The sequence below is a fragment of the Stenotrophomonas sp. NPDC077420 genome, from assembly GCF_044543385.1.
GTDB lineage: Bacteria > Pseudomonadota > Gammaproteobacteria > Xanthomonadales > Xanthomonadaceae > Stenotrophomonas.
Map to the genome: position 1 here is coordinate 1 of NZ_JBITVZ010000013.1, position 55,436 is coordinate 55,436.

The 55,436-nt window shown below is 67.1% G+C and carries 56 protein-coding genes, 3 pseudogenes and 1 riboswitch (1 of these 60 running past the window's edge); of the genes and pseudogenes, 42 read left to right on the plus strand and 17 right to left on the minus strand.

Annotated features, from left to right (window positions below):
• Positions 1-246: 246 nt before the first annotated feature.
• Positions 247-1,686, plus strand: coding sequence for an ExeM/NucH family extracellular endonuclease (locus ACIGII_RS13210; protein WP_399638755.1), 1,440 nt, complete (start codon positions 247-249; stop codon positions 1,684-1,686).
• A gap of 87 nt (positions 1,687-1,773) precedes the next feature.
• On the opposite strand, the gene ACIGII_RS13215 is transcribed toward ACIGII_RS13210, so the two are convergent.
• A complete protein-coding gene (locus tag ACIGII_RS13215) occupies positions 1,774-2,631 on the minus strand; it encodes an EamA/RhaT family transporter (protein WP_399638756.1) in 858 nt (285 codons plus the stop codon).
• 55 nt (positions 2,632-2,686) lie between these two features.
• On the opposite strand from ACIGII_RS13215, the gene ACIGII_RS13220 reads away from it, so the two are divergent.
• The 7 genes from ACIGII_RS13220 to ACIGII_RS13250 all read left to right on the plus strand — a co-directional run bounded on the left by ACIGII_RS13220 (position 2,687) and on the right by ACIGII_RS13250 (position 11,269).
• On the plus strand, positions 2,687-3,361 hold the full coding sequence (locus ACIGII_RS13220) for an alpha/beta hydrolase (RefSeq protein ID WP_399638757.1): 675 nt from the start codon (positions 2,687-2,689) through the stop codon (positions 3,359-3,361).
• Positions 3,358-4,458 (plus strand): cell division protein ZapE, encoded by a 1,101-nt coding sequence (zapE, locus tag ACIGII_RS13225; RefSeq protein ID WP_399638758.1) that lies wholly within the window; start codon positions 3,358-3,360, stop codon positions 4,456-4,458. Before ACIGII_RS13220 ends, zapE begins: the two co-directional genes overlap by 4 nt.
• A 573-nt stretch (positions 4,459-5,031) precedes the next feature.
• Positions 5,032-7,443 carry a ribonucleoside-diphosphate reductase subunit alpha gene (locus tag ACIGII_RS13230; protein WP_399638760.1) on the plus strand — a complete coding sequence of 804 codons (2,412 nt, stop codon included), beginning with the start codon at positions 5,032-5,034 and terminating at the stop codon, positions 7,441-7,443.
• 160 nt (positions 7,444-7,603) lie between these two features.
• On the plus strand, positions 7,604-8,623 hold the full coding sequence (locus ACIGII_RS13235) for a ribonucleotide-diphosphate reductase subunit beta (protein WP_399638761.1): 1,020 nt from the start codon (positions 7,604-7,606) through the stop codon (positions 8,621-8,623).
• Between the two features lie 93 nt (positions 8,624-8,716).
• Positions 8,717-9,130 carry an acyl-CoA thioesterase gene (locus ACIGII_RS13240; RefSeq protein ID WP_068848408.1) on the plus strand — a complete coding sequence of 138 codons (414 nt, stop codon included), beginning with the start codon at positions 8,717-8,719 and terminating at the stop codon, positions 9,128-9,130.
• 47 nt (positions 9,131-9,177) lie between these two features.
• Positions 9,178-9,999, plus strand: coding sequence for an NAD-dependent protein deacetylase (locus ACIGII_RS13245; protein ID WP_399638762.1), 822 nt, complete (start codon positions 9,178-9,180; stop codon positions 9,997-9,999).
• 160 nt (positions 10,000-10,159) lie between these two features.
• Positions 10,160-11,269 carry an NADH:flavin oxidoreductase/NADH oxidase gene (locus ACIGII_RS13250; protein ID WP_399638764.1) on the plus strand — a complete coding sequence of 370 codons (1,110 nt, stop codon included), beginning with the start codon at positions 10,160-10,162 and terminating at the stop codon, positions 11,267-11,269.
• 43 nt (positions 11,270-11,312) lie between these two features.
• Here ACIGII_RS13250 and ACIGII_RS13255 read toward each other — a convergent pair whose 3' ends face one another.
• A complete protein-coding gene (locus tag ACIGII_RS13255; RefSeq protein WP_399638765.1) occupies positions 11,313-12,239 on the minus strand; it encodes a LysR substrate-binding domain-containing protein in 927 nt (308 codons plus the stop codon).
• A 138-nt stretch (positions 12,240-12,377) separates the two neighbouring features.
• Here ACIGII_RS13255 and ACIGII_RS13260 point away from each other — a divergent pair, with 138 nt between their 5' ends.
• The 3 genes from ACIGII_RS13260 (at position 12,378) to ACIGII_RS13270 (ending at position 14,403) form a co-directional block, all read left to right on the plus strand.
• Entirely contained in the window at positions 12,378-12,641 is a 264-nt protein-coding gene (locus ACIGII_RS13260; RefSeq protein WP_399638767.1) for a DUF2798 domain-containing protein, read from the plus strand.
• A gap of 128 nt (positions 12,642-12,769) precedes the next feature.
• Complete coding sequence (purU, locus tag ACIGII_RS13265; protein ID WP_399638769.1) at positions 12,770-13,621, plus strand: formyltetrahydrofolate deformylase; 852 nt, start codon at positions 12,770-12,772, stop codon at positions 13,619-13,621.
• 143 nt (positions 13,622-13,764) lie between these two features.
• Positions 13,765-14,403 (plus strand): LysE family translocator, encoded by a 639-nt coding sequence (locus ACIGII_RS13270; RefSeq protein WP_399638770.1) that lies wholly within the window; start codon positions 13,765-13,767, stop codon positions 14,401-14,403.
• Between the two features lie 102 nt (positions 14,404-14,505).
• Here ACIGII_RS13270 and ACIGII_RS13275 read toward each other — a convergent pair whose 3' ends face one another.
• On the minus strand, positions 14,506-14,829 hold the full coding sequence (locus ACIGII_RS13275; RefSeq protein WP_399638772.1) for a hypothetical protein: 324 nt from the start codon (positions 14,827-14,829) through the stop codon (positions 14,506-14,508).
• 483 nt (positions 14,830-15,312) lie between these two features.
• Positions 15,313-16,209 (minus strand): LysR family transcriptional regulator, encoded by an 897-nt coding sequence (locus ACIGII_RS13280; protein WP_399638773.1) that lies wholly within the window; start codon positions 16,207-16,209, stop codon positions 15,313-15,315.
• A 97-nt stretch (positions 16,210-16,306) separates the two neighbouring features.
• Between ACIGII_RS13280 and ACIGII_RS13285 the strand changes: the two genes are divergently transcribed.
• Both ACIGII_RS13285 and ACIGII_RS13290 read left to right on the plus strand, forming a co-directional pair.
• Positions 16,307-17,176: an SDR family oxidoreductase gene (locus tag ACIGII_RS13285; RefSeq protein ID WP_399638775.1), complete on the plus strand. Its 870-nt coding sequence runs from the start codon at positions 16,307-16,309 to the stop codon at positions 17,174-17,176.
• Between the two features lie 273 nt (positions 17,177-17,449).
• Positions 17,450-17,932, plus strand: coding sequence for a methyltransferase family protein (locus tag ACIGII_RS13290; protein WP_399638776.1), 483 nt, complete (start codon positions 17,450-17,452; stop codon positions 17,930-17,932).
• A 115-nt stretch (positions 17,933-18,047) separates the two neighbouring features.
• Here ACIGII_RS13290 and ACIGII_RS13295 read toward each other — a convergent pair.
• Positions 18,048-18,209, minus strand: a pseudogene (locus ACIGII_RS13295) (integrase); the annotation flags it as partial.
• On the opposite strand from ACIGII_RS13295, the gene ACIGII_RS13300 reads away from it, so the two are divergent.
• The 3 genes from ACIGII_RS13300 to ACIGII_RS13310 all read left to right on the plus strand — a co-directional run bounded on the left by ACIGII_RS13300 (position 18,210) and on the right by ACIGII_RS13310 (position 20,151).
• A complete protein-coding gene (locus tag ACIGII_RS13300; RefSeq protein WP_399638778.1) occupies positions 18,210-18,515 on the plus strand; it encodes a MarR family transcriptional regulator in 306 nt (101 codons plus the stop codon).
• A gap of 72 nt (positions 18,516-18,587) precedes the next feature.
• The gene (locus ACIGII_RS13305; RefSeq protein WP_088479559.1) at positions 18,588-19,136 is read left to right on the plus strand and encodes a TetR/AcrR family transcriptional regulator; all 549 of its coding nucleotides are present in this window, start codon (positions 18,588-18,590) and stop codon (positions 19,134-19,136) included.
• Between the two features lie 28 nt (positions 19,137-19,164).
• Positions 19,165-20,151: an NAD-dependent epimerase/dehydratase family protein gene (locus ACIGII_RS13310; RefSeq protein WP_399638780.1), complete on the plus strand. Its 987-nt coding sequence runs from the start codon at positions 19,165-19,167 to the stop codon at positions 20,149-20,151.
• A 3-nt stretch (positions 20,152-20,154) separates the two neighbouring features.
• Here the strand turns inward: ACIGII_RS13310 and ACIGII_RS13315 are convergent, their stop codons facing one another.
• Positions 20,155-21,078, minus strand: a complete 924-nt coding sequence (locus tag ACIGII_RS13315) for an AraC family transcriptional regulator N-terminal domain-containing protein (RefSeq protein WP_399638782.1) — start codon at positions 21,076-21,078, stop codon at positions 20,155-20,157.
• A 46-nt stretch (positions 21,079-21,124) separates the two neighbouring features.
• Between ACIGII_RS13315 and ACIGII_RS13320 the strand changes: the two genes are divergently transcribed.
• Complete coding sequence (locus ACIGII_RS13320; RefSeq protein WP_399638784.1) at positions 21,125-21,928, plus strand: SDR family NAD(P)-dependent oxidoreductase; 804 nt, start codon at positions 21,125-21,127, stop codon at positions 21,926-21,928.
• A gap of 172 nt (positions 21,929-22,100) precedes the next feature.
• Here ACIGII_RS13320 and ACIGII_RS13325 read toward each other — a convergent pair.
• Positions 22,101-22,190 (minus strand): annotated as a pseudogene (locus ACIGII_RS13325) (oxidoreductase); the annotation flags it as partial.
• A gap of 201 nt (positions 22,191-22,391) precedes the next feature.
• Here ACIGII_RS13325 and ACIGII_RS13330 point away from each other — a divergent pair.
• The gene (locus tag ACIGII_RS13330) at positions 22,392-23,303 is read left to right on the plus strand and encodes a CPBP family intramembrane glutamic endopeptidase (protein ID WP_399638786.1); all 912 of its coding nucleotides are present in this window, start codon (positions 22,392-22,394) and stop codon (positions 23,301-23,303) included.
• A 45-nt stretch (positions 23,304-23,348) separates the two neighbouring features.
• Here ACIGII_RS13330 and bdcA read toward each other — a convergent pair whose 3' ends face one another.
• Complete coding sequence (gene bdcA / locus ACIGII_RS13335; RefSeq protein ID WP_399638788.1) at positions 23,349-24,059, minus strand: SDR family oxidoreductase; 711 nt, start codon at positions 24,057-24,059, stop codon at positions 23,349-23,351.
• A 75-nt stretch (positions 24,060-24,134) separates the two neighbouring features.
• On the opposite strand from bdcA, the gene ACIGII_RS13340 reads away from it, so the two are divergent.
• Positions 24,135-24,734, plus strand: coding sequence for a TetR/AcrR family transcriptional regulator (locus ACIGII_RS13340; RefSeq protein WP_399638789.1), 600 nt, complete (start codon positions 24,135-24,137; stop codon positions 24,732-24,734).
• Between the two features lie 13 nt (positions 24,735-24,747).
• Here ACIGII_RS13340 and ACIGII_RS13345 read toward each other — a convergent pair.
• Positions 24,748-24,846 (minus strand): annotated as a pseudogene (locus tag ACIGII_RS13345) (AraC family transcriptional regulator); the annotation flags it as partial.
• A 146-nt stretch (positions 24,847-24,992) separates the two neighbouring features.
• Between ACIGII_RS13345 and ACIGII_RS13350 the strand changes: the two are divergent.
• On the plus strand, positions 24,993-25,277 hold the full coding sequence (locus ACIGII_RS13350) for a hypothetical protein (protein ID WP_399638791.1): 285 nt from the start codon (positions 24,993-24,995) through the stop codon (positions 25,275-25,277).
• Between the two features lie 784 nt (positions 25,278-26,061).
• Positions 26,062-26,358, plus strand: a complete 297-nt coding sequence (locus ACIGII_RS13355; protein WP_399638792.1) for a hypothetical protein — start codon at positions 26,062-26,064, stop codon at positions 26,356-26,358.
• Between the two features lie 236 nt (positions 26,359-26,594).
• Here ACIGII_RS13355 and pncA read toward each other — a convergent pair whose 3' ends face one another.
• The 5 genes from pncA to ACIGII_RS13380 form a co-directional block, all read right to left on the minus strand.
• Positions 26,595-27,221: a bifunctional nicotinamidase/pyrazinamidase gene (gene pncA / locus ACIGII_RS13360; protein ID WP_399638793.1), complete on the minus strand. Its 627-nt coding sequence runs from the start codon at positions 27,219-27,221 to the stop codon at positions 26,595-26,597.
• A 57-nt stretch (positions 27,222-27,278) separates the two neighbouring features.
• Positions 27,279-27,950, minus strand: a complete 672-nt coding sequence (locus tag ACIGII_RS13365; protein WP_399638794.1) for an epoxyqueuosine reductase QueH — start codon at positions 27,948-27,950, stop codon at positions 27,279-27,281.
• A gap of 66 nt (positions 27,951-28,016) precedes the next feature.
• Entirely contained in the window at positions 28,017-30,314 is a 2,298-nt protein-coding gene (metE, locus tag ACIGII_RS13370; protein WP_399638796.1) for a 5-methyltetrahydropteroyltriglutamate--homocysteine S-methyltransferase, read from the minus strand.
• Positions 30,315-30,523: 209 nt separating this feature from the next.
• A riboswitch (cobalamin riboswitch) is annotated at positions 30,524-30,755 on the minus strand.
• Between the two features lie 42 nt (positions 30,756-30,797).
• Positions 30,798-31,094, minus strand: a complete 297-nt coding sequence (locus ACIGII_RS13375) for a HigA family addiction module antitoxin (RefSeq protein WP_399638798.1) — start codon at positions 31,092-31,094, stop codon at positions 30,798-30,800.
• 11 nt (positions 31,095-31,105) lie between these two features.
• Positions 31,106-31,387, minus strand: a complete 282-nt coding sequence (locus ACIGII_RS13380) for a type II toxin-antitoxin system RelE/ParE family toxin (RefSeq protein ID WP_249833529.1) — start codon at positions 31,385-31,387, stop codon at positions 31,106-31,108.
• Positions 31,388-31,654: 267 nt separating this feature from the next.
• Between ACIGII_RS13380 and ACIGII_RS13385 the strand changes: the two genes are divergently transcribed.
• The 12 genes from ACIGII_RS13385 (at position 31,655) to ACIGII_RS13440 (ending at position 43,139) form a co-directional block, all read left to right on the plus strand.
• On the plus strand, positions 31,655-32,434 hold the full coding sequence (locus ACIGII_RS13385) for a hypothetical protein (RefSeq protein ID WP_399638799.1): 780 nt from the start codon (positions 31,655-31,657) through the stop codon (positions 32,432-32,434).
• A gap of 70 nt (positions 32,435-32,504) precedes the next feature.
• Positions 32,505-33,074, plus strand: coding sequence for a sigma-70 family RNA polymerase sigma factor (locus ACIGII_RS13390; RefSeq protein ID WP_399638801.1), 570 nt, complete (start codon positions 32,505-32,507; stop codon positions 33,072-33,074).
• Positions 33,071-33,847 carry an anti-sigma factor domain-containing protein gene (locus ACIGII_RS13395; protein WP_399638803.1) on the plus strand — a complete coding sequence of 259 codons (777 nt, stop codon included), beginning with the start codon at positions 33,071-33,073 and terminating at the stop codon, positions 33,845-33,847. The genes ACIGII_RS13390 and ACIGII_RS13395 overlap by 4 nt, the downstream gene beginning before the upstream one ends.
• Before the next feature lie 92 nt (positions 33,848-33,939).
• On the plus strand, positions 33,940-34,899 hold the full coding sequence (locus ACIGII_RS13400) for an acyl-CoA desaturase (protein ID WP_399638804.1): 960 nt from the start codon (positions 33,940-33,942) through the stop codon (positions 34,897-34,899).
• Between the two features lies 1 nt (position 34,900).
• Positions 34,901-36,181: an NAD(P)/FAD-dependent oxidoreductase gene (locus ACIGII_RS13405; RefSeq protein ID WP_399638806.1), complete on the plus strand. Its 1,281-nt coding sequence runs from the start codon at positions 34,901-34,903 to the stop codon at positions 36,179-36,181.
• Positions 36,178-36,945, plus strand: a complete 768-nt coding sequence (locus tag ACIGII_RS13410) for a DUF1365 domain-containing protein (protein ID WP_399638807.1) — start codon at positions 36,178-36,180, stop codon at positions 36,943-36,945. Before ACIGII_RS13405 ends, ACIGII_RS13410 begins: the two co-directional genes overlap by 4 nt.
• Positions 36,942-38,198, plus strand: coding sequence for a class I SAM-dependent methyltransferase (locus ACIGII_RS13415; RefSeq protein WP_399638809.1), 1,257 nt, complete (start codon positions 36,942-36,944; stop codon positions 38,196-38,198). Before ACIGII_RS13410 ends, ACIGII_RS13415 begins: the two co-directional genes overlap by 4 nt.
• 1 nt (position 38,199) lies before the next feature.
• Positions 38,200-38,754 (plus strand): DUF2878 domain-containing protein, encoded by a 555-nt coding sequence (locus ACIGII_RS13420; RefSeq protein WP_399638811.1) that lies wholly within the window; start codon positions 38,200-38,202, stop codon positions 38,752-38,754.
• The gene (locus ACIGII_RS13425) at positions 38,751-39,545 is read left to right on the plus strand and encodes a DUF1295 domain-containing protein (RefSeq protein ID WP_399638812.1); all 795 of its coding nucleotides are present in this window, start codon (positions 38,751-38,753) and stop codon (positions 39,543-39,545) included. Before ACIGII_RS13420 ends, ACIGII_RS13425 begins: the two co-directional genes overlap by 4 nt.
• Positions 39,542-40,615 (plus strand): SAM-dependent methyltransferase, encoded by a 1,074-nt coding sequence (locus tag ACIGII_RS13430; protein WP_399638814.1) that lies wholly within the window; start codon positions 39,542-39,544, stop codon positions 40,613-40,615. Before ACIGII_RS13425 ends, ACIGII_RS13430 begins: the two co-directional genes overlap by 4 nt.
• 20 nt (positions 40,616-40,635) lie before the next feature.
• On the plus strand, positions 40,636-41,178 hold the full coding sequence (locus ACIGII_RS13435) for a lipocalin family protein (RefSeq protein WP_399638816.1): 543 nt from the start codon (positions 40,636-40,638) through the stop codon (positions 41,176-41,178).
• 77 nt (positions 41,179-41,255) lie between these two features.
• Positions 41,256-43,139, plus strand: a complete 1,884-nt coding sequence (locus ACIGII_RS13440) for an RpoH suppressor (protein WP_399638818.1) — start codon at positions 41,256-41,258, stop codon at positions 43,137-43,139.
• A gap of 419 nt (positions 43,140-43,558) precedes the next feature.
• Here ACIGII_RS13440 and ACIGII_RS13445 read toward each other — a convergent pair whose 3' ends face one another.
• A complete protein-coding gene (locus ACIGII_RS13445) occupies positions 43,559-44,929 on the minus strand; it encodes a short-chain fatty acyl-CoA regulator family protein (protein ID WP_399638820.1) in 1,371 nt (456 codons plus the stop codon).
• A gap of 113 nt (positions 44,930-45,042) precedes the next feature.
• Between ACIGII_RS13445 and ACIGII_RS13450 the strand changes: the two genes are divergently transcribed.
• The 5 genes from ACIGII_RS13450 to mmsB are packed head-to-tail and all read left to right on the plus strand — an operon-like array spanning position 45,043 to position 50,596.
• Positions 45,043-46,548: a CoA-acylating methylmalonate-semialdehyde dehydrogenase gene (locus ACIGII_RS13450; protein ID WP_399638822.1), complete on the plus strand. Its 1,506-nt coding sequence runs from the start codon at positions 45,043-45,045 to the stop codon at positions 46,546-46,548.
• A 25-nt stretch (positions 46,549-46,573) separates the two neighbouring features.
• A complete protein-coding gene (locus tag ACIGII_RS13455) occupies positions 46,574-47,740 on the plus strand; it encodes an acyl-CoA dehydrogenase family protein (protein ID WP_399638823.1) in 1,167 nt (388 codons plus the stop codon).
• Positions 47,737-48,537: an enoyl-CoA hydratase gene (locus ACIGII_RS13460; protein WP_399638824.1), complete on the plus strand. Its 801-nt coding sequence runs from the start codon at positions 47,737-47,739 to the stop codon at positions 48,535-48,537. The genes ACIGII_RS13455 and ACIGII_RS13460 overlap by 4 nt, the downstream gene beginning before the upstream one ends.
• A complete protein-coding gene (locus ACIGII_RS13465; RefSeq protein WP_399638825.1) occupies positions 48,534-49,709 on the plus strand; it encodes an enoyl-CoA hydratase/isomerase family protein in 1,176 nt (391 codons plus the stop codon). Before ACIGII_RS13460 ends, ACIGII_RS13465 begins: the two co-directional genes overlap by 4 nt.
• Complete coding sequence (gene mmsB / locus ACIGII_RS13470) at positions 49,706-50,596, plus strand: 3-hydroxyisobutyrate dehydrogenase (RefSeq protein ID WP_399638827.1); 891 nt, start codon at positions 49,706-49,708, stop codon at positions 50,594-50,596. Before ACIGII_RS13465 ends, mmsB begins: the two co-directional genes overlap by 4 nt.
• Positions 50,597-50,706: 110 nt before the next feature.
• On the opposite strand, the gene ACIGII_RS13475 is transcribed toward mmsB, so the two are convergent.
• Positions 50,707-51,132 carry an organic hydroperoxide resistance protein gene (locus tag ACIGII_RS13475; protein WP_399638829.1) on the minus strand — a complete coding sequence of 142 codons (426 nt, stop codon included), beginning with the start codon at positions 51,130-51,132 and terminating at the stop codon, positions 50,707-50,709.
• A 110-nt stretch (positions 51,133-51,242) separates the two neighbouring features.
• On the opposite strand from ACIGII_RS13475, the gene ACIGII_RS13480 reads away from it, so the two are divergent.
• Positions 51,243-52,073, plus strand: coding sequence for a cupin domain-containing protein (locus tag ACIGII_RS13480; protein WP_399638831.1), 831 nt, complete (start codon positions 51,243-51,245; stop codon positions 52,071-52,073).
• A 12-nt stretch (positions 52,074-52,085) separates the two neighbouring features.
• Here ACIGII_RS13480 and ACIGII_RS13485 read toward each other — a convergent pair whose 3' ends face one another.
• Positions 52,086-53,042 (minus strand): cation diffusion facilitator family transporter, encoded by a 957-nt coding sequence (locus ACIGII_RS13485; protein WP_399638932.1) that lies wholly within the window; start codon positions 53,040-53,042, stop codon positions 52,086-52,088.
• A 662-nt stretch (positions 53,043-53,704) separates the two neighbouring features.
• On the opposite strand from ACIGII_RS13485, the gene dusA reads away from it, so the two are divergent.
• The 3 genes from dusA to ACIGII_RS13500 all read left to right on the plus strand — a co-directional run.
• Positions 53,705-54,718: a tRNA dihydrouridine(20/20a) synthase DusA gene (gene dusA, locus ACIGII_RS13490; RefSeq protein WP_399638832.1), complete on the plus strand. Its 1,014-nt coding sequence runs from the start codon at positions 53,705-53,707 to the stop codon at positions 54,716-54,718.
• 212 nt (positions 54,719-54,930) lie between these two features.
• On the plus strand, positions 54,931-55,299 hold the full coding sequence (locus ACIGII_RS13495; protein ID WP_399638834.1) for a hypothetical protein: 369 nt from the start codon (positions 54,931-54,933) through the stop codon (positions 55,297-55,299).
• Positions 55,300-55,371: 72 nt separating this feature from the next.
• Positions 55,372-55,436 carry the 5' end (the start) of a response regulator transcription factor gene (locus ACIGII_RS13500; protein WP_004136763.1) on the plus strand. The gene runs 619 nt beyond the window's last position, so 65 of the gene's 684 nt are visible here — the first part of the coding sequence; the start codon lies at positions 55,372-55,374; the stop codon falls past the right edge of the window.

Consider the following 55,436-nt stretch of genomic DNA (forward strand, 5'->3'; position numbering starts at 1 on the left):
CCGGGCTCTTTGGGCGTGGACAGGTGTGGTAACCACCATTTTCCAAAGATGTCCCGGATGAACAACCTACTGAGAGATCACAACTAACAGTCGGCTCTACCGGTCGGCTCTACCGGTCGGCTCTACCGGTCGGCTCTACCGGCCGGGTCCCACCTTCCCCCGCCCGGTCCGCATCCAGCCTCTCCGGCAAAGCGGACTTTCATGTTTCACGGTTACCCTGTGCGCCCGTTCCCGGAATCGCCGTCGATGCGCCGTCGCACCCTCGCTCTCGCCCTGTCGCTGCTGCTGCCCGCCACCGCCTTCGCCCAGGCCCAGCCGCAGGCACGCCCGACCGCATCGACCCCGGCTGCCACCGCGCCCATTACCCTCACCGCCGCGCCCGCCGACTGGCGCACCCTCGACGGCCGGCACGTGCGTATCACCGCCCCGCTGACCGTGGCCGGCACCGATGGCCTGGCCCGCTTCGGCGAACTCACCGTGGCCTTCGACGGCCGCCTCTGGCAGCCCAGCGAGGTGGCCGCCCCGGGCAGCGACGCCCATGCCAGGGTGATCGCCGACAACCAGCGACGCCGCCTGCTGCTGGATGACGGCAGCGATGCCCGCGACCCCGGCCCGGTGGCCTACCTTCCCGCCGACGCCACCCTGCGCACCGGCACCGTCCTGCGCAACGTGGAAGGCATTGTCCGCGTGGATGCCAAGGGCACGCCGCGCCTGCAGGTCACTACCCCGCTGACGCTGCCGGCACTGAACCGCCCGGCCGCCCCGGCGGTGACTGGCAGGCTCAAGGTAGCCGCCTTCAACCTGGAAAACTTCTTCAACGGCGATGGCCAGGGCGGCGAGTACCCGACCCTGCGCGGCGCCCGCACCCTGGCCGAACACCAGGCCCAGACCGCCAAGCTGGTGGCCACCGTCAACGCGCTCGGCGCCGACGTCGCCGCCCTCATGGAACTGGAAAACGACGGCTACGGCCCGCAGTCGGCAATCGCCGAATTCGTCCGCGCGCTCAACGCCGCGCCGGGCGGGCAGGGCGATTGGCGCTTCATCGACGCCGGCAAGGGCCCGGGTGAGAACCCGATCCGGGTCGGCATCATCTACCGCAGCTCAACGGTGACCCCAGTCGGCAAGCCGGCGGTGCTGGAGACCGGCCCGTTCGGCCCGCACAGCCGGGTGCCGCTGGCGCAGGCGTTCCGCGCCGGCAAGGGGGCGCCGTTCGTGGTGGTGGCCAATCACTTCAAGTCCAAGGGCTGTTCCGAGGCCAGCGGCGCCGATGCCGACCAGAAGGATGGCCAAGGCTGCTGGACCGCCACCCGGGTGGAATCGGCGCGCCTGCTCAACCAGTGGCTGGGCACCGACCCGACCGGCGCCGGCACCGCCGACGCCATCCTGCTGGGCGACTTCAACGCCTACGCCATGGAAACCCCGATCCGCGCCCTGCACGACGCCGGCTGGCGCGACGCCTTCGCCGTGGCCAAGGTCGAGCGGCCCTACAGCTATGTGTATAACGGCATGACCGGCCGCCTCGACCACGCCCTGCTCAGCCCGGGCATGGCCAAACGCCTGCGCGGCGCCGCCGAATGGCATATCAATGCCGACGAAGCCGACGACGCCGGTTACCGCGACCGCAACGTCACCGGCCCGTGGCGCAGCTCCGACCACGACCCGTTGATCCTGGGTTTCGACCGGTAACGCCCCGAATACGCACGGATATCGAACCGGAAACGCACGGATATCGAACCGGTAGGTGCCGACCGTTGGTCGGCACTGCGCGCGATCTCACCCCCAGGCGATGAACCCGATCGCCACCACTGCCAATGCCAGCCCCACGCGGTTCCACCGCGTGGTCGGCTCGCCAAACGCGAATACCCCCACCAGCGCCCCCAGCACCACCACGCCGATGTTCATCCCGGCAAACACCGTGGCCGGGCTGTCCGGCAGCGCCTGGTGGGCATGCACATAAAAGAGAATGTTGCCGCCATTGAGCAGCCCCAGCAGCGCCCCCGCGCCCAGGTTGCGCGCGGCCAGCCGGCTGCGCCCCGTGGCATGCCGCCACCCCTGCACCCCCAGCATCAGCACGAAGGCAATGCTGAAGCACGCCAGCAGCGCCGCCATCGACGGCGTCCCCGACAACGCCACCTGCTTCAGCAGCACGTCCACCAGCGCAAAGCCCACCCATACCGCCAGCAGCCAGCGCCAGCTGCCCGCCTCACCGGCCACCGCCGGCCCACGCGGGCGCAGGCTGATGCCCAGCATCGCCACCAGCCCCAGCCCAAGCCCCAGCAGTTTCAGCGGCGTGGCGGTCTGTCCGAAGAACAGGAACGCGGCCAGCAACGACAGCAGCAATGACAACCGCTGCGCCACATCGGTGCGTACGATCCCGGCTACCGCCACCGCGCGGCCCAGCACCAGGAACAGCGACGGCAGCACCACCGCCAGCACCAGCAGCGCCGGCCACGGTGCATGCGCGGACTGCAGGGCCTCCAGCGGAGGCCGCAGCATGGCGGCGGTAAGCACGGCCGCCACCAGGTAATTCCAGGTGACCATCTGGCCCACATCCAGCTGGCGGCGCGCGGCCAGCTTCAGCAGCACCGACACCAGCACGCTGCAGACCACGCTGAAAAGCAGATAGAACATGGGGTTCCAGGCAGGCGCGGCGGTGAAGCCCGCGGGGGAGCGGTATTATGACGCCATGCACAATCCCCCATTCCCCAATGAAAGCGGCCCGCTGCAGCTGGCCGGCCCGGTCGGCGCGCTGGACGTGGTGGTCGACCTGCCCAAGTCCGACGTGACCCCGCAGCCGGTGGTGGCGGTCATCTGCCACCCGCTGTCCACCGAGGGTGGCAGCCTGCACAACAAAGTGGTGACCATGGTGGGCACCACCCTGCGCGAGCTGGGCATCACCACCGTGCGCTTCAACTTCCGCAGCGTCGGCACCTCGGCCGGCCGCTTCGACCAGGGCGTGGGCGAGCAGGACGACCTCAAGGCCGTGGTGGCCTGGGTGCGCGAACAGCGCCCCGACGCCACCCTGTGGCTGGCCGGCTTCAGCTTCGGGGCCTTCGTGTCGCTGCGCGCATCGGCCGACCTGCAGCCGCAGGTGCTGGTCTCGATCGCCCCGCCGGCCGGGCGCTGGGAGTTCGACGGCGTGCAGCCGCCGGCCCACTGGTTGGTGATCCAGGGCGAGTCCGACGAAATCGTCGACCCGCAGAAGGTGTATGACTGGCTGGACAGCCTGGATGCCCCCCACGAGCTGGTGCGCATGCCCGAAACCAGCCACTTCTTCCACCGCAAGCTGATCGACCTGCGCGGCGCGCTCACCCACGGCGTCAAGCACTGGCTGCCCCACCTGGACAGCGCCAGCGCATGAGCGATACCGCACTGACCCCGTCGCAGCGCTACGCCGAAGGCGTGGCCCGGGGCGAATGGCAGAATGACCCGGCCCAGCATGCCGCCCTGGCCGAGCTGGACCGCATCCACCTGGCCCTGGTGGACAGCGCCCAGGACGGTTGGCTGGACCGCCTGTCGGCGTTCTGGAAGAAGCCCGAGCCGGTCAAGGGCCTGTACTTCTGGGGCGGGGTGGGGCGCGGCAAGACCTTCCTGGTCGACCTGTTCTATGACGGCCTGCCGATCGAACAGAAGTACCGCACCCACTTCCATCGCTTCATGCGCGGCATCCATGAGCGCCTGCGCGAGCACCAGGGCCAGAGCGACCCGCTGGCCCGGATCGCCCAGGAATGGCGTACCAAGCTGCGCGTGCTGGTGCTGGACGAGTTCTTCGTCACCGACATCGGCGATGCCATGCTGCTGGCGCGCCTGCTCGAGCGCATGTTTGCCGAAGGCGTGACCCTGGTCACCACCTCCAACACGGCGGTGGAGAACCTGTACCTGAACGGCCTGCAGCGCGACAGCTTCCTGCCCGCCATCAGCCTGCTGCAGACCTACTGCGTGGAGCTGTACGCCGAAGGCACCGAGGACTACCGGATGCGGGCGCTGACCCACTCGCCGGTGTACCAGTCCCCGCGCGACGCCGACAGCGATGCCTGGCTGGCCTCGCGCTGGGCCGCGCTCAGCGGTGGCCAGCCACCCAAGCCCGGCAACATTGAGATCGAAGCGCGCAAGATTCCGGTACGCGCGCGCGGCAAGAGCATCGTCTGGTTCGACTTCGCCGCCCTCTGCGAAGGCCCGCGCGGCCCCTCGGACTACATCGAGATCGCCCGCGAGTTCACCACCCTGCTGCTGGGCGACATCCCGCACTTCGACCGCATGAATGAAGATGCCGCGCGCCGCTTCGTCAATCTGATCGACGAGCTCTATGACCGCAACGTCAACCTGGTCTGTACCGCCACCGACGCCCCGGTCGCCCTGTACACCGGCACCCGACTGCAGGGCGCCTTCGAACGCACCGCCTCGCGCCTGATCGAAATGCAGAGCGCGGAATACCTCGGCACGCCCCACCGGGCGTAACCGAGGCAACCGGCCGTCACCCGGGCTCGAACAACGGGCCGGAACAAGGCGTAGGGACACGCCATGCGTGTCCGCGGGGTGCCCGATCCGCGCGTGATTGTTACGCCCGCGTGACGCCCAACTGTTCCGTTTTTCGACCCCCTCCATCGCACGAAAAGTCGCCCTCAACCCTTGACTGCGCATTCGCTTTCGACGGGTCGCGACCGTTCGTCGGACGCCCCCAACAGCGGAACCTTGCGCCGCAAGGGATTGCCCCGATTCCCCGGATTTGGCGTTGACGGACCCCCATACCCCCACTATCTTGTGGCCGTCGGTCCCTTCGACCACAAGTGGAGGGTCCAAAGAGGGCCTACCGCCCGCCGACAACCGCATGCCGAACAGGGTGCGGTGCTGGTAGCGCCAGTCTCCGGGGGGAGATGACCGGTGACGCAAGGGGATGTCCGCAGCGCACTCGCGCCGGTCGCGTCCCATGCGACACCGTCAGTCCATCCTTGGAGCCCCGAGCGCGCCGGTTCCACGCCTGCCTGGCAGGCGACCCTGTGCCACCCCAAATCACGCCAAGAGGAAACCGCCGTGAGCACCGAAACCAGCGCAGCCACCGAACAGGAAAGCGAATTCCTGCTGACTTCGCCGCCGACCAATACGGCGATGAGCGTCACCAAGCGAAACGGCACGACCGAACTGGTGGATCTGAACAAGATCGTGCGCGCGGTGCAGCGTTCGGCCGAAGGCCTGCACGCGGTGGACCCGATGCGCGTGGCCACCCGCACCATTTCCGGCCTGTACAACGGCGCCACCACCCAGGAGCTGGACGAGCTGTCCATCCGCACCGCCGCCCTTCTGATCGGTGAAGAGCCCGAGTACGGCCGCCTGGCCGCGCGCCTGCTGGCCAACTACATCGCCAAGGAAGTGTCCGGGCAGGAAATCCATGCCTTCTCGCAGTCGGTGGGCCGTGGCCACGAAGTGGGCCTGATCAACGACCGCCTGCTGAACTTCGTGCAGACCAACGCGCGCAAGCTCAACGATGCCATCGACCTCAGCCTCGACCTGAACTTCGACTACTTCGGCCTGCGTACCCTGTACGACCGCTACCTGCTGCGCCATCCGCACACCCGCAAGGTGATCGAGACCCCGCAGCAGTTCTTCCTGCGCATCGCCAGTGCGCTGAGCGAAGACGTGCCGGAAACCCTCGCGCTGTACAAGCGCATGGGCAACCTAGACTACCTGCCGTCCAGCCCGACCCTGTTCAACTCCGGCACCACCCACGAGCAGCTGTCCTCGTGCTTCCTGCTCGATTCGCCGCAGGATTCGCTGGAATCGATCTACTCCAAGTACGGCGACATCGCCCAGCTGTCCAAGTTCAGCGGCGGCATCGGCGTGAGCTACACCCGCGTGCGTTCGCGCGGCTCGCTGATCAAGTCCACCAACGGCCATTCCAACGGCATCGTGCCGTGGCTGAAGACCATGGACTCGTCCGTGGCCGCAGTGAACCAGGGCGGCAAGCGCAAGGGCGCGGCCTGCGTGTACCTGGAAACCTGGCACGCCGACATCGAAGACTTCCTCGAGCTGCGTGACAACACCGGCGACGAATCGCGCCGTGCGCACAACCTCAACCTGGCCAACTGGGTGCCGGACCTGTTCATGAAGCGTGTCGAAGCCGACCAGGAATGGTCGCTGTTCGATCCGCGCGTGGTGCCCGAGTTCACCGACCTGTTCGGTGAAGCCTTCGAGGCCGCCTACCTGCAGGCCGAAGCACAGGGCAAGGCCAACCGCACCATTTCCGCGCGCAAGCTGTACTCGCGCATGATGCGTACCCTGGCCGAAACCGGCAACGGCTGGATGACCTTCAAGGACAAGTGCAACCGCGCCAGCAACCAGACCCTGCGTCCGGGCAACGTGATCCACCTGTCCAACCTGTGCACCGAAATCCTGGAGGTCACCTCCAACGATGAAACCGCCGTGTGCAACCTGGGTTCGATCAACCTGGGCAACCATTTCGACGAGCACAACGAGTTCGACTACGAAAAGCTGGCCGAAACCGTGCGCCTGGCCGTGCGCCAGCTCGACCGCGTGATCGACCTGAACTTCTACCCGATCGAAACCGCCCGCCGCGCCAACATGCGCTGGCGCCCGGTCGGCCTGGGCTGCATGGGCCTGCAGGACGTGTTCTTCCGCAAGCGCCTGCCGTTCGACAGCGCCGAAGCCCGCGCGCTGTCGAAGAAGATTGCCGAGACCATCTACTTCCACGCCCTGGAGACCTCGGTCGAACTGGCGCAGGAACGTGGCAAGCACCCGTCGTTCAACGACACCCGTGCGGCCAGCGGCGAACTGCAGTTCGACGCCTGGAACGTGGTGCCGGAAGACGGCGCGCGCTGGGACGCCCTGCGTGCCCGCATCAAGGAACACGGCCTGCGCAACTCGCTGATCATCGCCATTGCCCCGACCGCCACCATCGCCTCCATCGCCGGCTGCTACGAGTGCGTCGAGCCGCAGGTGTCCAACCTGTTCAAGCGCGAAACGCTGTCGGGCGACTTCCTGCAGGTGAACCGCTACCTGGTGAACGAGCTGAAGAAGCTCGGCCACTGGACCCCGGAAATGCGCGACACCATCAAGATGGCCGAAGGCTCCATCCAGGGTATCGCCCAGATCCCGGAAAGCCTGCGCCAGATCTACCGCACCGCGTGGGAACTGCCGATGCGTTCGCTGATCGACATGGCCGCCGACCGTGGCGCGTTCATCGACCAGTCCGCCTCGCTCAACCTGTTCATGGAAAGCCCGAACATCGGCGCGATGTCCTCCATGTACATGTACGCCTGGAAGCAGGGCATCAAGACCACCTACTACCTGCGTTCGCGTCCGGCCACCAAGATCGCCAAGACCACCATCAGCCACACCGCAGCGGCTGCCCCGGAACAGGTGTTCAGCCCGGAAGAAGCCATCGCCTGCTCGCTGGAAAACCCGGAAGCCTGCGAAGCCTGCCAGTAATCCGCGGGGCGCCCACCGCCCCGGTAGCGCCGGCCGTTGGCCGGCCTCGACCCCCCACAGCGCCGGGCCCGCCCGGCCGCTCCACCGGCCCACCGGCCGGAACAAACACCCGGTAGGTGCCGACCGTTGGTCGGCACACGCCTTCGAAGGACAGAAACACATGGCCGACACCCGCAAGCAGATGCTGCTCGATCCCGGTTTTGAACTGACCCTGCGCCCGATGCGCTACCCGCAGTTCTATGACATGTATCGCAACGCGATCAAGAACACCTGGACCGTGGAAGAAATCAACTTCCAGATCGACATCAGCGACCTGCACACCAAGATGTCGCCGGGCGAGCGCCACCTGATCCACCGCCTGGTTGCCTTCTTCGCCACCGGCGACTCGATCGTGTCCAACAACCTGGTACTGAACCTGTACCAGCACTTGAACGCGCCCGAAGCGCGCATGTACCTGTCGCGCCAGCTGTACGAAGAAGCGCTGCACGTGCAGTTCTACCTGACCCTGCTGGACAACTACCTGCCGGACCCGGAAGAGCGCGCCAAGGCGTTCTCGGCGGTGGAGAACATCGACTCCATCAAGAAGAAGGCCGACTTCTGCTTCAAGTGGATCGACTCCATCCAGGGCCTCACCCGCATCGAGACCCGCGACCAGCGTCGCCAGTTCCTGCTCAACCAGATCTGCTTCGCCGCCTGCATCGAAGGCCTGTTCTTCTTCGCCGCGTTCGCCTACGTGTACTACTTCCGTTCGCGTGGCCTGCTCAACGGCCTGGCCTCGGGCACCAACTGGGTGTTCCGCGACGAAAGCGCGCACATGGACTTCGCCTTCGAATGCGTGGACGTGATCCGCGAGGAAGAGCCGGACCTGTTCGACGATGAAATGAAGCAGCAGGTCTACGACATGCTGGCCGAAGCCATCGAATGCGAAGTGCAGTTCGCCGAAGACGTGCTCTCCGGCGGCGTGGCCGGCATTTCCACCCGCGACATGCGCCAGTATCTGCAGCACTGCGCCGACAACCACTTCCACCGCCTCGGCATGGAAAAGAAGTACAACGTGCGCAACCCGCTGCCGTTCATGGAACTGCAGGACGTGCAGGAGCTGACCAACTTCTTCGAACGCCGCCCCTCGGCCTACCAGGTGGGCGTGCAGGGCGAAGTGTCCTTCGACATGAACTTCTGATCCCGATCAGAACGTGCCCCGAAAAACCCCGGCGCTGCCGGGGTTTTTTGTTTGCCGTATCATCCGCGCGAACCCCACCTTACGGCCGCCCCCATGACCGCCACCCCCGACGTCGTCCCGCCCACCGAAGTGCGCATGGCCGAAATCGTGTTCCCCAACCACACCAACCACATGGGCACCCTGTTCGGTGGCCAGGCGCTGGCGTGGATGGACAAGGCCGCGTTCCTGGCCGCCGCGCGCTACTCGCGCCGTACCGTGGTCACCGCCCGTTCCGACCAGGTGGACTTCAAACTGCCGATCAGCATCGGCCAGATGGTGGAAACCGTGGGCCGCATCGTGGAGGTGGGCCGCAGCTCGATGAAGGTGGAAGTGGAGCTGATCGCCGAGGACCTGCACACCGGCGAGCGCAAGCTGTGCACCCGCGGCCACTTCGTGATGATCGCGCTGGACGAGAACCACAAGCCCACCGCCGTGCCTGCGCTGCCGGCCGACATCGCCGGCCCCTGAACGGGCAGGGCGATTGCGAACCCCGCAACCGCCCCCATCTAGCTGGCATGTCCACCTCTCTGGCCGACTTCATTCACCGCGCCCGTCGCCTGTTCGTGCTGACGGGCGCCGGCTGCAGCACCGACTCGGGCATCCCCGACTACCGCGACGCCGACGGCCAGTGGAAGCGCACGCCCCCGGTGAACTACCAGGACTTCATGGGCGAACTGGCCACCCGCCAGCGCTACTGGGCGCGAAGCCTGCTGGGCTGGCCGCGCTTCGGCCACGCCCGGCCCAACGCCACCCACGCCGCACTGGCTGCGCTGGAAGCGCGCGGCCAGGTGGAAGTGCTGCTCACCCAGAACGTGGACTGCCTGCACCAGCGCGCCGGCAGCGTAGGCGTGATCGACCTGCACGGCCGCCTGGACCGGGTGCGCTGCATGGGCTGCGAAACCCGCAGCGACCGTGAGGACTTCCAGCACACCCTGCTGGCCACCAACCCCGGCTGGGACACCCTGAACGCCGGCATCGCCCCGGATGGCGACGCCGACCTGGAGAACGTGGACTTCGGCGCCTTCAACGTACCGGCGTGCCCGCAGTGCGGCGGCATCCTCAAACCGGACGTCGTCTTCTTCGGCGAAAACGTACCGCGCGAGCGTGTAGCTGCCGTCCACGACCACCTCGCCAACGCCGACGCCGTGCTGGTCGTGGGCTCCTCCCTGATGGTCTATTCCGGCTACCGCTTCGTCCAGGCCGCCGCCAAGGCCGGCCTACCCGTAGCCGCCCTCAACCTCGGCCGCACCCGCGCAGACGACCTCCTGACCCTGAAGGTCGAACAGCCCTGCACACAAGCCCTGTCCTTCCTCCTCCCCGATGCGGTCCCCCTATGATCGGCGCGTCGTTCCCTTGGCGCGTGGCGACGCGTTCTTCATGAAGGCAGGCACGGGCCATCGCGCCGCACCCACACCGTTCCAAACAAACGGTTGCCTGCACCCCCGCTTCCGGGTGCAATAACCCCCCGGTTTCAACATCCCCCCGAGTCGCCCGCCCGTGAGCCAGCTTTTCTCCCCCGTAACCTTCGGACCGCTGACGCTGTCCAACCGCATCGTCATCGCCCCGATGTGCCAGTACTCCTCCACCGACGGCCTGGCCAACGACTGGCACCGCCAGCACCTGGGCATGCTGGCCCAATCCGGCGCCGGCCTGCTGATCCTCGAAGCCACCGCCGTGCTGCCGGAAGGGCGCATCAGCTACGCCGACCTGGGCCTGTGGGACGACGCCACCGAAGCCGCCCTCACCGACGTGATCGCTTCGGTAAAGCGCTGGTCGCCCATGCCGATCGGCGTGCAGCTCGCCCACGCCGGCCGCAAGGCCTCCTCCGCACGCCCGTGGGACGGCGGTGGTCCGCTGCCGCCGACCGACCCGAACGGCTGGACCGTCAAAGCCCCCTCGGCGCTGCCGTTCACCGCCAACGGCCCCACGCCCGAAGCGCTGGATGAAGCCGGCATCGACGCCGTGGTGGAGGCCTTCGCTGTGGCCGCCAAGCGCGCCGAGCGCGCCGGCCTGGACCTGATCGAACTGCACGCCGCGCATGGCTACCTGCTGCACCAGTTCCTGTCGCCGCTGAGCAACAAGCGCCAGGACGAGTACGGCGGTTCGCTGGAAAACCGCATGCGCCTGCTGATCCGCGTGTTCGACGCCGTGCGCGCAGCGGTCTCCGACCGCATCAGCGTGGGCGTGCGCATTTCCGCCAGCGACTGGGTCGACGGCGGCTGGGACATCGAACAGAGCACCACCCTCGCGCAGATCCTCGACCTGTGCGGCTGCCAGTTCCTGCACGTGTCCAGCGGCGGTCTCGACGCACGCCAGAAGATCGCCCTCGAGCCCGGCTACCAGGTACCGTTCGCCGCCGCGATCAAGGCAGCCAAAGTGCGCATGCCGGTCATCGCTGTCGGCCTGATCACCGACCCGGCGCAGGCCGAATCGATCCTGCGCCACAACCACGCCGACGCCGTCGCGCTGGCCCGCGGCATCCTCTACGAACCGCGCTGGCCGTGGCACGCCGCCGCCGCCCTCGGCGACTCCATCACCCCGGCCCCGCAGTACCTGCGCTGCGAACCGCGCGAAGCCCGCGGCGTATTCACCGCACCCACCGCGTGATAAACCCGGTAGCGCACGACCGTTGGTCGTGCGCCGCCTGATCTCATTCGATACCCACCCGCCACGCACCCGGCAACCCCTCCACCACCGTCTGCATCAACGCCCGCACCTTCGGCGTCAAATCGCGCCGATCACTCACGCACAAAAACACCCGCATCGGCTCCGGCGACGTCCGCGCCCCATCGCCCGACGCGAACAACACCTGCAACGCCCCGCGCGCCAGCCACGGTTCCGCCACGAACGCCGCCAACCGCGCGATCCCACCGCCGGCCGCTGCCATCGCCGCAATCGCATCGATGTCATCCGACACCAGTGCCGGCCGCATCTCCGCCTCGAAGCGGATCCCATCGCGCACGAATCCCCACGGCAGCAACCGCCCATCCACTGGATAGCGGAACACCAGGCAACGATGCTCGCGCAGCGCCTCCGGCGTGTCCGGCGCACCGGCCTGCGCCAAGTACGAAGGCGCCGCACACACCACGAACGGCACCTGCGCAACAGGCCGCGCGACCAGCCCATCCACCAGCTGCGGTTCGATCCGGAAGCTCACGTCCACATCTTCGCGCGCGTGGTCCACACTGCGGTCGGCCAACAGCAGCTCGATCGCCAGCCCGGGGAAGCGCGCCTGCAGCGCCGGCAGCATCGGCGCCAGCACGTGGCGGCCAAAGGCGGATGTGCTGGCAATGCGCAACCGCCCCTGCGGCACCGCATCGGGATCGGTGACCGCGGCCTGCGCCCGTTGCAGGTCGCGCTCGATATGGCGCACCTCCTCCAGGTAGCGCGCACCGCGTTCGGTGAGGGCCAGCGAGCGGGTAGTGCGGTTGAACAGCCGCACCCCCAGGTGCGCCTCCAGCCGCGCGATGTTCTGCCCCACCGCCGCCGGGCTGATTCCCAGCGAGCGCGCCGCCGCCGCCAGGCTGCCGGCATCGGCGGTACGGACGAAGCTGCGGATTGACTGAAGAATGTTCATGGTTACGCCAATTATGGCGCCCCATTGCGCAGATCTGCTTTGCAAAGAGCCAAGGCCGCGCGCGCTACCGCCGTCCCGCGCCCCCGCCTATCGTGCCGACCCTGCAGCCACCCCGGCTGCCTCTTCAAGGACTGCCCGATGACAGACGCACAGACCTTCCCGCGCCGCTGGAAGCTCAGCCCCCGCACCACCCCCTACGTATTCGCCTTCTTCATGGCCTCGATCATGGCCATGCTGATGTGCCTGGTCATCACCGCCGCCAATGCCGGCATCAACGCTCAGTTCCCCGCCCGCGTACTCGGCGCCTACCAGCTCGCCATGCCCACCGCCTTCGTCTGCGTGCTGATGGTGCGCCCGCTGGTGATGCGGCTGGTGGCGCTAACGGTGCATCCACCGGCCTAAGCGGACGGTAGAGCGGACGGTAGAGCGGACTGTTAGTCCGCTGCTCCAATGCATCAATCCCACGCCGCAATTAGTTGCAACTGACATCGTCCCCCCAGAGGCCCACACCGCTCCACTAAACTCACCCCATGCGCCCCGACTCCATCCTCACCCTCTCATGCCCGGACCGTACCGGCATCGTTTACCGCGTCTCCGGCCTGCTGTTCGAGCAGGGCTGCAACATCCTGGACGCGCAGCAGTTCGGCGACGACGAGAGCGGTCGATTCTTCCTGCGCGTGCATTTCGACCGCGACCGCGAGCAGCCCATCGAAGCCATGCAGGCCCGCATGGCCACGCTGGCCGCCGACTTCCAGATGGACTGGCAGCTGCACGACGCCCGCCGCCGTGCACGCCTGCTGGTGCTGGTGAGCAAGCAGGGCCACTGCCTGAACGACCTGCTGTTCCGCGCCCACAGTGGCCAGCTCAAGGTGGATATCACGGCCGTCGCATCGAACCACGAAGACTTTGGTGCTCTGGCGGGCTCCTACGGCATCCCGTTCCACCACCTGCCGGTGAACGCCGACAACCGCGCCGTACAGGAACAACAGATCATCGACCTGGTCGAGCGCGAACAGATCGACCTGGTGGTACTGGCCCGCTACATGCAGATCCTGTCACCGCGCCTGTGCCAAGCCTTGGCCGGTCGCGCGATCAACATCCACCACAGCTTCCTGCCCAGCTTCAAAGGCGCGCAGCCGTACCACCAGGCCCACGCGCGCGGCGTAAAGATCATCGGCGCAACGGCCCACTACGTGACCTCCGATCTCGACGAAGGCCCCATCATCGAACAGGACGTAGCACGCGTAGACCACGCCATGACCCCCCGCGACCTGGTCCGCCTTGGCAGCGACACCGAATCGCAGGTGCTGGCCCGCGCCGTACGCAGGCACGTAGAACACCGCATCCTCCTCAACGGCCACCGCACCGTAGTCTTCCGCTAGCGACTCCCACAGTCGCAACCGATCCGGTAGCGCCGGCCGTTGGCCGGCCTTCACGAACCCGGCAGAAAACCGTGCGGTAGAGCCGGGCTCTGCCCGGCTACTCAGTAAAAATAGAGCGTCACCGCACCCCCCCGGAGCAACACGTGCCAGCACCCTACTGGGCCGAATTCCTCAGCCTCGCCGTCATCCATTTCCTCGCGGTGGTCGCCCCAGGCCCAGACTTCGCCGTAGCCGTGCGCCAGAGCGTGCGCTTCGGACGCAAGGCCGGCATCTACACCTCCCTGGGCATCGGCGCCGGTATCTCGGTCCACGTGATCTATACCCTGATCGGCGTGGGCGCCCTGCTGCACACAACGCCGTGGTTGATGACCGCTGCCAAATGGCTGGGTGCGGCGTACATCTTCTATCTGGGCGTGAAGTTCCTCGCCAGCAAACCGGGCAGCGCCGCTGGCGTCGTCACCGAGGGGAAGCCAGAGGAAGTGAAGCAGAGTCCCCGGCAGGCATTCGTCATCGGCTTCATGACCAATGCGACCAACCCCAAGGCGACCCTGTTCTTCCTCGCGGTGTTCACGACGATCGTCAGTGCACAGACACCGTTGCCCGTCCAACTGCTCTACGGCGCCTGGATGTGCCTGGTCAACGCCGCCTGGTTCGTCCTGGTCAGCGTCGCATTCTCAACCGCAGCAGTGCGAAAGAAATTCCTGAGTGCCAGCCACTGGTTCGAGCGGGCGATGGGCGTGCTGCTGATCGGGTTCGCGCTGCGGCTGGTGTTCATTGCGTAGACGCGGCGGGGGAGGGGCCACAGGTGCTCGCGCGTCACGTTCGGCATTGAAGACCCGCACCGAGCCTCCAATGCCGAGCTGGAGATCATCACGCACCCGGGCTCACTGCTGCTGATTCAACTGCCGTGCCCGCGACTTCTTCGGCGTGTGCTTGCGATACCGGTACGGAAGCTCTACTGGCGTTTCGTCCAACGTCAGCGTCACACGCCCCGGGGCGCCTTCCACCTTTACCCGGTAGCCCGCCTTCAGTCCGAGCCGTTCGAGCCATACCCCGCAAAGCGACAGGTAGGGAATGGCGACGTCCGGCGGCAGGATATTACCGGCAGGGTGCTCCACGGCTGAAATGCGAACGCTCTTGGGCTGGTACCAGCCAAGGCCAACTTCATGCTTGGATCCGCTGGCCGAATCCTTCTCTGAACTGCGCATGCGTCTACTCCATCGGAAGTACTCCCTCGTCGGCGACGAGGGAGTCGGGAGGTTGATATCCGCTAGACCGACGGCGTGACTTATTTCCCAGGGGGTGTTGTATTCGCCACCCTCCCGACGCAGAGTTTTGCACTTTCATCTGATCTAACGAAGGGATATCAAGCCCCGAATCCACACCATGCACAGCTGCTCAGATGAAGAGAAGTTGGCATTTCACCAGCATACCGGCATCTCCGATTCACCGGACAGATGGTGCGACGCAAGCGAGCCTGAATCTGGCCATCGGGCAGGAATTGCTGGAATGAATGTCCCAGAATCAGAGGCACGCAACGTTTGCCGATTGTTCTCCACAACCCTCGATGTAAGAAGAGATGCGCGTCGCAACCAGCCCGCACCGCGCAGCACGCTGGTAGCGCCGACCGTTGGTCGGCCTTCGCAATATCAGCAATCGCGAGAGCCGGCGATGGAGGCCGCTCCTGTCCGTCAGCGGCCCCCACCTGCGAACGCGGCCAGCTCCTCCGCCTGGCCCTCGGGGAAGGATTCCCTGAGCAGGTCGAGCAGCGCCGACACCCTTGAGCTGAGCAGCCGTCGCGACGGGTACAGCGCCCATATCTCGATGGGCGGCGCCTTCGCATCTCCCCAGGACACCAATGCGCCATCCCTGAGATCGTCGGCCACCAGCGAGAAGGGCAGCATCGCCGCGCCGGTGCCTGCACGAACGGCATCGCGCACCATGGTCAGTGCGCCCAGGCGCAGCACCGGATCCACCGCGATACGCCTCTCGCCACGCGGCGTCACCAGGTCCCAGCCGGTGGCATCGCTGGATGGCCGGAACACCCCAGGCGCCGTCTCGCCCACCGCGGGCAGGGGCAGGTCCGGGTGCGCCACCGCTACCAGGCGGTCCCGGATCAGCACCCGCCCCACCAGCCGCTCATCCGGATCCGGATTGACCCTTATCACCAGGTCATAGCCTTCTTCCACCATGTCCACGGCGCGGTCTTCCGTGGTCACATCGAGCCGCACCTGTGGGTAGCGCTTCACGAACTCGGCTGCAATCCTGCCCAGCGCCATCTGCGAGAACAGCATCGGTGCGCTCACGCGCAGCCGCCCACGGGGCGTGTCGCCGCCTGAGGCAATGGACGCGGCCGCTTCGTCCAGTTCGGTAAGCAGCGTCTCGGTGCGCTCGAACAGCGCCCGACCCTCCTCGGTGAGCTTCAGCGTGTGCGAGCCACGCTCGAACAGCCGCACCCCCAGGCTGGCCTCCAGCTCACCCACGCGGCGCGACAGCGTTGCCTTGGGGCGCTCGGCCGCGCGCGCGGCACGGCCAAACCCGCCGTGTCGCGCCACCAGGTTGAAGTCGGCCAAGGCCAGCAGGTCCATGTGTTACACCAGCGAGACAGGTGGTCCAAGTATATGGGCTATCGGCCCGCATGCGGATCAACAACCATGAGGCCTCACCACCCACCCGGAGTACCCCATGACCATTCTTGTTACCGGCGCCACTGGCACCATCGGCCGTCAGGTCGTCCAACACCTCATCCATCGCGGCGCAAGCGTTCGCGCACTGGTCCGCACCCCGGCCACCGCCAACCTGCCAGCCACCGTGGAGCTGGTGCAGGGCGACCTGCTGGACGTGGATGCCCTCCGCCAAGCGCTGAAGGGCGTCTCCACGCTGTTCCTGCTCAACGCCGTGGTCGCCGACGAATTCACCCAGGCACTCATCACCCTCAACGTGGCCCGCGAGGCCGGGGTGAAGCGCGTGGTGTACCTGTCGGTGATCCACAGCGACCGCTACGTCAACGTGCCCCACTTCGCCGGCAAGTTCGGCGTGGAGCGCATGATCGAGCAGATGGGCTTCAGCGCCACGATCCTGCGCCCGGCCTATTTCATCGACAACGACCTCACCATCAAGGACGTGGTGCAGGGCTACGGTGTGTACCCCATGCCGATTGGCAGCAAGGGGCTGGCGATGATCGACACCCGCGACATCGCCGAGATTGCCACCACCGAGCTGCTCAACCGCGACCAGGCGCCGGACAACAGCGCGCTGACCCGACTCAACCTGGTGGGCCCGGAGGCCCTCACCGGAGAACAGGTGGCGGCCATCTGGAGCGATGTGCTGAACCGCCCGATCGCCTACGGCGGCGATGACACGGCCGCCTTCGAGCAGAACCTGCGCCAATTCATGCCGGTGTGGATGGCCTACGACATGCGACAGATGGCCGAGCGATTCATCAGCGACGGCATGCTGCCAGGCGCGGGTGACGTGGAGCGGTTGATGCAGTTGCTGGGGCGGCCGCTGCGTACATACGCCGCGTTTGCGGCGGAGCAGGCGTCAGCGGGCTGAGGGCCGAGCCAGGGGCAGCGGTTGAACCGCTGCCTTGTCGGCCCGGCGCTGGGTTTGCGAGCGGCCGCGTCCGGGTAGAAGAGTCGGAACAGGTCTGTTTCGATTGCACCTATGGCCTCGCCTATAATTGGTGCGATTACAGTGCCGGGAGTTCATTTGGGGTGGCTGGCAAAGCTAATCTTTCGAAAGGTCGCGAGCGAGTCAGATGAGTCTAGCGATGACGTCGACTTACACTTCCCTCAACCTCAATCGACTTCGCGGATCGCGCTGTTGATGTCGGAATATGAGCGGAGAAGTTCAACACCCGGTTCGGTGATTGAAAAGAAAGTTCCGCCGCCTGTTCTCGTGGGCGTGCTTGCAGTCCTCACCTGGCTCTTGCCCAGAGCCACTGAACCGTCTTCGCTGCTGTCGGCGGTTGGCGTCGCACTCCTTGTAGTGGGTCTAGGCATCAACGCCTGGCCCAAGGTGCTGTTCCGGCGCGTGGGCACCTCGGTCAGTCCGGTCCAGCCGGAGCTGGCGTCCGCGCTCATCATCCATGGGCCTTACCGCTTTTCGCGTAATCCGATGTACTTGGGATACGCACTTGCACTTCTGGGCTTGTCCGCCTGGCTGGCGCAGCCATGGGGGTTGCTCGTAACAGCATTCTTCGTAACGTACATCACGCGGTTCCAGATCCTACCCGAGGAACGGCATTTGTCCTCTCGTTTCCCGACGCAGTACGCTGCCTACTGCAGGTCGGTCCGTCGCTGGGTCTGAGGCTCAGAGATTCTTTCAAGGGGTAGCCGTTTCGCAGGCCCAACGAATTCAGCGTCCGCTTCTGGCCGGAAGCGGCCCCAAGTCGTGCTTTGAAGAGCCGCGACTTCCGCCCCCCTCAGGCTTCGGTCTGCTCCGCCATCTCTAATGCATCCACCGCCTCGATCCCTAGATATCTCACTGTGCTCTCAAACTTGGTGTGGCCAAGGAGTATCTGAACTGCGCGCAGGTTCTTTGTTCGGCGGTAGATCAGTGATGCCTTGGTCCTACGCATGCTGTGATGCTGGACGAGCGCGGCCCCCTGTCGGTGACAGCGTTGGCGGAGGGCACTGAAACCTCCACCGCGGCCGTGACCCAGCTGCTGAAGAGGCTGGTGGCGGCCGGGTATGTAGACAAGCAGGAGGCGGCCGACGACCGGCGCAAGGTGCGGGTGAAGCTGACGCCCGCCGGTCGAGCGCGCCACCGGCAGCGTGAAGAAAGCATCGAGCAGTGGATGCAGCAGGCGCTGGCGCAGTACTCCGACGCCGATCTGTCGGCGGCCACGCAGATCCTGGGCCAGCTGGGCGCGCTCTACGACGCGCTGTAGGCCTCACGCCGGGCTTTACAACATCGCGTCCATATTTATAATCGACCGGATGGTTAAATATGGAGCCCGTCGATGGGTCGCCGCAAAAGCATTGATCCGCAGCACGTCCTGGATGCCGCCGAGCGCGTTGTCGCCCAAGTGGGGGCGGCGCGGCTGACCTTGGATGCGGTGGCCGCCGAAGCCGGGGTCAGCAAGGCCTCGGTGGTCTATGACTTCCAGTCCAAAGCCGGTCTGATCCAGGCGGTGGTTGAACGTGCGGTCGCCCGCGACAACGCCTTCAACCGTGAGGCGGCCAAGGGCTTCGAGCAGGATGCGGTGCTGCGTGGGCGCCTCGCTGCGGCCGAGCAACCCTTTCCCGAAGCCTTCCAGCCGGTGGCCCTGGCGCTGTGCGCGGCCATGGCGCAGGACCCGCAGCTGCGCGCGCCCATCCAGCAGAACCAGGCGCAGATCCTGGCCGAGATCCAGCAGCAAGCCACGCACCCGCGCAGCGCGTTGCTGGCCTACCTCGCGCTGGAAGGCATGAAACTGCTGGAGTCGCTGGACTACGTGCAGTGGCCGTCCGCGCAGCGGCAGCAGCTGCTGCAGGACATTGGCGCGCTGATCGACACGCCGCCGCGCTGAATCCGTTTTCTCCCCCGAGGTAACCCTGATGAGTTCTTCCATCCTCTTCCTGACCGGAGGAAGCGGCTACGTGGGCCGCAATCTGATTCGCCGCCTGTGTGCAGACGGCCACCACGTACGTGCGCTGGTGCGCAGCCCCCAAGCCGCGGCAGTTGTAGAGGCGCTGGGCGCCCAACCAGTACACGGTGATCTGCTCGACCCGGGTATCGCTGCGGCGATGCAAGGCTGTACTGCGCTGATCCACGCAGCTGCCGACACCGACCACCGCAATGCCTCGTCCAGCCAGTGGCAGACCAATGTGGAGGGCACCCGCAACGTGCTGACCGCTGGCCTCGCTGCGGGGGTGCCGGTGGCGGTCGTGCTGAGCAGCGAATCGGCGCTGACCCGCGGTGCGCCCCTGCATCAGGCGCGCGAAGACCATCCGTACCCGGCGCGCGCCGCCGGCGTCTATGGCGCAAGCAAGGCCGAAGCGGAACGGGTAGCGCTGGCGCTATCCACGCCACAGTTCGCGGTGAAGGTGCTGCGACAGCGCTTCGTCTGGGGCCGCGACAACACCACCGCGATGCCATACCTGCTGCAGGCCGTACGCAGTGGGCGCTTTGCGTGGATCGATGGCGGGCACTACCTCACCTCGGCCACGCACGTGGACAACCTGGCCGAAGCGGTCAGCTGCGCGCTGACCCGTGGCGCTGGCGCACGCATCTACCACGTCTGCGATGGTGCGCCGGTGGCATTCCGGCGCCTGATTGGTGCCCAGCTGCAGGCCTACGGCGTACAGCCGCCCGACAAACAGGTGCCCCGCGCGTTGCTGCGTGTGTTCATCGGATTGGACGACCTGTTCCGCAGGCTGAGGCTGCCACTGCGTGCGCCGATGACCCGCCAGGAATTTGCGTCCTCTGCCGTGGAAGTGACACTGGACGACAGCCGTGCCCGCAGCGAACTGGGCTACCGGCCGGTGGTTACGCTGGACGCCGGGATCGCAATGCTCAAGCACCACGTGGCCGAGCAAGGCTGAAGCTCACCGGGCGGTAGGCGGCAGCGCCTCGCGCGGTGCGTGGCCGAACAGCCGGCTGAACTCACGGCTGAACTGGGAAGGGCTCTCGTAGCCCACGGCGAAGGCGGTGGCGGAGATGCTGGTGCCGCCCCGCTGCAGCAGGCGGCGTGCCTCGATCAGGCGCAGCTGCTTCTGGTACTGCAGCGGTGACAGACCCGTTGCCGTACGGAAATGTCGATAGAACAGTGCGCTGCCCATGCCTGCACGGCTGGCCAGCGCTGCTGCATCGAGTGGTTGCCTGAAGCTGCGTTGCAGGTGGCCAATGGCGCTCGCCATTCGGCGTGCCAAGGGGGAGGGCTGGGCCATCGCCAGCAGCGCCGGCCCTGCTTCACCCTGCAACAGACGGAACAGCAGCTCGTGCTGCAGGCCGGGCCACAGCAGCCGCTGGGCGTCGGGCGTATCGAGGGCCAACGCCAGTAGACGCTGCAGACAGTTCAGTACCGGCCAATCCAGTGCAACCACACTGAACGGCGCAGGATGCGGGGCCTCGCCTGCAGGCGGGCTGCCCAACTGGCCAAGCAACTGCCGCAGGACGCCGGTATCCAGCTCCACCACCAGCCCAAGGAACGGCGTGCGGTGGTCGCCACGGGACACCGTCCCGCGCGCGGGAACCGGCTGGCGGGTAAGCAGTGCATTGCCGGCGCGGTACTCCAGTACCGCATCATTCACCCATACCTGCTTGGCCCCCTGCAGCACCGCTCCCACCGCGGGGCGGTACAGGGCCGGGGCCGGCACGCGCGTCGAGCCTGTACGCGCCAGCCAGGCACCAGGCAGAAGTTCCAGCAGCGGCGATGCATCTGCACTGCGTGCGTGCAGCACCGCCTGTGCCTGCAGTGCCAATGCACGCAACGTGGCCTGGTGATCTTCGATGGCAGGGAAATCGGGCAAGGATCGTACGCGATTGGGCAAGTGCAGGCGGAACCGTGGGCGCAGCATGTCATGCCCCGGTTCACGAGACAAAGCCATGATGGACAACGTACACACGCCCCGCACGATCGCCCTGGTTACCGGTGGCAGCCGTGGCATTGGCCGCAGCATTGCCCTCCACTTGGCCAGGCAGGGCAGCGATGTGTTGATCACCTACCAGCATCAGCAGGTGCAGGCGGCCGAGACCCTGCGGCAGATTGAAGCCTGCGGCGTGCGCGCCGCGATGTTGCCACTGGATCTGGACGCCATTGGATCGCTGGAGACCTACGCGGCGGCTGTGCGGGCGCAACTGCAGCGCTGGGATGCATCCCACTTCCACCAGTTGGTGAACAATGCAGGGCTGCACGCACCATCAGCGTTTGGAGAGATCCGTGGCGATGACATTGATCTGCTGTACCGCGTGCACTTCAAGGCGCCACTCCTGCTGACCCAGTTGCTGGCGCCACAGCTGGCCGATGGCGGCGCCATCATCAACATCTCCACCAGCCTGACCCGGCATGTGGCTGCGGGCAGCCTGGCGTACGCGGCCATGAAGAGCGCGCTGGAAACCGCGACCCGCTATCTCGCGCTGGAGCTGGGGCCGAGGGGAATCGCGGTTAACTCCGTGGCCCCTGGCGCCACCGAGACCGACTTCTTCGGCGGTGCTGTGCGCGACGATGATGCTGTGAACCAGTACGTGGCACAGCACACGGCGATGGGACGCACCGGTCGCCCCGACGACATCGGCAAGGCCGTGACAATGCTGCTGGCGGGAAGTGGCCGTTGGATCACCGGCCAGCGCATTGAGGCCTCGGGGGGAATGCTTCTGTAGGCGATGAGGTGACCTGACGATGTCCGCTTCTGGCCGAAAGCGGACACGGGGGAGTGGCAAGTGATGTTCGTCGCAGGCCCATATGCTGCGCTTGGCACCCCAAGCGCCATCTGGCAATGCCGCAGCGTCTGCTCATTACGACTCAGTGCACATCGCCAACCGCGTTCGCACATCAAGCCCCAAACGCACCATCAATCGTATGCATCGCGCCGGACACGAAGCTTGCCTCCGGCCCGGCCAGCCAGGCCACCATGCCCGGCACCGGCATCCTGTCGCCGTTCACTGAGCCGATCACGATTGAAACCGCCACCCAAAGCGAACACCACGGGCATCAACTCAGCGCTATTTCGTCGGCGATCCGGGTGATTCATCGGCGGCTTCTGTGGCTTGGTCGCAGACGGGTTGCCACGCCCCCGCGCGGATGACAACTTGCAGCGGCGATCACGTCGACCTGGAGCTCCGCATGACCCCCGTTGCCCTGTATTCGCCCGATCCGGCGCGCGGCTGGCTGCCCTGGGCCTGGCTGACGCCGATCCTGATGATCCTGTTCAACGCGGTACCCGTGATCGCGCTGGACGGGTGGATGCAGTCGCAGCATTGGTCGACGCCGAGCGGCGATCCGATCGGCCTCGCTGGCTTGCATGCGCTGCTGTGGATCGGTTTCGCGCCGACCCTGGGGGCGGTGCTTGTGTGGGTGCGCTTCGTCGAAGGGCGCTCGCTGGCGAGCATCGGGCTGACCGGTCCGGCGCCGCTGAAAACCTTCCTGCGCGGAATGGCCGTTGGATTCGGCACGATCGCGCTGGTCACAGTCGCGATCTGGATGGCTGGCGGCATGCAGGCGGCGGGCTTGGGGCCGGCCTGGCGGTCGCCCGTCAGTCTGCTGCACATCGGTCTGCTGCTATTGAGTTTCATGTTCCAGGCGAGCGTGGAGGAAGTCATCTTCCGCGGCTGGATGCTGTCGGTGGTGGCGCGCAAGACCAATATCGCGGTGGCAGTGCTGCTGGCGTCGCTCGTTTTCTGCTTCCTGCATTTCAGTCCTCACCAGCCGCCCCGGGTCATGCTCGGCACGTTCCTGTTCTCGCTGTTCGCCTGCGCCTGGGTGCTGCGGACCGGCAATATCTGGGGCGTGATGGGCTGGCACGCGGGGTGGAACTGGTTGCTCGCGACCGGCTTCGATCTGCCCGTCACCGGCATCGATGCGCACTTGCCGGCGCTGCTGGTGGCGCTGCGCCCTCAGGGCCTCGACCCCCTGAGCGGTGGCGCGCAAGGGCCGGAAGGAAGTTACCTGTGCAGCGTCTTCTTCGTCGCCGCGATCGCGTGGATCCAGTGGCGAAAGACGCGCGGAGCCCAGAACTTCTCGCCGACCAGCAGGTAAGGCCACTGCCCGGACGGCATCGCCCCGTCCGGGCCCGTGCGCACATCAAGCCCCAAACGCACCATCAATCGTATGCATCGCGCCAGTCACGAAGCTTGCCTCCGGCCCGGCCAGCCAGGCCACCATGCCCGCCACTTCCTCCGGGCGACCGTGACGCTTGATCGCCATGAAACTGTGCATCAACTCCTTCATGGGGCCGTCCTCCGGATTGGCATCCGTATCGATGGGGCCGGGCTGGACAATATTGATCGTGATGCCGCGCGGCCCGAAGTCCCGTGCCAGGCCGCGTGCCAGCCCCTGCAACGCGGACTTGCTCACCGCGTAGGACGCCATGCCCGGCACCGGCATCCTGTCGCCGTTCACCGAGCCGATCACGATGATGCGGCCACCGTCGCCCATCGTGCGCGCTGCCTCGACGGAGGCGTGGTAGGGCGCGTGCACGTTGATGCGCAGCAGGCGATCCACGGCATCTGGATCCTGCTCCAGCGCATCACCGAAGATCGCGATGCCCGAGTTCACCACCAGCACGTCCAGCGGACCGGTGTCGCGTACGCGGGCGATCACCGCGTCACGGTCCGCGCTGTCGGTCTTTTCGGCCGTCGCGCCGGTTTCGGCGGCCAGCGCATGCGCCGCATCCGGGGACCCGCTGTAGGTGAACGTCACTGACGCCCCGTCGGCCGCGAAGCGGCGCACGATCGCGGCGCCAATACCGCGGCTTCCGCCCAGTACCAGCACCTTCTTGTTCTCAAAAGCCATTGTTGGACACGCCTATGTCATTAATGTAGCATCCACTATAGAAACCGCGCTCGGCAGCTGTCAAGGAATTTAATAGTGGGCGATACAAAAAAATCGCGACCCCGCGGTCGCCCCCGGGCGTTCGACCCCGACGCTGCGGTGGCCACCGCGCAGCAGCTGTTCCATGCGCGCAGCTATGACGATGTAAGCGTGGCGGACATCACCGGCACCTTGGGGATCAACCCGCCCAGCTTCTACGCCGCCTTTGGCAGCAAGGCGGAGCTGTTTGGCCGCGTGCTCGACCGGTATGCATGTGACGGGGCCATTCCGCTGCAGCAGCTGCTGGATCCGGCACGGCCCGTCATCGACTGCCTGGCCGCCGTGCTTGAGGAAGCCGCATGCCGCTATGCCGGCAAGGCGGGCGCGTCCGGGTGCATGGTCATTGAAGGGGTGCAATCCATCGACGAGGGCGCCAGGCAGGCAGCCATGGTGTTCCTGGTCGGCGCTGAAGCGGCGATCCGTGACTTCGTCGCGGCTCGGCACCCAGAGGCCGCCGACCGGGTGATGGACTACATGACCACGGTGATGATGGGGCTGTCCACGAATGCGCGTAGAGGGCACGACCACGCACGCCTTCTGCAGTCCGCGCGACTGGCGGTTGGCGGATTGGAGCAGGCGATGGGCCGCCCCAGGTAGCAGGGTTGGGGGACTACGCCCTCAGACCGCGTCGGCTCGCCACCATCCGCGCCGCATCCAGGGAGGGCGGTAACCCGAAGGCCCTCGCGTACTCCCGGGTGAACTGCGTGGATGGGGCGATCAGTGGTCCGCCATCGGCAGGATGCGGACGCCTCGCCCTGACGGGGTCGTTCGCCCGTGCTAATGTCCGCTTCCGGCCCATGGCAATCCCTTTCAGGATTTGGGAATTTTGGTTTGCAGTTCCATCATGGAGGCATCATGGGGCGTGAAGTTGTGAGAGTTCCCCCTGGGTTCGAGCATCCGCTGGATGAGTACGGCGACTACATCGTGGGTAGTCACCACGAGCTGCTCTACAACGCAGATCCTGCATCGCGTACGGCTTTTCAACTCTATGAGAACGTCACTGAGGGCACTCCGGTGAGTCCCGTCTTTGATACCGCTGAAGCACTTGCCCAATGGCTGGGACAGGAAGGCTGGCAACAGGAAGCCATTGATTCATTACTTGAGACTGGGCACGCACCATCATTCATCGCCCGGCCCTGACATCCGCTTCTGGTCGAAAGTGGACGGTTGCCCTGCGGCATGGCGGTAGCTTGGCTTACGCCTGCTCAAGGCTACATCTCGCATGATGAAGTGCAACCCGATCATGGACGACCAGGCATGGTAACGAAGTGTTTGAAGGGTTCGGCCGACCGTCGATAGTGATGGACGCAGAATCGGACTGCTTGAGCTTGGGCCAAATGCGGTTCCCATTCTTGAATCAGCTTTCATTGGGGAAGCCCTACGCCAAGGTGCTTGCGGTGCGTATGAGTTTGGATCGGGCGAGGACCGCGTTTAAGCGAGTGTGCCGATTCGTTAGGCTCTAGTTGCTGGAGAGACTTGACGGGAAAGGGGCAGCTCTGCGATTCCCGAGCGTCCGCTCCTGGCCGAGCGCGGAGCTTCTCTGCTTGGCGGATTCAAGCGCGAGTGTGGATGGTTCTGGAACGTTGACGGGTGTCACGACCAACGGTCGTGACCTACCGGGTTCAAGGTCATTGGGGTGGGGGGCGGCATTCATGGCTGGGGGCGCGCCGGTATCACCCGGGTCGTGGCGTGGCCGGGGACGCCGACGCGTTGAATTGGCTTGGTCGAAGGCGGAAAAGTACCGGAGCAGTCGTTGCCTTTCGTGGGATGGCCCTTGGCCGCGCTGACCCGAGCCGAGGCACGGGCGGTGCGGTCGGACCGGTGCTAGAGTCGCCTTGGCACAAAAGCGGACCCCAGCCCGGGGTTGGGGCAGGCACAGCCAATTGGCCCCCAAGGGCCCATCTGACAGGGAGTTGGACGACTGATGATTACAGACCTCTGGCCGTACTTCGGTGGCTTCGGATTCATCGCGGCGCTGTTCTTCAAGGTGCGTGGCATCCTGATTCTGGCCTGCGTGCTTTTCGTAGGCGCGTTTGCAGGTCTGGCGATTACCGGCCTTGCCGGATCAGACACATGGCCCTGGATCTTTGGCATTGCACTGATGGCCTCGCCCATCTTTGGTGCGATTGCACTGGCGGGGGTGCTCGTGGGGTGGCTGGTAAAAGCGGTCATTTGGAAAGCCACGAGCGAGTCAACCGAATCCAGCGACGACGTCGACTGACAATTCGCTCAATTCGAACCGACTTCGCGGATCGAACTCAGTCGATCATGCGATGTCCATTGCCGGCCGAGAGCGGACATTGTCTGCGTGGCGGATTCAAGCGCGAGGGGCAGTGGGTTTGGAACGATGATGGGCGTCACGACCAACGGTCGTGACCTACCGGATCCTGACCCGATGGTCCCGACCGTGGCGGGGTCAGCGGCTTCGTTCATTCGGTGGAGTGCCAGTCCCGTACGTTAGATCACTGCGATCCTGGCCTTGGCCAGCGCCTCGCGCGCCATTCCGTCGTTGGCTTCGGTCACGGGCCGGGTCAGCTCCCAATGGAACTTCACCCGGAAACCCGCCTTTGCCGCGTCCTGCGCGCTCCACAGCACGCAGTAATCGCGCGCCAATCCGCACACATGCACCTCGCGGATGCCGCGCTCGTGCAGCCAGCCGGCCAGCCCGGTGGCGGGGCGGGTGCCGTCGGGCCCATGGTTCTCGCGGAACGCACTATAGGAGTCCACCTCGCGGCGGGTGCCCTTGCGCAGGACCAGGTCGGCCACGGTCCAGTCCACGCCCGGGTGCAGCACGGCGCCCTCGCTGCCCTGCACACAGTGGTCCGGCCACAAGGTCTGCGGCTGCGCGTGCAGCAGGATGGTCTCGAACGGAAGCTTGCCCGGATGCTGGCTGGCGAAGGATGCGTGGTCGGCCGGGTGCCAGTCCTGGGTCGCCACTACCGTGCGGTAGCGGCGCTCCGCCAGCAGGGCGGCAATCGGCGCCACCAGCGCATCGCCGTCTTCGCAGGCCAAGGCGCCGCCGGGCATGAAGTCCGGCTGCAGGTCGATTACCAGCAGGGCGACATCGGCGGGCAGCGGGGTCATGGCAGGTCCAGCGCAACGGAAGAGGGGCAACCAGCGTGGCGGCCCCTCGTGCGTACGTCAATCGCCCTTGGGCGTGTCGTTGTCCTGGCCGTAATACAACAGGCCGATCTTGATCCGCTCACGGTTGTTCTCGCGCCGGTGGCGGTTGGCGTCGCGCAATGAATACACGCAGCCGCAGTATTCCTGCTGGTAGAACTGCTCGCGCTTGCTGATCTCCACCATGCGCGCGGCGCCACCGCCCTTGCGCCAGTTGTAGTCCCAGTACTGGATGCCGGGGTAGTGCGCGGCGGCACGGTGGCCGCAGTCGTTGATCTGGTTCATGTCCTTCCAGCGCGAGATGCCCAGCGAACTGCTGATCACCGGAAAGCCATGCTCATGCGCGTACAGCGCGGTACGCACGAAGCGCATGTCGAAGCACATGGTGCAACGGATGCCGCGCTCGGGCTCGTTCTCCATCCCGCGGGCGCGGGCGAACCAGTTGTCGGTGTCGTAGTCGGCGTCGATGAAGGGAACGCCGTGCTGCTCGGCGAAGCGGATGTTCTCCTGCTTGCGCAGCTCGTATTCCCGCGCCGGGTGGATATTGGGGTTGTAGAAGAAGATGGTGTAGTCGATGCCTGAGGCGGTAATGGCTTCCATCACCTCCCCGGAGCAGGGCGCACAGCACGAATGCAGCAGCAGCTTGTCGTGGCCGCCGGGCAGGGTGAGGGTGGGGCGGTTGAAATCGGTCATGCGGAAATCCATTGACCCCGCTGCCGGCAACGGCGGCAGCGGGGTCCTTGTGCAACAGTGGAAAGATCAGGCGGCGTTGGCGTCGGCGGTCTCGGCGCGCAGCTGGTGCGCCGCCGCTACCAGCGCTTCCAGCGCGGCCCGCGTCTCCGGCCAGCCGCGGGTCTTCAGGCCGCAGTCCGGGTTCACCCAGATCTGCTCGGGGCGAAGCACCTCGGCGGCCTTGCGCAGCAGGGAGAGCATCTCTTCCTTGTCCGGCACACGCGGCGAGTGGATGTCGTACACGCCCGGCCCGATTTCGTTGGGGTACTGGAAGCGCACGAAGGCATCCAGCAGTTCCATGCGCGAGCGCGAGGTCTCGATCGAGATCACATCGGCGTCCATTGCTGCCACCGAGTGGATGATGTCGTTGAACTCGGAGTAGCACATGTGGGTGTGGATCTGGGTGGCATCGCGCACGCCGCTGGCGCTGATCCGGAACGCTTCCACCGCCCAGTCCAGGTACTCGCGCCACTGCGCGCGACGCAGCGGCAGGCCTTCGCGGATGGCCGGCTCGTCGATCTGGATCACGCCGATGCCGGCCGCTTCCAGGTCCAGTACTTCATCGCGCAGGGCCAGGGCGATCTGCCGGCAGGTATCGGCACGCGCCTGGTCGTCGCGCACGAACGACCACTGCAGCACCGTCACCGGGCCGGTCAGCATGCCCTTCATCGGGCGGTCGGTGAGCGACTGCGCGTACTGCGACCAGCGCACGGTCATCGGCTGCGGGCGGGTCACGTCGCCGTAGATCACCGGCGGCTTCACGCAGCGCGAGCCGTAGCTCTGCACCCAGCCGTTCTTGGTGAAGGCGAACCCGTCCAGCTGCTCGCCGAAGTACTCCACCATGTCATTGCGCTCGAACTCGCCGTGCACCAGCACGTCCAGCCCGATCTGTTCCTGGATGCGCACGCAGTGTTCGGTCTGGGTAGCCAGGAAGGCATCGTAGTCGGCATCGGAGAGGGTGCCGGACTTGTTGCGTGCGCGCGCTTCGCGCACCTCCAGCGTCTGCGGGAACGAGCCGATGGTGGTGGTCGGGAAGCGGGGCAGCTTCAGCGCCGCGGCCTGGGCCAGGTGGCGCTGCGGATAGCGGCTGTGGCGCTGCGCATCGGCCGGGGTCAGCGCGGCCAGGCGCGCGGCGACGGCAGGGTTGTGCACGCGGGCGGAGCGTCGGCGCGATTCAATGCGCTCGCGCGACAGGGCCAGCGGTGCCTCGGCGCGGGCCGGGGCGTCGATGGCATCGGCCAGCACGCGCAGTTCTTCCAGCTTCTGCCTGGAGAAGGCCAGCCAGCCCTTCAGCTCGTCGTCCAGCTTCCTTTCGTGGGCCAGGTCCACCGGGCTGTGCAGCAGCGAACAGGATGGGGACAGCCACAGGCAGTCGCTGCCCAGCTGGCCATGTGCATAGCGGGCCAGCACCAGTGCATTGTCCAGATGGGTGCGCCAGATATTGCGGCCATTGACCAGGCCGGCCGACAGCACGCGGCCCGCCGGCAGGGCCTTGATCACCGCGTCCAGCTGCTCGGGAGCACGCACCAGGTCCACGTGCAGGCCATCGACCGGCAGCGAGGCGGCCAGTGCCAGGTTGTCGTCCAGGGCGCCGAAGTAGGTGGCCACCAGCACCTGCGGGCGGGCGGCGTTGGCCAGCACGGCGTATGCGTGTTCAAACGCGGCGCGGGCTTCCGGGCTGAGGTCCTGCACCAGTGCCGGCTCATCCAGCTGGACCCACTGCGCGCCGGCAGCCTGCAGTTCACCCAGCAGCTGCACGTACACCGGCAGCAGGGCGTCCAGCAGGTCCAGCGCCGGGCTGCCGTCGGTGGTCTTGGACAGCAGCAGGAAGGTGACCGGGCCGATCAGCACCGGGCGGGTCTCGATGCCCAGTGCCTTGGCCTGGCGGTATTCGGCCAGTGGCTTGTCACCGCGCAGCGCGAAGCCCTGGCCGGCCTGCAGCTCGGGCACCAGGTAGTGGTAGTTGGTATCGAACCACTTGGTCATTTCCAGCGCGTGCAGGTCGATGCCATCGCGCTGCAGGCCGCGCGCCATCGCGAAGTAGCCGGTAAGCGGATCGGCATCGGCCAGCGCGCGGTAGCGGGCGGGAATGGCGTCGAACAGGAAGGCGGCATCCAGCACCTGGTCGTACAGGCTGAAGTCGTTGCTGGGCGGTACATCCACGCCGGCCTCGCGCTGCAGCTGCCAGTGCGTGGTCCGCAGGCTGGCGGCGGTGTCCTGCAGCGATTCCGCGCTGCTCTGGCCGGACCAGAACGCTTCCAGCGCGCGCTTGAGCTCGCGTTTGGCGCCGATGCGGGGGAAACCCAGGTTGGTAACAGTGGTCATGGAACGTGTCCTCATTGCGTAGGCATTGAGGAACGAAGGAACTGCGTGGCCACCACGCCATTGCTGCCGTGCCGCCCCGCCAGCGACCTTCGCCCCCGCGGGCGAACCGGATGCCGCGAAGCGGACGCACGGGGGCAGCGCCACGCAGAAGACATGGCGGCAGGCCCCGGCAACCTCCCCGCGGACGTTCCAGGTCGAATCAGAGGACGGTCGTGTCCTCCGGCCGGGGCCGGTATTCGGGCTGATGGACACGGGCACGGGGCCCACCTACTTCCTGCCGCTTCCCAGGCGCTAGGCCCAGTGCTGTTGGCAGGTTTCGTTTCCACTCACCGCTGCGGGGCAGCTCCGGAATGGGTGCGCAACGCACCGTCACCGGATTCCCGTTTAAACCCATCCCTTCATCGGCATGAAGAGATGGATACCTTCGGCAAGCACAAGGTAGGCCGAGTTGCGCCGGCGGTCAAGGGGAGGGCAGGTTTTGGATCAGGCGGCGGGCTGATACGGTTCGATGCGAGCCAGAACGTCGGCCAACTCGTCGCGCGCCTTGGCTGCGTCGTACGACATCTGCAGGTTCATCCAGAAACCCTCGCTGGTACCGAAGAACCGCGCGAGCCGCAGTGCCGTGTCGGCCGTGACGCCCCGACGGCCGGCGATGATCTCGCTGATACGCGTTTGTTTGACGCCGATCGACTTGGCGAGCCGATACTGGGTCAGGCCGAACGGGGCCAGGAATTCTTCCTGAAGGATCTCACCAGGATGCGGGTAGGGGATGGAACGCATGGCGGCAGTCCTCAGTGGTAATCGCATATCTCAACATCCGCCGGACCAACGTCCGTCCAGATGAAGCAGATCCGGTACTGGTCGTTGATGCGAATGCTGCATTGCCCAGCTCGGTCGCCGTGCAGTCGCTCGAGACGATTGGCAGGCGGCACCTTGAGGTCTTCAAGCCGGGTGGCGGCATCGAGCATGACCAGCTTTCGCATCGCGACACGCTGAACGGCCTGGAAGTGCCTGATCCGCTTACCCACAAACAGGCCGCGGGTAGCAACGCAGCGGAACGAGACGATGGCCATGAAGATCTCTTGAGGAAGAATGCTACCGCTATCCGGTAGTACCGTCAAGCGGTATTAAAAAGCTCCGCAAGGTGCTCTGCATGCATGCGGGCATGTGGCCTCACATGCTGCGCAACATCTGGCCGCGTAAACGCAACCCTTGTCACGGCATCAATATTGCGTAATGAAATCCGCTTTTCGAGAGGCTGCTTCTAAAACAACGCGAGCGCCTGCATCCGTGCGCCCACTTGCCGCGTATCTCTCCAGCAACCTCTCATGGAAACCGGCATGCGCCGCCTCCCCATCAGCTCGACTGGACTGCTTCTGCTGCTGTGCCCGTTGCTGGCGCCTGCCCAGGCCGTGCAGCGACAGGAAGGGCGCGCGTTCGCTGCGGATGGTGGCGCGTTGCTCTATCGCGAGACGCACTGGCTGCAGGGGCCGCCCGAGGCGTTGTCGCGGCTGGTGCTGTACCGCTGCGCGGACGGCCGCCCCTTCGCGCGCAAGTGGATGACGCCGCAGGGCAGTCCGCAGACGCCGGATTTCGCGCTGGAAGACGGGCGCGACGGATACCAGGAAGGTGTGCGCGGCAATGGCGCGGCGCGCACGGTCTACGTGCGCGCCACTTCGGATGCCACCCCGGTCAGCCGCGGCCTGGAGGTGCCCGCAGGCGCGGTGGTCGATGCCGGTTTCGACGCGGCCGTGCGGCGCCATTGGGCAGACCTGCTCGAAGGGCAGCCGGTAGCGTTCCAGTTCCTGCTGCCCAGCCGCCAGAGGCTGGTGCCGTTGAAGCTGCAGCGCACTGGCGCGCTCACCTGGAAGGGCCAGCCGGCACAGCAGCTGCAGATGAAACTGGATGCCTGGTTCGGCTTCGCGGTGCCGGCGGTGACCCTCGTCTATGCCAGCGCCGACCAGCGCCTTCTGCAGTTCAGCGGCACCGGCAACGTGCGAGACCACAACGGGCGCTACCCACAGGTGCGCGTGGAGTTTCCAACGCCGCCGGTGGCCGCTACCGCGGCAGAGCTTGCCACGGCGCGGGGGCAGGCCCTGGTGAAGACATGCGACAGCTGATGACCCTCTTGCAGCCAATCGCCAGAGCAACGACCATGCAGGTTCGCTCCCTGCCGACGTTGAGCCTGCGATGCCCGAGCTGGATGCTTCAGATACCGCTGCGTCCGCACGCCTCGACCGGCTCCTGGTCCAGGTGGCCGGCGGCGACCGCCAGGCGTTCGAGTCTGTTTACCAGCTGGCCTCGGGCCGGCTGTTCGCGATCTGCCTGCACACCCTGCGCGATCGCGGCGATGCCGAAGAGGTCCTGCAGGATGTCTTCACCACGGTCTGGCGCAAAGCGACCCAGTTCGATGCCACGCGGGCGTCGGCCATGACCTGGCTGTCGATGATGGCGCGCAACCGCGCGATCGACCGGCTGCGCGCCGCGCCGCCGCGCGCGCTGGATGACCTGTCGGTGGCCGAGGAAATTCCGGATTTCGCGCCGCAACCGGGGCAGGTGGCCGAGCACGCCTCCGACCGCGCGCGCCTGGACGATTGCCTGGATACCCTGGAACCGCGTCGCCGCTCGCTGATCCGCAGCGCGTTCCTGCACGGCGCCAGCTATGAGGAACTGGCCCGCCGCATCGGTTCGCCGCTGGGATCGGTAAAGAGCTGGATCCGCCGCGGGCTGGGCCAACTACGGGTGTGCCTGGAACGATGAACATCCGCGACCTTCACGACATCGAAGACGGGCAGCCGCCCAGCGCCGACCTGCTGGCCGGCGAGTACGTGCTGGGCGTGCACGACGCCGCCGAGCGGCGCCAGATTGAACAGCGCATCGCCACCGACCCGGGCTTCGCGCGCCTGGTCGAGCAATGGCAGGCCAGGCTTGCGCCGCTGCTGGAAGAACTGGGCAGCGAGGCAGTGCCGGCACACCTGTGGCCGCGTATCCGCAGCGAGCTGGGCTGGCCGGCGGTGACGGCCGCGCCGAAGCTGTGGCAGCGCACCGGGTTCTGGCAGGGCATGACTGCCCTGGCGGCCGCCATTGCGCTGGTGGCGGTGTTCAACCGCCAGGTGCTGCCGCCGACCGCGCCGACCACGCCGGTCGCGGTGACCCCAACCCCGACGCCGACCCCGGCCGAGCCGGAACAGGCCACCAAGCCGGTCACGCCGCTGCTGCACGACGACGGCACGCCCGGCTGGCTGGCGTCGGTGGACAAGGCGCAGGGCAAGGTGCTGATGGTGCCGGTGCCGGCACCGGCCGATGCGGCCGGGCGCGCACCGGAGCTGTGGCTGATTCCGGCAGGCGGCGCGCCGCGTTCGCTGGGCCTGGTGTCGATCAACCGCGCCCATACCGTGGCCGTGCCGGATGCGTTGCGTGATGTCCTTGTGAACGGGTCGGTGCTGGCGATCACGCTGGAACCGTCGAGCGGCGCGCCGCAGGGCATTCCGACCGGTCCGGTCATCGCCAAGGGCGACATCGCCAACCTGTAAGGCCCCCCCTTCCGGAATTATTTTCGGAAGGGGTGCATCCAAACACCCCCCACCTGCGTATCTCCTGATGAACCACCCAGGAGAAGCGCGACATGCAGTCCCGTTCCACCCCCGATCACCCCGGTCGCGCCCCGCGCGGCCTTTGGGCCACCGTGGTGCGGTGGTTCGACACCGGTGCGTCCGCGCCGGTGGCGGGCAACGACGGGAACCGCGTGGACTGGCTGCGGGCGATCCCGTTCGTGGCCATGCACCTGGCCTGCCTGGCGGTGATCTGGGTAGGGGTGTCCTGGGTGGCGGTGGGCGTGGCGCTGGCGCTGTACGCGCTGCGGATGTTCGCCATCACCGCCTTCTACCACCGCTACTTCGCGCACCGCACCTTCCGCACCTCGCGCGCGGTGCAGTTCCTGTTCGCGGTGATCGGCGCGGCCAGCGTGCAGCGCGGGCCGTTGTGGTGGGCCGCGCACCACCGCAACCACCACCGCCACACCGAAACCGCGGCCGACCCGCATTCGCCCACGGTGCACGGCTTCTGGTGGAGCCACATGGGCTGGTTCCTCACCACCGATGGCTTCCGCACCGACTGGGCGCGCATACCCGACCTGGTGAAATACCCCGAACTGCGCTGGCTGGACCGCTTCGACACGCTGGTGCCAATCGCGCTGGCCGCCGCCTTGTTTGGCCTGGGCGCACTGCTGGAGCGGGTGGCGCCGGGGATGGGCACCAGCGGCGGGCAGATGCTGGTGTGGGGCTTCTTCATTTCCACCGTGGTGCTGTTCCACGCCACGGTCACCATCAACTCGCTGGCCCACCGCTTCGGCTCGCGCCGCTTCGCCACCGGCGATGACAGCCGCAACAACCTGTGGCTGGCCCTGCTGACCTTCGGCGAAGGCTGGCACAACAACCATCACTTCTTCCCGGGCACCGCGCGCCAGGGCTTCTACTGGTGGGAAGTGGACCTCACCTGGTACGGGCTGCGTGCGATGGCCGCGCTGGGCCTGGTACGCGACCTCAAACCGGTGCCGGCCTGGGTGCTGGCCAAGGCGGAGCACTGACATGCGCATAGCCGTGATCGGATCGGGCATCGCCGGCCTGGCCAGCGCCTGGTGGCTGAGCCAGCGCCATGAGGTCACCCTGTTCGAGGCCAACGACTATCTGGGCGGCCACACCCATACCCACGCGGTGGAGGTGGACGGGCAGGTGCACGCCGTGGACACCGGCTTCATCGTGTTCAACCCGACCCACTACCCGCTGCTGACCGCGCTGTTCGATGAACTCGGCGTCGCATCGCAGCCGACCACCATGAGCTTTTCAGTGCACAGCGAGCGCAGCGGCGTGGAATACAACGCCACCTCGGTGGACACCCTGTTCTGCCAGCGCCGCAACCTGCTGTCGCCACGCTTCTGGGGCATGCTGCGTGACCTGCGCCGCTTCTACCGCGAGGCGCCGGCGCTGCTGCACAGCGCCGACGAAGGGCCCTCGCTCGGGGAATACCTCGACGCAGGCCGCTACGGCAGCGCCTTCATCCAGGAACACCTGCTGCCGATGGCCTCGGCGTTGTGGTCCGCCCCGATCGCCAGCCTGGCGCAGTTTCCGGCGCGTTACCTGGTGCAGTTCATGGCCAACCACCAGATGCTGCAGATCAGCGGCCGGCCGGAGTGGCGGGTGGTCACCGGCGGCTCGGCGCGTTACGTCGAGGCACTGCGCCGGCGCTGGCGGGTACGCGAACGCCTGGAATGCCGCGTGCTGGGCGTGGAGCGGCACGAACACGGCGTTCGGGTGCTCACCCCTGACGGTCTGGAGGGCTTCGACCAGCTGGTACTGGCCTGCCACAGCGACCAGGCGCTTGCGCTGCTGTCCGACGCCGACCCCACCGAGTACAGCGTGCTCGATGCCATCCGCTACCAGCCCAATGAAGTGGTGCTGCACACAGACGCCCGCCTGTTACCGCGCAACCGCAAGGCCTGGGCCGCGTGGAACGCGCATGTACCGCGCGATGCGATGGCCCCGTGCTCGGTGAGCTACTGCATGAACCTGCTGCAGGGCATCGAGACGCCCACCCCGCTGGTGGTCACGCTCAACCGCACCGACGCCATCGATCCGGCGAAGATCCTGCGCACGCTGCATTACGCGCACCCGGTGCACGACCACGAGATGGTGCGCGCGCAGGCGCGCTGGGCGGAAGTACAGGGCCGGCGCCGCACCTGGTTTGCCGGCGCGTACTGGGGCTGGGGCTTCCACGAAGACGGCATCCGCAGCGCGCGACGGGTGGTGGACGCGTTGCAGTCGCTGGACGCGGAGGCGTACTGGCCGCTGTCGCAAGGGGTGTCGGCATGACCGCCAGCGCGATCTACCGGGGGCGCATGCAGCACCGCCGGCACGCGCCGCACGCTCACGCCTTTACCTATCCGGTCGCGCAGCTGCTGCTGGACCTGGACGAACTGGACACGGTGTTCAAGCGGCGCTGGCTGTGGTCGGTGGGACGCCGCAACCTGGCCGAGTTCCGCCGCAGCGACTACCTGGGTGACCCGGACCAGCCCCTGGCCAGCGCGGTGCGGGCACGCATCGCCGAGGCGCTGGGGCGCGCACCCTCTGGCCCGATCCGGCTGCTGACCCACCTGCGCTACGCCGGCCACGTCTTCAATCCGGTGAGCTTCTACTACTGCTACGCGGCCGACGGCACCACGCTGGAGTGCATCGTCGCCGAGATCACCAATACGCCGTGGAAAGAGCGGCATGCCTACGTACTGCCGGTGGCGGAGGCGGATGCGCACGGCCGTGCACTTGGCTGGAGCTTCGACAAACGCTTCCACGTCTCCCCGTTCATGCCGATGGATTGCCACTATCACTGGCGTTTCACTGCCCCGGGCGATGATCTGCGCGTGCACATGCAGGTGTGGCGCGATGGCCAGCGGCAGTTCGATGCCGACCTGGCGCTGCAGCGCCACGCGCTCGACGGCCGCGGCCTGGCCACGGTACTGCTGCGCTATCCGCTGATGACGCTGCAGGTGGTGGCGGCCATCCACTGGCAGGCGCTGCGCCTGTGGCTCAAGCGCACCCCTGTCCACGACCACCCTTCGATTGCCGGAAAGCACCCATGAACGACATGACCCAACCGCTGGCCCTGCCCCGGCCCAGCGCACTGGAAGCCTTCCTGCGCCGGCGCCTGCTGGCCCAGCTCGCGCCCATGAAGGGAGGGCGACTGCAACTGCGCGACGCACTGGGCGATGTCACCCTCGGCGAAGCCGACGCGCCGCTGCAGGTCGTGGTGTGGGTGGATCACCCCGCGTTCTACCGCGCGGTGGCCGCGCAGGGCAGCGTAGGCGCAGGCGAGGCCTACATCCGCGGCGAGTGGCGCTGCGACAACCTGGTGGCGCTGGTGCAGCTGCTGGTGCGCAACCGCGCGCTGCTCGACGGCATGGAGCGTGGCCCGGCGCGCCTGGGCGGGTGGCTGCTGCAGGGCTGGAACCGGCTGCGCCGCAATACCCGCGAAGGCAGCCGCCGCAACATTGCCGCGCACTACGACCTGGGCAATGCGTTCTTCTCGCTGTTCCTGTCCAGCGACCTGATGTATTCCTCGGCGCTGTATGCCGAACCCGGCGACACGCTGGAAGTGGCCTCGCAGCGCAAGCTGGCGCGCATCTGCGGCCAGTTGCAGCTGCAGCCCGGCGACCGGGTGATCGAGATCGGTACCGGCTGGGGCGGCTTTGCGGTGTACGCCGCGCTCCACCACGGCTGCCACGTCACCACGACCACCATCTCCAGGGAGCAGTACGCCCTGGCCACCGAACGCGTGGCCAGGGCGGGACTGCAGGACCGGGTGACGGTGCTGCTGAAGGACTACCGCGACCTCGACGGCCAGTACGACAAGCTGGTGTCGATCGAGATGATCGAGGCCATCGGCGCGCAGTACCTGGACACCTACTTCGCCACGCTCACCCGGCTGCTCAAGCCGGAGGGGCGGGCCATGCTGCAGGCGATCACCATCGAAGACGAGCGCTATGAGCAGGCGCGGCGCAGCGTGGATTACATCAAGCGCTACGTGTTCCCGGGCAGCTTCATTCCCTCGCTGCACGCCATGCTGGGCGCGAAGACGCGCAGCAGCGACCTGCAGCTGATCGGCCAGCATGACTTCGGCCAGTCCTACGCGCTCACGCTGCGCGCGTGGCGCCGGCGCTTCCTGTCGCAGCTGCCGGCAGTACGCGCGCAGGGCTTCGACGAGCGCTTCATCCGCCTGTGGGAGTTCTATCTGGCTTACTGCGAGGGCGGTTTCCTGGAGCGCTCCATCGGCGTATCGCAGCTGCTGCTGGCGCGGCCCGGTTACCGGCCGGCGCCCATCGAGGGAACCCACTGACGTGCGCCATTTCTGGGCCAACGTGATCGGCAACCAGGGCGTCTGGCTGTGCGCGGTGATCGGCGCCGGGCACGGACTGCGCTGGCCGGCCGTGCTGGCGGCCAGCGCGTACGTGCTCAGCCAGCTGGCGTGGTCGGCGCGGCCTGCGGTGGACCTGAAGCTGGTGGGCGTGGCGCTGCTGTGCGGCGCGGTCGTGGACGGCGTGGCCGGCGGCTCCGGCCGGGTGGTGTATGCCGCAGCGGGTCCCAGTGCGTGGATGGCGCCGGTGTGGATCCTGGCGTTGTGGGCCGCCTTCGCGATGACGCTCACGGTGTCGCTCAAGGCGCTGCAGCACCGCCCGTGGCTGGCCGCGCTGGTCGGGCTGCTGGCGCCGCTGGCCTATCTCTCCGCGGCGCGCGGCTGGTCCTCGGTGGCCTTCGCGGCACCGGCCTGGCACGGCGTGGCGATGCTGGCTGCGGGCTGGGCCATGGCGTTGCCGCTGCTGGCCACCTGCGCGCGGCATTGGCAGCACGCCAGCACGAATGCGTCAGCAACCACCAAGGGAGCACATGCATGATCCATCTTCTGTGGGTATGGCTGTACGCGGCACTGATCATGTGCTGGGGCTGGTGGTGGCAGCGCCGCCACCAGAACATCGGCGTGGTGGATGTGCTCTGGGCCAAGGGCGTAGGTGCCTCGGCGCTGCTGCTGGCATGGCTGGGCGATGGCGCCACCGCGCCGCGCATCGCGCTGGCCATGCTCGGTGGCCTGTGGGGTTCGCGGCTCTCGCTGCATCTGTGGAAGCGCGTGCGCAGTGAAGACGAGGACGGCCGCTACCAGCACCTGCGTCGCCACTGGAACGGGCACCAGGGCAAGATCTTCGGGTTCTTCCAGTTCCAGGCGTTGCTGATCGTATTGTTCGCGCTGCCGTTCGTGGCGGTGTCGCAGAGCGCGGAACTGCCCGTGGGCTGGATCGTCGCCGCCGTGGCGATGTGGCTGCTGAGCGTGGGCGGCGAGTCGCTGGCTGATCGGCAGCTGGCCCGGTTCCGCGCCGACCCGTCCAACAAGGGCAGGACCTGCCGCGATGGCCTGTGGCGCTACTCGCGCCATCCCAACTACTTCTTCGAATGGCTGCACTGGTTCACCTACGTGCTGCTGGCCGTGCACTCGCCGATGTGGTGGCTGGCCTGGTCCGGCCCGGTGGTGATGTATGTGTTCCTGCGCTGGGTGAGCGGCATTCCCTTCACCGAAGCACAGGCGCTGCGCACGCGCGGCGACGACTACCGCCACTACCAGCGCAGCACGCCGATGCTGTTCCCGTGGTTCCCCTCCCGTACCGCCTCCCCCCGCAAGGAGTCTTCACCGTGAACGTCGCCCGAGAATCGCTGCCCCTGCCGGACTACGCTCCCGGATTGACCGGCCTGGCCGAGCGCGGCCTGTTGCCCGATGCGCTGCTGCGGCTGGGCATCCGCCGCCAGTGCGAAGCGCGCCTGCGCGAGGAAAGCGCGGGCAGTGTGGAAGCACAGTCGCAGCGTTTCGCCGAGCGCATCATCGGCCTGTCGCGCAGCCCGCTGGCCCTGCATGTGGACGCGGCAAACCGCCAGCACTACGAAGTGCCTGCCGCCTTCTTCCAGGATTGCCTCGGCGCCCGCCTGAAGTACAGCAGCTGCTACTACCCCACCGGCACCGAAACACTGGACCAGGCCGAAGAGGCCATGCTCGCGTTGTATGGCGAACGCGCGCAGCTGGCCGACGGCCAGGACATCCTGGAGCTGGGCTGTGGCTGGGGATCGCTCACGCTGTGGATGGCCGAGCGCTATCCCGCCGCGCGGATCACCGCGGTGTCCAATTCCAACAGCCAGCGCGAGCACATCCTGGCGCAGTGCCGCGCACGTGGGTTGAGCAACGTGACGGTGCTGACCCGCGACGTGAACCAGCTTGTGCTGGACCCGGGCAGCTTCGATCGCTGCGTGTCGGTGGAGATGTTCGAACACGTGCGCAACTACGCGCGGCTGCTGCAGCGCATCCACCAGTGGCTGCGCCCGGACGGCAAGCTGTTCGTGCACATCTTCGTGCACCGCACCCTGATGTACCCGTTCGAAGCCGAGGGCGAGGACAACTGGATGGGGCGGCACTTCTTCACCGGCGGGCTGATGCCGGCGGCCGACACCCTGCTGCACTTCCAGCAGCACCTGCACCTGCAGCAGCGATGGTTGCTGGACGGCACCCACTACGAGCGCACCGCCAACCACTGGCTGGCGCGCCAGGACCAGAACCGCGACGCGGTCATGGCGGTGCTGCGCGCCGGCTACGGCGATGCCGCCGCGGCGCTGTGGTTCCAGCGCTGGCGCATGTTCTGGATGGCCTGCGCCGAACTGTTCGGTTACCAGCAGGGCCAGCAGTGGATGGTGGCCCACTACCTGTTCGAACGTCCCTGACCCACGCCGAGGAGATCGCCATGACACTACGACGCCTGCTTCCCCTCCTTGCCGCCGGCATGTTGCTAGGTGGCTGCAGCAGCAACACCCGCCCCATTCCGCCGGTGGCCCATGTGGACGTGCCGCGCTTCATGGGCGACTGGTACGTGATCGCGCATATTCCCAGCCGGCCCGAGCGTGAGGCCTTCGACGCGGTGGAATCCTACGCGCTGCGCCCGGACGGCCGCATCCAGACCACGTTCCGCTACCGCAAGGGCAGCTTCGAGGCCCCGATCAAGACCATGCACCCGATCGGCACGGTCAAGGAGGGCACCAACGGCGCGGAGTGGGGCATGCAGTTCGTCTGGCCGATCAAGGCCGAGTACGTGATCGTCTACCTGGACGACGACTACCAGCAGACCATCGTCGGCCGCAGCAAGCGCGACTACATGTGGCTGATGGCGCGCACTCCGCAGATCTCCGAGCAGGACTACCAGAAGGCCATGACCCGGATCGCCGCGCTCGGCTACGACCTGTCGCAGGTGCGTCGGGTGCCGCAGTCGGCCACCAGCAACCGCCGATGACGTAACTGCGGCGGGGTTCTCAGGCCCTGAGAAGGCCTTGGGCGATACTGGTGCCCAAGGCGGAGGAGGGCGGCGCAATGGCGGACAAGTACTGCGATCTGGTCATGAAGGGCGGCATCACCAGCGGCATCGTGTACCCCAACGCGGTGCTGTCGCTGGCCCGGGAATACCGTTTCAAGAGCATCGGCGGCACGTCGGCCGGGGCCATCGCCGCGGCGGTGGCCGCCGCCGCTGCGCTGGGTGATCGCCGCTGCCGTACCGGCGAGGCGCTCGGGCCACAGGCCGGTTTTGCCGGGCTGGCCGACGTCTCCACGCAGCTGTCGCGGCGCGGTTTCATCTACAGCCTGTTCCAGCCGGCGTACGGCGCGCGCACCGCCTACCGGCTGCTGGTGATGCTGGCCGGCAAGGCCGGCCTGCCGCGCAAGGTGCTGTGCCTGGCGGCGGCGGTGTTCGCCATCGCACCGCTGGAACTGCTGGCCGCGCTGGTGGCGCTGCTCGGTATCGGCTGGCTGGCGGCGGGCGTGGAAGGCGTGTGGGCCACGCTGCTGCCGTCGCTGCTGTGCGCGTATGGGGCCGGGGTGCTGGCGGCAGCGCTGCGCGTGGCGCGGGTGGCGCGGCGCAACCTGCTGGGCCTGTGCTCCGGCGCCACCCAGGGCGGCGCCGACCATCCCGCGCTGACCGACTGGCTGCACACGCAGCTGCAGGCGCTGGCGGGCAAGCCGCTGGACCAGCCACTGACCTTCGCCGACCTGCACCACGCCCCGCGTTACAGCGGCGAGCCGGCAGGGGAGCATGCGATCAGCCTGCAGATGATCACCACCTGCGTCTCGCACACCGAGCCGCGCACGCTGCCGTTCAGCGCCTCGCATTTCTGGTTCCGCCGCGAGGAATTCGCACAGCTGTTCCCGGCCAGCGTGGTGGCCTGGCTGCTGGCCCACGCTGGGGCGCCGCACCACGTGGACGGCGTGGACTACTACCGGCTGCCCGAAGGCGAGCAGTTGCCGGTGCTGATCGCCACGCGCATGAGCCTGAGCTTCCCGCTGCTGATCAGCGCGGTGCCGCTGCACGAACCCGCCCGGCGCGAGCGCCGCTGCGAACCGATGGCCGACGCCGCGCCCGCGCACGGCGACCGCAACGTGGCCGACAGCACCGAAGGACTTACCAGCGGTGGCCACGGCAGCGGCTCGGCGATCACCGCGTTCCGGGTGTGCTGGTTCTCCGACGGCGGCATCAGCAGCAACTTCCCCATCCACCTGTTCGACGCCGCGCTGCCGCGCTGGCCCACCTTCGGCATCAACCTGGTGTACCCGCACACCGCCGAACCGCTGCACGCCGCGCCCGATTCACCCGATGCCATCAATGCCGCGGTATTCCTGCCCACCGAAAACCGGCATGGCTGGCAGCGCAGCTACCAGTCCATCGCGCGGCCGCTGGCGGCGGCGGAGATGTCCGGGTTCCTGTTCTCCATCGTGTCCACCATGCAGAACTGGCGCGACGTGCTGCAGGCGCGCGCGCCCGGCTACCGCGACCGCATCGTGCACGTCACCCTGCAGGGCGACGAAGGCGGCATGAACCTGGACATGCCGCAGGCCGTGCTGAGCCGCATCGCCGCCAAGGGCAGCGTGGCGGGCGAGCGCTTCTGTGATTTCTCATTTGCCAATCATTACTGGATACGTTGGCGGAATCTCGCCTCCGCCTACCAGCGCTACACGTTGGAAGTGGCGCGCACGGATGATCCGGCGCAGCGTGTCGACGCCTGGCAGGAGGCCTACGCATCGGTTGCGCACGGCGCGCCACCGCCGCCGTCGTACCGGTTCGGCTCGGAAGAAAAGCGCCGTGAATCGCAGCAGCTGTGGCGGTTGATGGTCGAACAGGGCCAGACCTGGGAAGACCTCGGCCCGGACCTCACCGACGGCGCCCCGCGCCCGCTGCCGCAGATGAAGGTGACCCCCAGCTATTGACCGCTCGCGGCCGCACGACCAACGGTCGTGCGCTACCGGGATGCGGTTGTTGGTGGGGTGGGGCTGACGGCCGCACGACCCACGGTCGTGCGCTACCGGGATGCGGTTGTTGGTGGGGTGGGGCTGACGGCCGCACGACCAACGGTCGTGCGCTACCGGGATGCGGTTGTTGGTGGGGTGGGGCTCATGGCCGCACGACCAACGGTCGTGCGCTACCGGGATGCGGTTGTTGGTGGGGCGGGGCTGGCGGCCGCACGACCAACGGTCGTGCGCTACCGGGATGGCGGGGGGGGGGCCTGCGGCCGTGGGTTGGCGCGCGGGGGGCTGTCGTGGTTGGCGCACCGCGCGAGACCCCGGTAGGTACCGACCGTTGGTCGGTACGCTCTTCCCGTCCGCGCCGACCCGCGTGGCCAACCGGCTCACGCCCGCCCGGGCAGCTGCGCGAACGCGCGCTGCATGCAATCCTCGCGCGGGCAGACCCGGCAGCCCGGGCCGATCGACACCGAATTGCCCGGGCTCTGGATATCCAGCCCGCGCGAATAGATCAACCGCTCGGCATGCTGCAGGTCGCAACCCAACGCCACCGCAAACGTCTTGCGCGGCTGGCCGTGGCCAACCGGGCCGCTGCTGACCTGCCGGGCCAGCCAGAAATGCCGACGTCCATCCGGCATGCGCGCGGTCTGGGTCAGCACGCGCCCCGGCTGGTTGAACGCCTCATACACGATCCACAGCGGGCACGAACCGCCCACCTGCGAGAAGTGGAAATCGGTGGCCGAGTGGCGCTTGGACACATTGCCGGCGCGGTCCACCCGGATGAAGAAGAACGGCAGCCCCGGCGCACTGCGCCGCGCCAGCGTGCTCAGCCGGTGGCACACCGCTTCAAACCCCACCCCGAAGCGATGCGCCAGCGCGTCGATGTCGTAGGCGCTGTGTTCGGCCGCACGCAGGAACTGCGCATACGGCATCACCAGCGCACCGGCGAAGTAGTTGGACATGCCGATGCGCGCCTGCGCGATCTGTTCCGCTTCGCGGAAACCGGCGCGCGCGATCACCGCATCGATCTGCGCCGCATAGCCCAGTAGCGCCAGCTCGGCGGCCATCTGGAACGCCTGCTGGCCCGGTTCCAGGTAATCGGGCAGCCACAACGTGCGGCTGCCGCCGTCGTACACGCGCTTCTCGCGCCCGGCCTGCAGCGGCGCCACTTCCACCAGCACACCATGGCGGTCGGCCAGCAGCTGGCGCAGACGCGGCGCCACGTGCCCGGCCACCAGCCCCCATTCGCCGAACAGCTGCTCGGCCAGGTCGTCCAGCTCGGGAATGTGGTTGTGCATGCGGTTGAAGAAGTCCCGCACCTGGTCGCCGGCCGGCAGCGCCTGCCCGGCCTGCGGGTCGCCCAGCTGGAACTCCAGCGCGGCGGCGTGTTCGCGCAGCAGCAGGTGGCGGCGGTGCAGGTCGAGCAGGGCCCGGCTGATCTTCGGCAGGTTGCCCGCCATCGCCCGCAGCTCGGTGCTGCTCACCTCGTCCAGGCCCAGGTCGCGCAGGGTCTCACCCAACGCTTCCTGCAGCGCCCCGGGCTCATCCACGTCGAACAGGTCGGTAACGTCGCCCAACACCTCGCGCAGCCGGGACTGCACCGCCGGGGTCAACGGGCGCTTGTTGCGCTCGATCTGGTTCAGGTAGCTGGCCGACAGGCCGAGCGCCCGGGCAAGCTGGGCCTGGCTGTAGCCGCGCTGCTCGCGCAGGCGCAGCAGGCGCAGGCCGATCTGGCGTTGGGGAGGCTGGCTATTCACACAATTAACAAGAATCGTAGCGGGCGTTGGCCAGATTAAGCGCAGGCAGGCCGGAAATCGAGGGCTGGCGTGTGAATAATGCCAATCACCTTTCGCACCCCGCCGGTATTGCCATGACTGTTGCAGCGCCCCGTATCCGCATGTTGATCGATGGCCAGTTCGTCGAATCGGCCAGCTCGCACTGGCAGAACGTGGTCAACCCGGCCACCCAGGACGTCCTGGCCCAGGTGCCGTTCGCCACCGTGGGCGAAGTGGACGCGGCCGTGGCCTCGGCCAAGGAAGCCTTCAAGACCTGGCGCAAGACCCCCATCGGCACCCGCGCGCGCATCTTCCTGAAGTACCAGCAGCTGATCCGCGAGCACATGAGCGAGCTGGCGCACATCCTCAGCGCCGAGCAGGGCAAGACCGTGCCGGACGCCGAAGGCGATGTGTTCCGCGGCCTGGAAGTGGTCGAACATGCGGCCGCCATCGGCAACCTGCAGCTGGGCGAGCTGGCCAACAACGTGGCCAACGGCGTGGACACCTACACCCTGCTGCAGCCGCTGGGCGTGTGCGCCGGCATCACCCCGTTCAACTTCCCGGCGATGATTCCGCTGTGGATGTTCCCGATGGCCATTGCCACCGGCAATACCTTCATCCTCAAGCCGTCCGAACAGGACCCGATGGTCACCATGCGCCTGGTCGAACTGGCGCTGGAAGCGGGCATCCCCAAGGGCGTGCTCAACGTCGTGCACGGCGGCGAAGAAGTGGTCAACGCGATCTGCGACCACCCGGACATCAAGGCCGTGTCGTTCGTGGGTTCCACCCGCGTCGGCACCCACGTGTACAACCGCGCCTCGCTGGCCGGCAAGCGCGTGCAGTGCATGATGGGCGCCAAGAACCACGCCGTGGTGCTGCCGGACGCCAACAAGGAACAGAGCCTCAACGCCATGGTCGGTGCCGCCTTCGGCGCGGCCGGCCAGCGCTGCATGGCCGCCTCCACCCTGGTGCTGGTCGGCGAAGCCCGCGAGTGGGTGCCGGACCTGGTGGCCAAGGCCAAGACCCTCAAGGTCAGCGCCGGCAGCGTGGCCGGTACCGACGTCGGCCCGGTGATTTCCTGCGCCGCCCGCGAACGCGTTGAAGCGCTGATCGCCTCGGGCGTGGAGCAGGGCGCCAAGCTGGTGCTGGACGGCCGCAACCCGCAGGTGGACGGTTTCGAGAAGGGCAACTTCGTGGGCCCGACCATCTTCGACGGCGTCAAGCCGGGCATGCGCGTGTACGACGAAGAAATCTTCGGGCCGGTGCTGGTGATCCTGGAAGCGGAAACGCTGGACGACGCCATCGACCTGATCAACGCCAACCCCAACGGCAACGGCACCGCGCTGTTCACCCAGTCCGGCGCCGCGGCCCGCCGTTTCCAGGAAGAAATCGACGTCGGCCAGGTCGGCATCAACGTGCCGATTCCCGTGCCGGTGCCGCTGTTCTCGTTCACCGGGTCGCGCGCCTCCAAGCTGGGCGACCTGGGTCCGTATGGCAAGCAGGTGGTCATGTTCTACACCCAGACCAAGACCATCACCGCGCGCTGGTTCGACGACGAGACCCTGGGTCACGGCGTCAACACCACGATCAGCCTGAAGTAAGCGCCGGCAACGGCACGGAGTGTTTATGAGCAACTCGATGACGACGGAACTCGACGAAGCGCAGCAGGCCTATAGAGAGGCCGCGCGTGACTTCGCCCAGGCCGAACTGGCGCCGCACGCCGCGCGATGGGATGCGGAGGGCATCTTTCCGCGCGAGGCGATCGCCAAGGCAGGGGAACTCGGGTTCTGTGGCCTGTACATGGACCCTGAAGTCGGTGGCAGCGGCCTGAGCCGTCTGGACGCCGCCGTCGTCATCGAGGAGCTCGCCAACGTGGACCCGTCCACCGCGGCGTATGTCAGCATCCACAACATGGCCTCGTGGATGGTCTCCAGCTGGGGCACCGAAGCGCTGCGCGCCGAATGGGGCCAGGCGTTGTCGTCGGGCAGCAGGCTGGCCTCGTACTGCCTGACCGAACCGGGCGCCGGTTCGGATGCGGCCTCGCTCAAGACCACCGCCGTGCGCGATGGCGACCACTACGTGCTGAACGGCGCCAAGGCCTTCATTTCCGGCGCCGGTGCCACCGAGCTGCTGGTGGTGATGGCGCGCACCGGCGGTCCCGGCGCCAGCGGCATCAGCGCCATCGCGGTGCCGGCCGACCTGGCCGGCATCAGCTACGGCCGCAAGGAAGAGAAGATGGGCTGGAACAGCCAGCCCACCCGCGGCATCACCTTCGAAAACGTGCGCGTGCCGGTGGGCAACCTGCTCGGCGAAGAGGGCAGTGGCTTCAGGCTGGCCATGAAGGGCCTGGATGGCGGCCGCATCAACATCGCCGCCTGCTCGCTGGGCGCCGCGCAGGGCGCACTGGACGCGGCGCGCCGCTACATGGGCGAGCGCCGCCAGTTCGGCAAGCCGCTGGCCGATTTCCAGGCGTTGCAGTTCAAGCTGGCCGACATGGCCACCCAGCTGGTGGCCGCTCGCCAGATGGTGCATACCGCCGCCCGCAAGCTCGACGCCGGCGCCAGCGATACCAATGTGTGGTGCGCGATGGCCAAGCGTTTCGCCACCGACGCCGGCTTCCAGGTCTGCAACGATGCGCTGCAGATCCACGGCGGCTACGGCTATATCCGCGAATACCCGATCGAACGCCTGCTGCGCGACAGCCGCGTGCACCAGATCCTGGAGGGCACCAACGAGATCATGCGCGTGATCGTGGCCCGCCACCTGCTCAACACCGAAGAGGAACTGCGATGATGGATTGGCGCAAGCAGGAACACGTGGGCCTGAAGGTCGAGGCCGACGGCCACACCGCCGTGATCACCCTGGACAACCCGCCGGCCCATACCTGGACCGTGCACAGCCTCTCGGCGCTGCGCGACCTGGTCGGCGCGCTCAATGCCGACACCGGCATCTACGCACTGGTGATCACCGGTGGCGGCGAGAAGTTCTTCTCCGCCGGCGCCGACCTCAAGCAGTTCGCTTCCGGCGACAAGGCGCTGGCCCGTGAGGCGGCGCGCCGCTTCGGCGAAGCGTTTGAAGCGCTGTCCGGTTTCCGTGGCGTGTCCATCGCCGCGATCAACGGCTACGCCATGGGCGGCGGGCTGGAATGCGCGCTGGCCTGCGACCTGCGCATCATCGAAGAACACGCCCAGGTCGCGCTGCCGGAGGCTACGGTGGGCCTGCTGCCGTGCGCCGGCGGCACCCAGAACCTGCCCCGCCTGGTCGGCGAGGGCTGGGCCAAGCGGATGATCCTGCTGGGCGAACGCATCGACGCCGATACCGCCGTGCGCATCGGCCTGGCAGAAGAAAAAGTCGGCAAGGGCGAATCCAGGGCGCTGGCCATCGAGTGGGCGAACAAGGCCGGCAAGCAGAGCCCGTCCAGCGTGGCCGCCTGCAAGACCCTGGTCCAGGCCACCCGCAGTGGCATCAGCCATGCCTCGGCCCTGGTCGCCGAGCGCGAGGCCTTTGTCGACCTGTTCGACCGCGCCGACCAGGCCGAAGGCGTGAACGCCTTCCTGGAAAAGCGCGCACCGCAGTGGAAGAACGCATGACCACGCCCGAGGCCAGCGTGGAGGCGCCGGCGCTGTTCGAAGAGCGCACCGCCGCCAACGGCACCCGCATCGGCATCGCCACGCTGAACGCACCGCGCACCCTCAACGGGTTCTCGCTGCCGATGGCGCACCTGCTGCACGAACGCCTGACCGCCTGGGCAGCCGACGAGGGCATCGCGCTGGTGGTGCTGCAGGGCGCGGGCGAGAAGGCGTTCTGCGCCGGTGGCGACCTGCACAGCCTGTACCAGAGCATGCGCGCCTACCGCGATGCCGGTGCGGGCGATGTGCGCGACAACCATTACGCCTCCGAGTTCTTCGACGTGGAGTACCGCGTCGACTACGCCATCCATACCTACGCCAAGCCGATCCTGTGCTGGGGCCACGGCATCGTCATGGGCGGCGGCATTGGGCTGATGTCCGGTGCCAGCCACCGCGTGGTGAGCGAGCGCTCCAAACTGGCGTTCCCGGAAATCACCGTGGGTCTGTTCCCGGACGTGGGTGGCAGCTGGTTGCTGCCGCGCGTACCGGGCAAGGCGGGCCTGTTCCTCGCCCTGACCGGCGCGCCGCTCAATGCCGGCGACGCCATCTATGCCGGCATGGCCGATATCCATATCGCCGAGGCCCAGCGCGCCGATGTATTCAACGCGCTGGCCGACGTGCACTGGAGTGCGGACGCCAAGCGCAACCACGAACAGCTCAGCACCCTGTTGCAGCAGCACGCCAGCGATGCCGCCACCGGTCCGCTGCTGCGCAACGCCGCGTTGATCGACACGCTGTGCGAGGGTAGCGATGTGCCTGCGGTGGTGAATGCCATTGCCGCGTTGCATACCGAAGACCCGTGGCTGCAGACCGCGCAGGCTACGCTCGCCGCCGGTGCCCCCGGTTCGGCGCGCCTGGCCTGGGAACTGCAGAAGCGCACCGCCGGTGCGTCGCTGGCCGACGTCTATCGCCTGGAGTACATCGCCGCGCTGCACTGCGCTGCCCACGGCGATTTCGCCGAAGGCATCCGCGCGCTGCTGATCGACAAGGACCGCACCCCGCACTGGCAGCCGCAGACGCTGGCTGAGGCCACGGTGGGCTGGGCCGACACCTTCTTCGCTTCGTCGTGGGACGACGCCACACATCCGCTGGCCGACCTGGGCGCCACTGTTCCTGAAAGGAGCCACGCATGAGCCGTATTGCATTCATCGGGTTGGGCAACATGGGTGGCCCGATGGCCGCCAACCTGGCCAAGGCCGGCCACGCCGTGCGCGTGTTCGATCTGGTGCCGGCCGCCGTGCAGGCCGCCGTCGACGCCGGTGCCACCGCCGCCAGCTCCGCGCTGGACACGCTGACCGATGCCGAAGTGGTCATCTCGATGCTGCCGGCCAGCCGCCACGTCGAAGGCGTGTACCTGGGCGACGACGGCCTGCTGGCCGACATTCCCGGTGGCGCGCTGGTCATCGACTGCAGCACCATCGCGCCGGCCACCGCACGCAAGGTGGCCGAAGCGGCGGCCGCACGAGGCCTGCAGATGCTGGATGCCCCGGTCTCCGGCGGCACCGCCGGTGCCCAGGCCGGCACCCTCACCTTCATCGTGGGCGGCGAAGCCGACGCGCTGGAGCGTGCGCGCCCGCTGCTGCAGGCGATGGGCAAGAACATCTTCCACGTCGGCGCCAGCGGCGCCGGCCAGGTGGCCAAGCTGTGCAACAACATGGCACTGGGCGTGATCATGGCCGTGACCGGCGAATCCATCGCCCTGGGCGTGGCCCACGGCTTGGACCCGAAGGTGTTGTCGCAGATGATGGCGGTCAGCACCGGCCGCAGCTGGGCCACCGAAGTGTGCAACCCGTGGCCGGGCGTGCTGGAAAATGCGCCCGCCTCGCGCGGCTACAGCGGCGGCTTCGGCAGCGACCTCATGCTCAAGGACATGGGCCTGGCCGTGGAAGCGGCCATGAGCGTGGGCGCCTCGATCCCGCTGGGCGAACTGGCCCGCAACCTGTACTCGATGAACCACCAGGCCGGCCGCGGCAAGCTCGACTTCTCCAGCGTCGTACAGCTGGTAACCCCGGAAAAATAACGGGAACAACGAATGCATCCCTGAAACGGGATCCACCGCGGTGGGATGGGCGGATGCACGGTCAACGCGACCCGCATCCGCCCATTTTTTTTGGTCGGCACGCTCCCCCATCAAACGATGGTCAACGTCACATCGATATTGCCGCGCGTGGCGTTCGAATACGGGCACACCACATGTGCCTTCTGCACCAGCTCCTCCACCTGCTCACGCGGCAGGCCCGGCACGCTGATCTGCAGCTCCACTTCAATACCGAAGCCGGTCGGGATCTGACCGATGCCAACATTGCCGGTGATGCTGGTCTCGGCCGGCAGCGCGACCTTGGCCTGGCCGGCCACGTACTTCAGCGCGCCCAGGAAGCAGGCCGAATAGCCCGCCGCGAACAGCTGCTCCGGATTGGTACCCGGGCCGCCGGCGCCGCCCAGTTCACGCGGGGTAGACAGCTGCACGTCCAGCACCTTGTCCGACGAGGTGGCGTGGCCCTCGCGGCCGCCGGTGGCGGTGGCGGTGGCGGTGTAAAGAACCTTTTCAATCGACATGGGAAGCTCCTGGCTGTGTAAGGAATGGACCGGTTGGTGAGGTGTACTGTGCGCCACCAGCGCGGACGTGTGGCAACATATCATCCAGGAAACTTGATCTGGAGTCCGAAATGGTCGACCGCCTGCAATCCCTGCTCGGCCGCTTCGCGGTCAATGCCGAAGTCTTCCACGCCGGCGCGCTGTGCGGCATCAACGACCTGGCCGCCGACGGCGAGCGTGGCCAGTTGCACCTGATCCGCGACGGCCAGGTCCGCGTCGAGCATGCCGACGGCAGCGTCATCGAGATCACCGAGCCCAGCGTGCTGGTGTATCCACGCCCGCTCGCCCACCGCTTCGTCACCAACCCGGACACCGGCGCCGACTTCGCCTGCGCCCACCTCCAGTTCGAAGGCGGCGGCAACAACCCCGTCTCCGCCGCGCTGCCAGCGGTGATCTGCCTGCCGCTGGCCGAACTGTACGGTGGCCAGCCGATCCTCTCGGTGTTGTTCGAAGAAGCCTTCGCCCAGCGCTGCGGCCGGCAGGCGCTGCTGGACCGCTTGTTCGAAGTAGTGATGATCCAGATCCTGCGCGCGCTGATGGAAAGCGGCCAGCTGCGCGTCGGCCTGCTGGCCGGCATGGCCCACCCGCGCCTGCGTCACGCGCTGGTGGCCATGCACGAAGAACCCGCGCAGGAATGGACCCTGGAATCGCTCGCCCAGCGTGCCGGCATGTCGCGCAGCGCGTTTGCCGACAGCTTCCGCGACACCATCGGCAGCACCCCCGGCCACTACCTGCAGGGCTGGCGCACGCGCCTGGTGCAGCAGGCGCTTCGCAAGGGCCAACCGCTAAAGCGGATCGCGATTGACGTGGGCTATGGCAGCGAAGCGGCGCTGTCGCGCGCGTTCAAGTCGCAGACCGGGCAATCGCCGCGGCAGTGGAAGCAGGGGTTGCAGGCGGCCTGATGCTCTGGGCGATCAGATCGTCCACTCCCGATCAGTGGTGAACATGATCGTCAGCCACCGGTCGGTCGACTCTTCCCCCAATGCCTCGCCGATTTCATCGCGCAGCTGGTCCCATTCGAGCAGTTGGCGAGGCGGGTCATTCGCCGGAACCACGAAGAACAGTTCGATCTGATCGCCACGTCCCACCTTGGCGACGTAGCTGCGATGCTCGATGAAGCCGTACTTGGCGACAATCGCGCGTGCGACCTCGTCCACATGCGCCTGCAGCTCCACAGGGGTGATCAGCAGGATGTCCGACAGCGCCTGACGAACCGTACCCAACGGCGCCACCACTACGAACAGGCAGACCAGTAGAAGTATGGCCGGGTCGATATAGGGCACCAGCCACGCCCACTCGGTGCCGCGCAACAGCCAGCCGCCTCCGAAGGCGACCAGGTAGGCCGCTGACATGCTTGCGGCTACCAGCCAGTTCTTCGCATCGAGCGCGATGAAGTCCGAGCCGATCGTGCGATTGGCACGGCGCACGAACAGCGCGAGACCCCCTTCGACGACGATGGAAAGCAACGCGAACACGATGGCAGGCCCCAGCGCGATCTCGCGGCCACCGGACATCAGGGCATCCACCGCATTGACCGCTGCATACAACGCCGCGCCAATCATCAGCGTGCCGCTGACCCCCAATACGATCGGCTCCAGGTGCCAGAACCCCATGGTGAAGCGCTGGTTCAAGCGGGACTGGAGTGCCTCGACGTTGGTGGACAGGCTGATCAACCGCACGACCAGCAGCGACAGCCAGGTCATCACCACATCGATCAGGCCATAGATGCCGTCGAAGATGATCAGGGAAGAGTTGGCAAAGAGGCCAAACGCGACGGCGATTGCCGCGACGCCGAACGAGGCCGCGATGGAAAGACGCAGCACCCCCTGTTCGGTAGTGCTGTCGAAGGTGGAGGTGGATGGAGCACTCATGGCAATTCGGGAAATTCCTAATTCGATCCGTGATGGCCATCGGAGAGGCGAGCCAGCATTGGGCAGTAGATTGCGCTTCTTCTCCGGCACAATCCAAGGCGAACATCCATGTCTCTCCGCACTGCTGCATTCGTCCTGTGTGCATCGCTGATGGCCACGTTCGGCAGTAGCGCTTCAACGAGAGCCACGCCGCAGGTTCCTCTGGAGTCCCGGGCGATGTCGTTCAGAGTTTGGATCGACGGACAACAGGTCATGGATCCCTCCGTGGGCATGCCGCTCCCAGGTCGCGCGGAAGTATCAGTGGGCGCCAGTGAAAACAGCGGATACACGCTAGGAATCAGCGTGTTGGGGGGTGCCGAGTCGGCTCCGGCGCTGCCGGTCAAACTTCACCTTGAGCTCTGGCGGGGTTCATCGGGGAACGGCGCGCAACTGCTTGACGAGGTCATGGAGGTTGGAGTGAACGGCCCCAGTGATGCGCCTCACAGTGTGGAAGCGATCAGCACCCGGGAGGGGGCGAGCGAGCACGTGCGGGTGGAGCTGGTGTCATTCGAAATGCCTCGCGCTCACGGTCGGAAGCGTCTCTGACAGCGGTTCAGGGCGGCGGTGTAAACTATTGATCGCGCTGGCAAAGCCAGCGATCCCCCGCCCGCCCAGATTCCTCCATGACCCAGCCTGCCACCCCCGCAGACCGCTACGCCGCTTCCCTGCGCCTGTCCGTCGCCCCGATGATGGACTGGACGGACCGCCATTGCCGCGTGTTCCACCGGATACTGGCCCCGGGCGCCCGGCTGTACACGGAAATGGTGCACGCCAATGCGGTGATCCACGGCGACCGCGAGCGCCTGCTCGGCTTCGATGGCAGCGAGCACCCGCTCGCGCTGCAGCTGGGCGGCAGCGACCCGGCCCTGCTTGCACAGGCGGCACGCATCGCCCAGGAGTGGGGCTACGACGAGGTCAACCTCAACTGCGGCTGCCCGTCCGACCGGGTGCAGGCCGGGCGCTTCGGCGCCTGCCTGATGCGCGAACCCACCCTGGTTGCCGAGTGCGTGGCGGCCATGGTCAACGCGGTGGACATCCCGGTCACGGTCAAGTGCCGCTTGGGCGTGGATGATGACAACGACTACGAAACCTTCGTCAACTTCGTCGATCAGTCGGCCAACGCCGGCATTCCGATGTTCATCGTGCACGCCCGCAATGCCTGGCTGAAGGGGCTGTCGCCGAAGGAAAACCGTGAAGTGCCGCCGCTGCGCTACGACTGGGCGCACCGGCTCAAGGCCGACCGTCCGCAGGTGCAGATCGTGCTCAACGGTGGCTTGGCCACGGTGGAGGCTGCACAGGCCCAGCTGCCGGCGTTGGATGGCGTGATGCTGGGCCGTGCGGCCTACCACGACCCCTACGTGCTGCATCAGCTGGAGGCCGCGCAGACCGGGGCCGCGCTGCAGCCGCGCGAGGCACTGCTGCGCGCCATGCGGCCCTACATCGAAGACCAGCTGCAACGCGGCCTGGCCCTGAAGCACATCACCCGCCACCTGCTTGGCCTGTTCCACGGCCAGCCCGGCGGCCGCGCGTTCCGCCAGGTGCTCAGCGAGGGCGCACACCGCCCCGGAGCCGATTGGAGCTTGATAGAGCAGGCGCTGACCATCACCCGCGACCAGGCGGAGCGGGTCGCTGCGTGAACGGCAGCCACTGGCCCGCTTGACACCGCCCACCAACAGCCGCAAGGTTCACTTAGATGAACGAAGCGAGCCGGGGGTCGGAAAAGTTCAGATCGGATTCACTGCGTAAAACCAAGAATTTGCGAAAGATTCGTAAAGCGCCGGCCCCTCGCTGGCGGTTGCCGATTCACAACTTTTGAACGTTTTGACGCGCTCCGTTAGGATCAGACCCGATGTTCTCCGTGACCCGCCACCGCCGAATTGCCGTTGCCGCCGTGCTGGCGACCTGTGCCGCTGCTGCCGTGGGCAGTGCAGGCGCGCAGGCCCCGCAGCCGGACCCGGCCCGGGCCGAGATGGTGCGGACCTCCCGTAGTGCCCCGCCGGAACGCTCCCTGTCCGACGCGGTGCGTCGCGTCCAGCGCACCACCGGCGGCCACATTCTCGGCGCCGAGCGGGTGCCCTTCGACGGGCGGGACATCAACCGGGTGAAATACATGGATGACCGGGGTCGGGTCCGCTACATGGATGACCCTGCCCAGCCGCGTTCACAGCCCCGCACGCCGCGTTCGGATATGTCATCACTACGCGGCGATAACCCCTGAACGGGGATAGTTGTCCGCAGTCATCTGTTAGCCACTGGCCCCAGGCCACACCCAGGACACTAGGGAGAGTTCATGCGTATCCTTCTGGTCGAAGACGAAGCCCCGCTGCGGGAAACCCTTGCAGCCCGGCTCAAGCG

Coding starts and splice junctions, on each gene's coding strand:
- ACIGII_RS13210 (WP_399638755.1), top strand. CDS start 247: ATGCGCCGTCGCACCCTCGCTCTCGCCCTGTCGCTGCTGCTGCCCGCC.
- ACIGII_RS13215 (WP_399638756.1), bottom strand. CDS start 2,631: ATGTTCTATCTGCTTTTCAGCGTGGTCTGCAGCGTGCTGGTGTCGGTG.
- ACIGII_RS13220 (WP_399638757.1), top strand. CDS start 2,687: ATGCACAATCCCCCATTCCCCAATGAAAGCGGCCCGCTGCAGCTGGCC.
- zapE (WP_399638758.1), top strand. CDS start 3,358: ATGAGCGATACCGCACTGACCCCGTCGCAGCGCTACGCCGAAGGCGTG.
- ACIGII_RS13235 (WP_399638761.1), top strand. CDS start 7,604: ATGGCCGACACCCGCAAGCAGATGCTGCTCGATCCCGGTTTTGAACTG.
- ACIGII_RS13240 (WP_068848408.1), top strand. CDS start 8,717: ATGACCGCCACCCCCGACGTCGTCCCGCCCACCGAAGTGCGCATGGCC.
- ACIGII_RS13245 (WP_399638762.1), top strand. CDS start 9,178: ATGTCCACCTCTCTGGCCGACTTCATTCACCGCGCCCGTCGCCTGTTC.
- ACIGII_RS13255 (WP_399638765.1), bottom strand. CDS start 12,239: ATGAACATTCTTCAGTCAATCCGCAGCTTCGTCCGTACCGCCGATGCC.
- ACIGII_RS13260 (WP_399638767.1), top strand. CDS start 12,378: ATGACAGACGCACAGACCTTCCCGCGCCGCTGGAAGCTCAGCCCCCGC.
- purU (WP_399638769.1), top strand. CDS start 12,770: ATGCGCCCCGACTCCATCCTCACCCTCTCATGCCCGGACCGTACCGGC.
- ACIGII_RS13275 (WP_399638772.1), bottom strand. CDS start 14,829: ATGCGCAGTTCAGAGAAGGATTCGGCCAGCGGATCCAAGCATGAAGTT.
- ACIGII_RS13280 (WP_399638773.1), bottom strand. CDS start 16,209: ATGGACCTGCTGGCCTTGGCCGACTTCAACCTGGTGGCGCGACACGGC.
- ACIGII_RS13285 (WP_399638775.1), top strand. CDS start 16,307: ATGACCATTCTTGTTACCGGCGCCACTGGCACCATCGGCCGTCAGGTC.
- ACIGII_RS13290 (WP_399638776.1), top strand. CDS start 17,450: ATGTCGGAATATGAGCGGAGAAGTTCAACACCCGGTTCGGTGATTGAA.
- ACIGII_RS13300 (WP_399638778.1), top strand. CDS start 18,210: ATGCTGGACGAGCGCGGCCCCCTGTCGGTGACAGCGTTGGCGGAGGGC.
- ACIGII_RS13305 (WP_088479559.1), top strand. CDS start 18,588: ATGGGTCGCCGCAAAAGCATTGATCCGCAGCACGTCCTGGATGCCGCC.
- ACIGII_RS13310 (WP_399638780.1), top strand. CDS start 19,165: ATGAGTTCTTCCATCCTCTTCCTGACCGGAGGAAGCGGCTACGTGGGC.
- ACIGII_RS13320 (WP_399638784.1), top strand. CDS start 21,125: ATGTCATGCCCCGGTTCACGAGACAAAGCCATGATGGACAACGTACAC.
- ACIGII_RS13330 (WP_399638786.1), top strand. CDS start 22,392: ATGACCCCCGTTGCCCTGTATTCGCCCGATCCGGCGCGCGGCTGGCTG.
- bdcA (WP_399638788.1), bottom strand. CDS start 24,059: ATGGCTTTTGAGAACAAGAAGGTGCTGGTACTGGGCGGAAGCCGCGGT.
- ACIGII_RS13350 (WP_399638791.1), top strand. CDS start 24,993: ATGGGGCGTGAAGTTGTGAGAGTTCCCCCTGGGTTCGAGCATCCGCTG.
- ACIGII_RS13355 (WP_399638792.1), top strand. CDS start 26,062: ATGATTACAGACCTCTGGCCGTACTTCGGTGGCTTCGGATTCATCGCG.
- pncA (WP_399638793.1), bottom strand. CDS start 27,221: ATGACCCCGCTGCCCGCCGATGTCGCCCTGCTGGTAATCGACCTGCAG.
- ACIGII_RS13365 (WP_399638794.1), bottom strand. CDS start 27,950: ATGACCGATTTCAACCGCCCCACCCTCACCCTGCCCGGCGGCCACGAC.
- metE (WP_399638796.1), bottom strand. CDS start 30,314: ATGACCACTGTTACCAACCTGGGTTTCCCCCGCATCGGCGCCAAACGC.
- ACIGII_RS13375 (WP_399638798.1), bottom strand. CDS start 31,094: ATGCGTTCCATCCCCTACCCGCATCCTGGTGAGATCCTTCAGGAAGAA.
- ACIGII_RS13380 (WP_249833529.1), bottom strand. CDS start 31,387: ATGGCCATCGTCTCGTTCCGCTGCGTTGCTACCCGCGGCCTGTTTGTG.
- ACIGII_RS13385 (WP_399638799.1), top strand. CDS start 31,655: ATGCGCCGCCTCCCCATCAGCTCGACTGGACTGCTTCTGCTGCTGTGC.
- ACIGII_RS13390 (WP_399638801.1), top strand. CDS start 32,505: ATGCCCGAGCTGGATGCTTCAGATACCGCTGCGTCCGCACGCCTCGAC.
- ACIGII_RS13395 (WP_399638803.1), top strand. CDS start 33,071: ATGAACATCCGCGACCTTCACGACATCGAAGACGGGCAGCCGCCCAGC.
- ACIGII_RS13400 (WP_399638804.1), top strand. CDS start 33,940: ATGCAGTCCCGTTCCACCCCCGATCACCCCGGTCGCGCCCCGCGCGGC.
- ACIGII_RS13405 (WP_399638806.1), top strand. CDS start 34,901: ATGCGCATAGCCGTGATCGGATCGGGCATCGCCGGCCTGGCCAGCGCC.
- ACIGII_RS13410 (WP_399638807.1), top strand. CDS start 36,178: ATGACCGCCAGCGCGATCTACCGGGGGCGCATGCAGCACCGCCGGCAC.
- ACIGII_RS13415 (WP_399638809.1), top strand. CDS start 36,942: ATGAACGACATGACCCAACCGCTGGCCCTGCCCCGGCCCAGCGCACTG.
- ACIGII_RS13425 (WP_399638812.1), top strand. CDS start 38,751: ATGATCCATCTTCTGTGGGTATGGCTGTACGCGGCACTGATCATGTGC.
- ACIGII_RS13435 (WP_399638816.1), top strand. CDS start 40,636: ATGACACTACGACGCCTGCTTCCCCTCCTTGCCGCCGGCATGTTGCTA.
- ACIGII_RS13440 (WP_399638818.1), top strand. CDS start 41,256: ATGGCGGACAAGTACTGCGATCTGGTCATGAAGGGCGGCATCACCAGC.
- ACIGII_RS13450 (WP_399638822.1), top strand. CDS start 45,043: ATGACTGTTGCAGCGCCCCGTATCCGCATGTTGATCGATGGCCAGTTC.
- ACIGII_RS13455 (WP_399638823.1), top strand. CDS start 46,574: ATGAGCAACTCGATGACGACGGAACTCGACGAAGCGCAGCAGGCCTAT.
- ACIGII_RS13460 (WP_399638824.1), top strand. CDS start 47,737: ATGATGGATTGGCGCAAGCAGGAACACGTGGGCCTGAAGGTCGAGGCC.
- ACIGII_RS13465 (WP_399638825.1), top strand. CDS start 48,534: ATGACCACGCCCGAGGCCAGCGTGGAGGCGCCGGCGCTGTTCGAAGAG.
- mmsB (WP_399638827.1), top strand. CDS start 49,706: ATGAGCCGTATTGCATTCATCGGGTTGGGCAACATGGGTGGCCCGATG.
- ACIGII_RS13475 (WP_399638829.1), bottom strand. CDS start 51,132: ATGTCGATTGAAAAGGTTCTTTACACCGCCACCGCCACCGCCACCGGC.
- ACIGII_RS13480 (WP_399638831.1), top strand. CDS start 51,243: ATGGTCGACCGCCTGCAATCCCTGCTCGGCCGCTTCGCGGTCAATGCC.
- ACIGII_RS13485 (WP_399638932.1), bottom strand. CDS start 53,042: ATGAGTGCTCCATCCACCTCCACCTTCGACAGCACTACCGAACAGGGG.
- dusA (WP_399638832.1), top strand. CDS start 53,705: ATGACCCAGCCTGCCACCCCCGCAGACCGCTACGCCGCTTCCCTGCGC.
- ACIGII_RS13495 (WP_399638834.1), top strand. CDS start 54,931: ATGTTCTCCGTGACCCGCCACCGCCGAATTGCCGTTGCCGCCGTGCTG.